The organism is Spirosoma liriopis (genome assembly GCF_023196085.1).
Taxonomy (GTDB): Bacteria; Bacteroidota; Bacteroidia; order Cytophagales; family Spirosomataceae; genus Spirosoma; species Spirosoma oryzicola.
Genome location: NZ_JALPRF010000008.1, coordinates 1 through 57,671, shown reverse-complemented (window position 1 = coordinate 57,671; position 57,671 = coordinate 1). Strand labels below are relative to the sequence as shown.

At 49.1% G+C, this 57,671-nt stretch carries 37 protein-coding genes (1 of these 37 running past the window's edge); 14 read left to right on the top strand and 23 right to left on the bottom strand.

Features of this window, described 5'->3' with window-relative positions; all coding sequences use genetic code 11:
* The 10 genes from M0L20_RS26265 to M0L20_RS26220 form a co-directional block, all read right to left on the bottom strand.
* Positions 1–841: the 5' portion of a glycoside hydrolase family 43 protein gene (locus M0L20_RS26265; RefSeq protein WP_248480168.1), read on the bottom strand. 740 nt of this gene lie to the left of the window's left edge; only the first 841 of its 1,581 coding nucleotides appear in the window; its start codon is at positions 839–841; its stop codon lies beyond the left edge, outside the window.
* A 16-nt stretch (positions 842–857) separates the two neighbouring features.
* A complete protein-coding gene (locus M0L20_RS26260) occupies positions 858–1,379 on the bottom strand; it encodes a VOC family protein (protein WP_248480166.1) in 522 nt (173 codons plus the stop codon).
* A gap of 172 nt (positions 1,380–1,551) precedes the next feature.
* A complete protein-coding gene (locus M0L20_RS26255; RefSeq protein WP_435531850.1) occupies positions 1,552–3,768 on the bottom strand; it encodes a glycoside hydrolase family 127 protein in 2,217 nt (738 codons plus the stop codon).
* Between the two features lie 238 nt (positions 3,769–4,006).
* Positions 4,007–4,252: a GIY-YIG nuclease family protein gene (locus M0L20_RS26250; protein WP_354004289.1), complete on the bottom strand. Its 246-nt coding sequence runs from the start codon at positions 4,250–4,252 to the stop codon at positions 4,007–4,009.
* Positions 4,253–4,411: 159 nt separating this feature from the next.
* Positions 4,412–6,094, bottom strand: a complete 1,683-nt coding sequence (locus M0L20_RS26245; protein WP_248480162.1) for a glycoside hydrolase family 43 protein — start codon at positions 6,092–6,094, stop codon at positions 4,412–4,414.
* A gap of 104 nt (positions 6,095–6,198) precedes the next feature.
* Positions 6,199–8,688 carry a glycoside hydrolase family 95 protein gene (locus M0L20_RS26240; protein ID WP_248480286.1) on the bottom strand — a complete coding sequence of 830 codons (2,490 nt, stop codon included), beginning with the start codon at positions 8,686–8,688 and terminating at the stop codon, positions 6,199–6,201.
* Between the two features lie 98 nt (positions 8,689–8,786).
* On the bottom strand, positions 8,787–10,601 hold the full coding sequence (locus M0L20_RS26235) for a RagB/SusD family nutrient uptake outer membrane protein (protein ID WP_248480160.1): 1,815 nt from the start codon (positions 10,599–10,601) through the stop codon (positions 8,787–8,789).
* 14 nt (positions 10,602–10,615) lie between these two features.
* Complete coding sequence (locus tag M0L20_RS26230) at positions 10,616–14,077, bottom strand: TonB-dependent receptor (protein WP_435531849.1); 3,462 nt, start codon at positions 14,075–14,077, stop codon at positions 10,616–10,618.
* A 239-nt stretch (positions 14,078–14,316) separates the two neighbouring features.
* On the bottom strand, positions 14,317–15,390 hold the full coding sequence (locus M0L20_RS26225) for a FecR family protein (protein WP_248480156.1): 1,074 nt from the start codon (positions 15,388–15,390) through the stop codon (positions 14,317–14,319).
* 73 nt (positions 15,391–15,463) lie between these two features.
* On the bottom strand, positions 15,464–16,039 hold the full coding sequence (locus M0L20_RS26220; protein WP_248480154.1) for an RNA polymerase sigma factor: 576 nt from the start codon (positions 16,037–16,039) through the stop codon (positions 15,464–15,466).
* Positions 16,040–16,769: 730 nt separating this feature from the next.
* Here M0L20_RS26220 and M0L20_RS26215 point away from each other — a divergent pair.
* Positions 16,770–18,011, top strand: a complete 1,242-nt coding sequence (locus M0L20_RS26215) for an MFS transporter (RefSeq protein ID WP_248480152.1) — start codon at positions 16,770–16,772, stop codon at positions 18,009–18,011.
* Positions 18,012–18,062: 51 nt separating this feature from the next.
* On the top strand, positions 18,063–19,061 hold the full coding sequence (locus M0L20_RS26210) for a hypothetical protein (RefSeq protein WP_248480150.1): 999 nt from the start codon (positions 18,063–18,065) through the stop codon (positions 19,059–19,061).
* A gap of 147 nt (positions 19,062–19,208) precedes the next feature.
* Here the strand turns inward: M0L20_RS26210 and M0L20_RS26205 are convergent, their stop codons facing one another.
* Together M0L20_RS26205 and M0L20_RS26200 are read right to left on the bottom strand one after the other, a co-directional pair.
* The gene (locus tag M0L20_RS26205) at positions 19,209–20,324 is read right to left on the bottom strand and encodes a hypothetical protein (protein ID WP_248480148.1); all 1,116 of its coding nucleotides are present in this window, start codon (positions 20,322–20,324) and stop codon (positions 19,209–19,211) included.
* A 200-nt stretch (positions 20,325–20,524) separates the two neighbouring features.
* Positions 20,525–24,535, bottom strand: coding sequence for a hybrid sensor histidine kinase/response regulator transcription factor (locus M0L20_RS26200; protein ID WP_248480146.1), 4,011 nt, complete (start codon positions 24,533–24,535; stop codon positions 20,525–20,527).
* A gap of 217 nt (positions 24,536–24,752) precedes the next feature.
* On the opposite strand from M0L20_RS26200, the gene M0L20_RS26195 reads away from it, so the two are divergent.
* The 5 genes from M0L20_RS26195 (at position 24,753) to M0L20_RS26175 (ending at position 31,024) form a co-directional block, all read left to right on the top strand.
* On the top strand, positions 24,753–27,332 hold the full coding sequence (locus M0L20_RS26195) for a cellulose binding domain-containing protein (RefSeq protein ID WP_248480144.1): 2,580 nt from the start codon (positions 24,753–24,755) through the stop codon (positions 27,330–27,332).
* Positions 27,333–28,113: 781 nt separating this feature from the next.
* Positions 28,114–28,470 (top strand): LytR/AlgR family response regulator transcription factor, encoded by a 357-nt coding sequence (locus M0L20_RS26190; RefSeq protein ID WP_248480142.1) that lies wholly within the window; start codon positions 28,114–28,116, stop codon positions 28,468–28,470.
* 39 nt (positions 28,471–28,509) lie between these two features.
* The gene (locus tag M0L20_RS26185) at positions 28,510–28,908 is read left to right on the top strand and encodes a hypothetical protein (RefSeq protein WP_248480140.1); all 399 of its coding nucleotides are present in this window, start codon (positions 28,510–28,512) and stop codon (positions 28,906–28,908) included.
* A gap of 326 nt (positions 28,909–29,234) precedes the next feature.
* A complete protein-coding gene (locus tag M0L20_RS26180) occupies positions 29,235–30,794 on the top strand; it encodes a capsule assembly Wzi family protein (protein ID WP_248480139.1) in 1,560 nt (519 codons plus the stop codon).
* Positions 30,795–30,802: 8 nt separating this feature from the next.
* Positions 30,803–31,024: a hypothetical protein gene (locus M0L20_RS26175; protein WP_248480138.1), complete on the top strand. Its 222-nt coding sequence runs from the start codon at positions 30,803–30,805 to the stop codon at positions 31,022–31,024.
* A gap of 185 nt (positions 31,025–31,209) precedes the next feature.
* On the opposite strand, the gene M0L20_RS26170 is transcribed toward M0L20_RS26175, so the two are convergent.
* Positions 31,210–32,052, bottom strand: coding sequence for an AraC family transcriptional regulator (locus M0L20_RS26170; protein ID WP_248480137.1), 843 nt, complete (start codon positions 32,050–32,052; stop codon positions 31,210–31,212).
* A gap of 231 nt (positions 32,053–32,283) precedes the next feature.
* Between M0L20_RS26170 and M0L20_RS26165 the strand changes: the two genes are divergently transcribed.
* Together M0L20_RS26165 and M0L20_RS26160 are read left to right on the top strand one after the other, a co-directional pair.
* Positions 32,284–34,815: a sigma 54-interacting transcriptional regulator gene (locus tag M0L20_RS26165; RefSeq protein WP_248480136.1), complete on the top strand. Its 2,532-nt coding sequence runs from the start codon at positions 32,284–32,286 to the stop codon at positions 34,813–34,815.
* A gap of 345 nt (positions 34,816–35,160) precedes the next feature.
* Complete coding sequence (locus M0L20_RS26160) at positions 35,161–36,741, top strand: Na+/H+ antiporter (protein WP_248480135.1); 1,581 nt, start codon at positions 35,161–35,163, stop codon at positions 36,739–36,741.
* A gap of 16 nt (positions 36,742–36,757) precedes the next feature.
* Here the strand turns inward: M0L20_RS26160 and M0L20_RS26155 are convergent, their stop codons facing one another.
* The 5 genes from M0L20_RS26155 to M0L20_RS26135 all read right to left on the bottom strand — a co-directional run bounded on the left by M0L20_RS26155 (position 36,758) and on the right by M0L20_RS26135 (position 43,076).
* Positions 36,758–39,103 carry a histidine kinase dimerization/phosphoacceptor domain -containing protein gene (locus M0L20_RS26155; protein WP_248480134.1) on the bottom strand — a complete coding sequence of 782 codons (2,346 nt, stop codon included), beginning with the start codon at positions 39,101–39,103 and terminating at the stop codon, positions 36,758–36,760.
* Positions 39,104–39,224: 121 nt separating this feature from the next.
* Positions 39,225–39,794 carry an antibiotic biosynthesis monooxygenase gene (locus tag M0L20_RS26150; protein ID WP_248480133.1) on the bottom strand — a complete coding sequence of 190 codons (570 nt, stop codon included), beginning with the start codon at positions 39,792–39,794 and terminating at the stop codon, positions 39,225–39,227.
* Positions 39,795–39,973: 179 nt separating this feature from the next.
* Positions 39,974–40,915: a ring-cleaving dioxygenase gene (locus M0L20_RS26145; protein WP_248480132.1), complete on the bottom strand. Its 942-nt coding sequence runs from the start codon at positions 40,913–40,915 to the stop codon at positions 39,974–39,976.
* A gap of 190 nt (positions 40,916–41,105) precedes the next feature.
* The gene (locus tag M0L20_RS26140; RefSeq protein WP_248480131.1) at positions 41,106–41,933 is read right to left on the bottom strand and encodes an alpha/beta fold hydrolase; all 828 of its coding nucleotides are present in this window, start codon (positions 41,931–41,933) and stop codon (positions 41,106–41,108) included.
* 210 nt (positions 41,934–42,143) lie between these two features.
* Positions 42,144–43,076, bottom strand: coding sequence for a replication initiation protein (locus tag M0L20_RS26135; protein WP_232563569.1), 933 nt, complete (start codon positions 43,074–43,076; stop codon positions 42,144–42,146).
* Between the two features lie 1,075 nt (positions 43,077–44,151).
* Between M0L20_RS26135 and M0L20_RS26130 the strand changes: the two genes are divergently transcribed.
* On the top strand, positions 44,152–45,105 hold the full coding sequence (locus M0L20_RS26130; RefSeq protein ID WP_248480130.1) for an AAA family ATPase: 954 nt from the start codon (positions 44,152–44,154) through the stop codon (positions 45,103–45,105).
* A 6-nt stretch (positions 45,106–45,111) separates the two neighbouring features.
* A complete protein-coding gene (locus M0L20_RS26125; protein ID WP_248480129.1) occupies positions 45,112–46,017 on the top strand; it encodes a ParB N-terminal domain-containing protein in 906 nt (301 codons plus the stop codon).
* 133 nt (positions 46,018–46,150) lie between these two features.
* Here the strand turns inward: M0L20_RS26125 and M0L20_RS26120 are convergent, their stop codons facing one another.
* The 5 genes from M0L20_RS26120 to M0L20_RS26100 all read right to left on the bottom strand — a co-directional run bounded on the left by M0L20_RS26120 (position 46,151) and on the right by M0L20_RS26100 (position 52,305).
* Positions 46,151–48,169, bottom strand: a complete 2,019-nt coding sequence (locus M0L20_RS26120; RefSeq protein ID WP_248480128.1) for a M13 family metallopeptidase — start codon at positions 48,167–48,169, stop codon at positions 46,151–46,153.
* 294 nt (positions 48,170–48,463) lie between these two features.
* Entirely contained in the window at positions 48,464–48,775 is a 312-nt protein-coding gene (locus tag M0L20_RS26115; RefSeq protein ID WP_232563565.1) for an AtuA-related protein, read from the bottom strand.
* Positions 48,772–50,094 (bottom strand): acyclic terpene utilization AtuA family protein, encoded by a 1,323-nt coding sequence (locus M0L20_RS26110; protein ID WP_248480126.1) that lies wholly within the window; start codon positions 50,092–50,094, stop codon positions 48,772–48,774. The genes M0L20_RS26115 and M0L20_RS26110 overlap by 4 nt, the downstream gene beginning before the upstream one ends.
* Positions 50,091–51,386, bottom strand: coding sequence for a CitMHS family transporter (locus M0L20_RS26105; protein WP_248480124.1), 1,296 nt, complete (start codon positions 51,384–51,386; stop codon positions 50,091–50,093). The genes M0L20_RS26110 and M0L20_RS26105 overlap by 4 nt, the downstream gene beginning before the upstream one ends.
* A gap of 31 nt (positions 51,387–51,417) precedes the next feature.
* Positions 51,418–52,305: an alpha/beta hydrolase gene (locus M0L20_RS26100; RefSeq protein WP_248480122.1), complete on the bottom strand. Its 888-nt coding sequence runs from the start codon at positions 52,303–52,305 to the stop codon at positions 51,418–51,420.
* A gap of 240 nt (positions 52,306–52,545) precedes the next feature.
* Between M0L20_RS26100 and M0L20_RS26095 the strand changes: the two genes are divergently transcribed.
* The 3 genes from M0L20_RS26095 (at position 52,546) to M0L20_RS26085 (ending at position 56,954) form a co-directional block, all read left to right on the top strand.
* Positions 52,546–53,802, top strand: coding sequence for a hypothetical protein (locus tag M0L20_RS26095; protein WP_248480120.1), 1,257 nt, complete (start codon positions 52,546–52,548; stop codon positions 53,800–53,802).
* Between the two features lie 313 nt (positions 53,803–54,115).
* A complete protein-coding gene (locus M0L20_RS26090; protein ID WP_248480118.1) occupies positions 54,116–55,885 on the top strand; it encodes an arylsulfatase in 1,770 nt (589 codons plus the stop codon).
* Between the two features lie 817 nt (positions 55,886–56,702).
* Positions 56,703–56,954, top strand: a complete 252-nt coding sequence (locus M0L20_RS26085; protein WP_248480117.1) for a hypothetical protein — start codon at positions 56,703–56,705, stop codon at positions 56,952–56,954.
* Positions 56,955–57,671 lie beyond the last annotated feature (717 nt).

The window sequence follows — 57,671 nt, the reverse complement described above, 5'->3', positions numbered from 1 at the left end:
GTCCTACGCCCCCAAAATCCCGGAACAGATACGAATACCATTTGCCGTCGGGTGTATCGATCAGTCCTCCCTGCGCCACGCCCAAATCCTGAAGTGCCACCCGCCCTTCCCACGGCCCCGCTAAATTGTCGGCCCGGTGGATGACCACCGTTCGCATACCGCCCTTGGGCCAGGTGATGTTGAACAGGTAGTACTTGCCGTTCACCTTGAACAGTTGCGAACCCTCGGCGGGCAGACCACCCTGCGTGCCCGATGGCGTACTGGCATTCTCAATCAGGACCCGTTCGGTACCCGGCTTTACAGCGGAAGCGTCGGCGGTGAGTTCCAGTATACGGAGCTTGCCCCCGCCGTAGATCAGGTAAACCCCACCGTCATCATCGAAAAACAGGCTATGATCGTGGTACGACGGTTTGAAAGACACCTCTTTCCAGAGTCCTTTTTCAATGTCTTTTGTCGTGTATATATAGGTCTTCCCCGTGGTTTGGGCAAACGTCGTAACGTAATACGTTCCGTTATGGTACCGTAGACTGCTGGCCCACGAACCTCGTCCGTAGGTACTCTTGCCGTTGGTCAGGTTCAACTCGTCCATATCTGCCAGCGTATTATACGCGTAGCCAATCAGCTTCCAGTTGACCAAGTCCGTTGATTTCATAATCGGCAGTCCTGGACTCATGTGCATGGTCGTGCTACTCATGTAATACGTATTCCCTACCCGGATCATCGACAAATCGGGTACGTCGGCATGAATGATAGGATTGTGTGCGGACTGGGCGATTACTGAAAATTGGATCAGCATCAAAAGAAGTGTCAGCAACCCAGACCGGAGAAGAATAGCTTTCATATAGTTGTTTATTCGATCACTCCAACGGTCCAATCAGCTCAATGAATGTTCCGTCGGGGTCCTGCACAAACACGAAGTGCGATTTGGCATTCAGGGGCGTTGGTGTGCTGCCCAGAAATGGCACGTTCATTTGTTTGAGCCGGTCGATAATGGGTTTCAGGGCTTTCACCTGAAGGGTAATGTACTGCATCCCTGTATCGTCCTGAATGTATTTTGGTTTCGGATGAGAGGGTTTGCTACCAAAGCTCATCAGCTTCCAGTCCGAAGCCTCAGGGCTATTTTCCAGCTTTAGCATCATGACATTCACCGGTACGCCGTTCGTCAGGCCGGAGCGCTTGCCGAAGTCTTCGTTGATTGTAAAGCTGCCTGTTTTGACCATGCCGATGCCATTCACGTAAAAGTCCAGCGAGCGGTCGAGGTCGGCAACGACTACACCTATTCCAATGACCTTGCTACTGAAGTTGGATTGCGCCTGCGCCACCTCGCCGATGAGCAGAAAGAGCAATCCAAGGAGCCATTTTACAGTTGATTTTTTCATACATTTTTTAAATTTTTCTTCGACAGGATTTACAGGATTAATAGGATTTATTTTTTCGTCCGATACATCCTGTTGATCCTGTCGGAAAACAGCACTCCACCACTAACTGTGTCAATTTGACACTTTTTAATTTAGCATTAAGTTTTGCTTACAATCAACGTTTTTTTTAATTCTAATTAATCAGCCTTATTTGCGAAAACCGTGGAGTTGGTTTCCCGTCATTAGCGACAATTTTTAGCGTCATTACTGCTTCATCGATCACTTTTAGCCGAATAGTTTTCCCGTCAGCAGCGATTGGTTCAGCGGGCTTATCATTTATCAGAAAGCTGACATCTGTTGTCCGTATAGGGTCTAAAGCACTGATGTCAAGAAATTTACCGGTCATGTGCTTATTTCGCAATTCATATGACATTGCCGAACGAGTACGACGCCAGAAACGCTCATCATCGTAGCCCGAGTCTGTTTTCTCACCTTTGAATGCGTGATCGACTTCGGGTTGCTGCTCCCCACAGTTGATCTTGTCGACCGTTTTCGCGTCAAGCGCCAGGGCCGCGGCTTCCTGTTCCTTCATCCGCGCTTTCTGCTCGTCGTAGGCCGCCTGCGTAAAGGTCTGAAAATACATCTGGTAGCGGGCGTCGTGGATGGCGTAGAACGGTTGCAGTGTCAGCGAATCCAGTTGGAACGTCAACCCATCGACCGGTTTGATTCGGGACCGATACGTATCGGGATTACCGATCAGGGCGTACGCCTTGTCGAGCGGGTAAAGCGGGCCGTGCGTTTCGTGACCCATGCGGCTATCGTCGGCAAACAGTCCATCCAGATCCTTAGTCGATGTTTTGGCGGCTAAAACAATCGGACCATGCACAAAAGCAGCCCAGTTGGAGCCATCGGGCAGGTATTCCAACTGCGTGGACGTCGTGAACCGAACGGTCAGTTTATCACCCGTTTTCCACTTTCGGTTAACCGTTACGTAGCCGGAGGGTTTGCTGTCTATTTTCTGCGCTTCTCCGTTGACCAGAACCGTAAAATTCTCCGCCCATTTCGGCTGCCGGATGTTTAGTCCAAAGGTATGGGGCCTAGCCAGTTTCAACGTCATGTCAGACTGATTCTGGTTCGGGAACTCCGTTTTCTGCACCAGCTGAATTTTCTTATCCGGCCAATTCAGCGTAGACGGAATGAACAGATTGACGAACAGATCATTGGCCGAATGGCTGTAAATCAGTTCACCGTATTTGGTGTGATTTTCTAGCCCCGACCCCACGCAGCACCACATGCTGGTTTCCGGCTGCGAATACACCCGGTAGTGATTCGGGCGGATGGGTGTGAAGTACACAAAACCACCTTTCTCCGGGTGCTGCGTCGACAGAATGTGGTTGTAGAGCGTTCGTTCGTAGAAGTCCAGATAACTGGGATCGTTTTTGTCTAGAAACAGGGCTTTGCTCAACCGCAGCATGTTAAACGAATTGCAGGTTTCGGGTCCCTGATTCGATTTCAGCATGGAGATGAAATCGTTCGTTGGGTTGAAATGCTCCCGCACGCTGTTGCCCCCGAATGCTACGCTCCGCTTCTGCGCCACGGTTTGCCAGAAAAACTGAGCAGCATCCGACCAATCGGTTTTACCGGTGAGGCTGGCAATTTTTTCGTACCCGATAACCTTCGGAATCTGCGTGTTGGCATGAAGTCCGGTCAGTTTATCCTGCTTATCCATCAGCGGATTCAGCAGCGCCCGGTGCGATAGTCGTTGAGCCGTTTCGAGGTATTTTTTATCTTTGGTCAGGATGTACAGGTCAGCGAAGGTCTCGTTGATACCGCCATGTTCGGTCCGGAGTACCTGTTGAATCTGCTCGTCGGAAAGGGGTTTGATTAGGTCGATAAACCAGTCACCCAAGCCGATCAGCACCTGTTTCGCCTGCGCATTTCCCGCGTATTCATAGGCATCGCGCAGCCCCGCGAACAGCTTGTGGATGTTGTAAAGCGGTACCCACGTATTGTTCAGTCCGAAACTGCTGCCATCGATGTCGCCTTTGTGAACCCGCTCCCAGAATACTTTCCCCTGCGGAATGCCGCCTACATAGCCGTTTCCGTTTTTGGTCTGACAGCGCGACAATTCGGAAATCATGTAATCGAGCCGTTTCTTCACCTCGGCATTGCCCGTCGAAGCATACATCATGGCCAGCGCCGATAGGTAATGCCCGGCGATGTGGCCATCCAGACCGGAGCTTTCCCAGTTGCCGTAGCGGCTGGCTTTGAGCGGCAATCCGGCATCGATCAGGTAAGGCGCCAGAAGTTTATCGGGATTAAGCGCCAGCATATACGTCAGGTCAACGTCCTGCGCTTTTTTAAACGCGCCCCCCGTCAGCTTCACGTCTTGCAGCGGAAACGACTGCATCTGCGCGGACGCTATGCCGCCGAACAGACTCAGGAGAGCAACAAATACTACGTTCTTCTTCAAGGTAAATAATTCGTTTTTATCACCAATTTAACCAAAGCCTTGCTGACTATCCGTATTATTTTGTCATCCTGACGACAGGAAGGATGACAAAAAAAGCGCTATGATAAAAAGCCGGCTCGTTATCATGACTGAATTTCATCATTCAGGAACCGCCAGTCGGGATTCATTGAATTGATTAATTTTTCTTTCTTCTCCCTCCGCCAATGATTTCCTTTTCACGCGAAATCGCATTGTGGATGTATCGATGATGCTCCCAATAAACCAGACGATGGCAATAATATCTGCCTGCGAACTTCTTTGGTTGCCCGCGCGATTCATGATGCTCCTGTAACCGTCGGACCAAATCATTTGTCATACCCGTATACAGTACCGTTTTTTCGGGATTGGTAACGATGTAAACATAAAAACTGTATCCAATCATAAGCGCTACGTTCTTAGGGTTTATCGTCCTGACGACCGTACCGCTATTGGGTAACGCGCCTGTTTGTCATCCCGAGGAACGAGAGATATTCGCGCGGTCCAGGAAAACTTCTCGCGCGAAGATCCCTCGTTCCTCGGGATGACAAAAAATTAAAGTCAACTATTGCTTCAGCATCGAATCGTTGCCCTGATACTTCAGGTGTTGGAAGGAAGCCGTGTTGGTCGTTGGTTCACCCGACGACGTAGCATACATCCCATACACACAGCCAATGAAACCACCAGACACTTTCGTGCTCAGAAACTTGCCATCCACTTTGTCTTTCAGCAGCGTCCAGTTTTTGGCATCGGTTGAGGTGTAAAAGCTATATGTATCGCCTTGTGACGCAATACGAAAACCGACTTTACCAGCCCTTGCATCCAGTGGTATCTCCGTCAGCAGTTCCATCGTTTTTTCGCGGGGAACGCTCTTGTACAGTTGCAGCATATCTTTCCCCTGCGACTGCGATTTACACAGAAAATAGAAGTGTCCTTCGTCCTGTAAAACGATTAGTCCGGCCTTTTCCTTGTCTGATTTCGGGTTGAACGTCAGCTCGGTTTCGGCGATGCTGTTGAGATGCTGCTGGCGCTTCCCGATAAAAGCCGGGTTGCCCATCTCCATCACTGTTTCGGGTTTCAGTTTTAGCGTCAACCCATCTTTTTTTGAGAGGGAATACGTGTTTTTGTCGTGGGTGCGCATGAACAGAAGCGCCGGGTCCAGTCCTTTGTCAAAAGTCAGCGTGTAGGCGAAATTGCCCGACTGCGGCAGGGCGCCCTTTTGCTTGACTTCCTTGTAATCAACCGGATAGCTGTAGGCAATGGCTTTTTCGCCATGCTCGATCATCGGCCAGTCGTTTTGCCAGGTTATGGGCGCAATGAACGTCTCGCGACCCGTGTTATAATAATCGCCCTCGTAGGGTCTGACGGCCAGGAAAATACAGTACATCTTGCCATCCGGCCCGTCCACAAACTGCGCGTGGCCCGCCGACGTAATGGGATCTTTGCGATCCGACGGTAATCCCCGCTGCGTCAAGATTGGATTCCCTTCGAACGGCACGTAAGGCCCCCAAACGTCTTTACTCCGTAAGATCACTTCAGAGTGGTTGACCGACGTACCGCCTTCGGCCGCGTAGAGGTAGTACCAGCCGTTACGCTTCATGATGTGCGGTCCTTCAATCCAGACGGGCTTCTTCGACAGATCCACGCCCCCATTAACCAGCTGTTTTTCTTCGCCGATCACCGTTAGTTTAACTGGGTCGAACTCATACATCCGGATCGTGCGATGGCCCGAATACAGGGGTTTCCGGTCCGGTGCGTCGCTGTTGTAAATGATGTAGGCTTTGCCCGTGCTTTCATCAAAATAGATGGATGGATCGATGCCTTTTACCTGCGGAATCTTCACTGGATTACTCCAGGGCCCGGCGGGATTCTTGGCGGTCACCACAAAGTTGCCATCGTGGTCGATGTCGGTACAGGTAACGTAGAACGTGCCCTTGTTGTAGCTGATACCCGGCGCAAACAGACCTCGGGTCAGGCGTTCGCCCATGAAGTCCATCTGTTCGGGACGGTCGATCACATTGCCGATCTGCTTCCAGTTTTTCAGGTCTTTACTGTGCATGATTGGCAGACCGGGGAAATACGAAAACGTCGAGTTAACCAGGTAGTAATCCGTTCCAACCTTCACTATGCTGGGATCCGGGTAGAAACCTGTCAGGATGGGGTTGACCAGCGTGGTCTGGGCGGACGTATCAGGTACTGATCCAATTAGCGATGCAATTAAGGCACTAGCGAGGAAGTATTTTTTCATGCGTTTTTTTATGTTTTTCTCGACAGGATTGACATGATTTTTTATCCGATATATCCGCCCGGCGGCCCGGCTGTTAATCTTGTAAATCCTGTCAAAAAAAGTGGTTACTGGCTCACCAACGTGTACACTTTTCCCGCTTGCGTAGGTATGTCGTAAAGCAAGGTTTCTTTAAGAGCCAACGCTGGCTTACTAGCCTGGGGTGACACAATCGGAGTGGGCGTATCTTCGACGTAATAGAATGGGTTAGAGTTTTGCCCGGATGCAGTTGTTAATGATTCCCCACGGCTGCTTTTCAGGGCATTGGGCACCCGCAATCGTAGGTTACCGCCAATAGTAGATTTAACAGATAATTTCGTCAGCTTGCCCGCTTTCCACTGCATATCAACGACTTCGAAACCACCGCGTGCCCGCAAACCGCTGATACTTCCCTGCTGCCACACATCGGGCAACGCGGGTAATAGGTGTAGACTCCCGTCGGCACTTTGCAGCAGCATTTCCGTAATGCCTGACGTACAACCAAAGTTGCCATCAATCTGAAACGGCGGGTGCGCATCGAACAGATTATTATATGTCCCTCCCCCATCCTTGTTGACACCCAATGGAGTCAGCTGGTTTTTGATAAGCGTAAAGGCATGATTACCATCCTGTAATCGCGCCCACCAGTTTACTTTCCAGCCCATGCTCCAACCCGTTGATACATCGCCCCGATGAACAAGCGATGTATTGGCGGCAGCGTACAACTCTGGTGTCCGGTAGGGTGAAATCTGATTAGAGGGAAACAACCCGTACAGGTGCGAGATGTGGCGGTGTTTATCATTAGGATCATCAATGTCTTCGAGCCATTCCTGCAATTGACCGTACTGACCGACGTGCATAGGCGGAAGTTTACTCCGCATTTGTCTTAATGTATCAACGAAAGAAGCGTCTTTTTTTAAGATTTCGGCGGCTCGAATGGCGGTACTAAATACGTCGAAGGCAATTTGATTGTCCATCGTTGTGCCCGCATCGAGTGACGAGCCACCGTGGGCACTCGGCGCATTTTCGGGCGAAGTACCCGGATTGACCACCAGCCAGTGATATTTTGGATGTTCGACGAGATAGTCTACGTAAAACAAGGCCGCTCCCTTCAGAACAGGGTACACCGAGGTCAGGTACGCCTTGTCGCCATTGTAAAGGTAATGCTCCCACAGGTGCTGACTGGTCCAGCCGCCACCGGCAATCCACATTCCCCAGAGCGCACCGTCAACGGGGCCAGTGATTCGCCAGATGTCGGTGTTGTGGTGGGCCATCCAGCCCCTGGCCCCGTACATAACCTTTGCCGTTTCCTGCCCTGTTTCCGACAGTTCCTGAACCATGCGCAGAAACGGTTCATGGAGTTCGGCCAGATTGGTCCGTTCGGCGGGCCAGTAATTCATTTGGGCGTTGATGTTGATGGTGTATTTGCTGTCCCAGGGTGGGCGCATTTTATTGTTCCAGATACCCTGCAAGTTGGCTGGCTGTCCCGCTACGCCATCGCGACCCGGCTGAGAGGATGAAATCAGCAGATAACGACCGTACTGGTAATAAAGCGTTACCAGTTGTGGATCATCGACCGACCGGAAATTGCTCAGCCTTTCATCGGTAGGTAGTTTGGCCGCATCAGCCGAACGTGGTTCCGTGGTTCCCAAATCGAACCGGACCCGGTTAAGATAGTGCTGATACGCGGAAACGTGGGACGATACAATCGAAGAGAATGACTTGGGATAAGCTTTATCCAGGAAAGCAGCCACCCGTGCGTTTTCATTCCCGCTGAGGTCTTTATAGGAAGTAAAATTAGTAGCAATAGCTAAGTAGATGGTAGCCGCATTGGCACCGCTCACGGTCAGCGACGAATCATTAGCCGCAAGCGCCCCCCCTTCGGTTTTAATCCGGGCAATGCTTTTGAACCTCACCATGCCTTTTACGCCTTCATGATCGGACGTAGTGCCGGCAAGGGTGAGGTCCTTAGCGGGGGTAACCGCAATTTCTGATGACTTCTGTTGGGTGGAAAAAGAAGCAGAAAACGACAGCTTGCCAGGCTTACTGGCCGTTAATCTTACTACTAATACGTTATCAGGAAACGAGGTCAGGACGTCCCGTGTGTAGGTTACGTCTCCAACCGCGTACGTTGTTTTGGCAATAGCCCGTTCGATGTTCAGTTCGCGGTAATAGTCCGTTACCTTATCATGCCCATCGAAGGTAAGGTTGAGATTCCCGACAGGCTGAAACATTTGCCCGTGGGATTTTTTTGTGATAATGAGCTTATTGGCTAATTGCTCCGCTTCTTTTTGCTTTCCCTCAAAAATCAACTGCCTAACCTGGGGCAAAGCGGCCAGCGCGTCGGGGTTGTCGTTCCGGTTCGGGCTGCCCGACCAAACGGTCTGTTCGTTCAGTTGAATAGTTTCTCGGGCTACATTCCCGTACACCATCGCTCCGAGTCGGCCATTACCGATGGGCAAGGCATTTTCCCAGGTTTGACCGGCGGGTTTGTTATACCAAAGTTTCAGCGTTGGTTTCGTTTGAGAATAACCAGCCGTTTGGATAATCAGCAAGAAAAAGCAAAGAAACAGTTTCATCATCGTACCTAAGCACTTTTAAACACTTTCTTTGAAGCCAAAGAGGTATAAGAATATACTTACTCTTATACCTCTTTGTACGCGTTCGCTTCTAACGATTAATAACCCGGATTCTGCGGAAATGAAGGTCCCTCGACAACGCGGTCGATCTGCGTTTGGGGGATAGGCCGGAGCATGTGAAAATCCTGAACATAAGGAGCTGCTTCCGGATTCCACGCTTTCACGCGACGAACCAGCGAACGGGTACGAACCAGATCATGCCACCGTTGCCACTCGCCAAACAGTTCGCGGGTACGCTCATCCAGGATAAAATCGACGGTTACATCGTTTGCCGTGATGGTCATGGCCGTTGCTGCGGCTGCATTCTGAGCCGCCGTAGCCGTTTTTCGGTAAGCAGCCCGTTGTCTGACCGTATTTAGCAGGGAAGCTGCTTTGGTCGGGTCACCAGCTTTCAGGTAAGCCTCAGCACCCGTCAGGTACACATCGGCAAAGCGATACAGCACACAGGGGCGGGTCGAGGGATCGTTGAAGTTTGCCCCCCGGCTAGGATCCATGAACTTCTTCAACGCGGGGAAAATCCCGTTATCCCATAAGCTAGGCGGCACTACGATTCCTTTGAATGGTCTTGTACCAACAAATTGGGGCGCACCTTCCACTTCGTAATCGGGTAACCAAATAGCCGTATCCGCTCCCACTACGGTTGTGTAGCTGATCCCGCGTTTGTTGTTGGCTGCCGTAGCCGTATTCGTGACAGCCGTATTTGAAATATAAACCGTATAAAACGAATTAATAAACCGCGAATCGACATCCCGCTTGGTAAATGCCTGATCCAGGAAGTAGTTTTTGCCCGCATTGGCACCTGATGGCCATTTGTAGCTGTTTGGCCGCATACGGGTGTAAGGACGTCCGTACTGCGAATCTCGGAGCATCAGCGAAGTACCACTGTTTACGTAAGCACCCGCAGCACTTTTAAAGGAATTGATACCGCTGTTATTTGGGTAGTTCCAGTTCGTAAACCAGGGCGATAGGTTCTGGGCCGCACCGCCACCGGCTGCTGCACCCACGGTATAGTAACCAAATTTTGGATCGAGTACGTGATCGCTGACAAACATGGTTTCTTTTCCGTAATCGTTTGCCGGTACAAACGCATCACCATAATCCTGCCACAGATCGAGGCCGTAGGTGGCTTTGTTGGCAATAATGTCCGCACAAATGCTGGCCGCCTGCGTAAAATCAGTAGCCGTATTGTTCAGCCAGCCACGAGTCAGATACGCCTTAGCCAGCAGTAGCTGCGCGACGGGCTTGGTAGCAGCTTTTCCGAGGAACGGGGCCGTCGGTGTGTTGGGCAGATCGGCAGCCGCTTCGGTCAGGTCTTTAATTATCAGCTCATACACCTGAGCGGCTGGTTGGCGGGAAGCAGCCTGCGAAGGCGTTGTGATGAACTCCGTACTCAGTGGTACGTCGCCCCAGGTTTGTACGAGATAAAAATACCAGAACCCCCGCAAAAACTTAGCTTGGGCCAGGTATTGTTTCCGGGTCGCTTCGGGCAAATCAATCGTCTGACCGTATTTGAGTACCCCATTTAGCGTATTGATATCCTGGAACGCAACGCCCCAGGCCGATCCGAAGTTGCTGCTGTTTAGGCCATTGTACGTGTAAGGTGGTACTCCTCCGCTGCTGGCTCCCTGCAAAAACTCGTCGGTGCCCGCCTGCATCTCTACGGTAAACCCTTCGGTTCCCCACTGGCCCCGGATGTCGTTGTAGACACCGGCTATCCCACCCAATACGCCGGATGGACTGTTGAAGTAAGACGGAACAATTTGGGATTGAGGATTCTCCTGTAATATTTTTTCGCAACCCGTGCTCAGTATAGCCGTAAGGCCAAGCACGACGCCAACTTTTATTGCTTTCATAGTAGCTGTCAAGGTTAGAATTTAAGATTTACCCCAAGCGTGAATTGCCGTACCGGCGGGTTGTTGAGGTTTACGGCGATCTGACGTTCTGGTGTTCCACGATCGCTGGCTCCCTGCGGGTTCAGCGTCGACTGACCACTCGCATAGCTGTTTCCCTCCGGATCGATGGCAAGCTTCTGGCTGACCAGTGGAGAGTACAGGATCAGTGGGTTCGTTGCATTGAAATAAACACGAGCCGAATTCATCCCAATTTTCCGAATCAACGTACTGCTAAAGGTATAGCCCAGGTTTATGCTTCTGACTTTGATGAACGAACCGTCGTAGTAGCCTAACGTGGAACCAAACCAGGCTACTGCGGCACCAGCATCGGGGGCTGGGAATGCATTGGTTGGGTTTGTTTCCGTCCAGTAATCGGTTTTCACCTGATTCACCCGGCCCTGGTTGTAGAAGGCGAAACCGCCCGAACCTGTCGAGTTACCCGTCAGGTAAGGCACGATTACTTTCATCCCCATGCGGGCAAAGGTTACAATCGACAGATCGAAGTTTTTGAAGCTGAACCGATTGGTTAAACCTCCCTCCCAGGAGGGCTGGAAATTACCGAGAATCTGGCGATCAGAAGCATCGATTTTACCATCGCCGTTAAGATCCTCTACTCTGATCTGGCCGGGAAACTGAGTTGGTGACGTTTGTTTGGCCAGCGTTCCGTTTTCCTTGTCTGATGTCTGCCAGATACCGATTTTTTTGTAATCGTAGATGACCGAAAGCGGTTGTCCAACAAACCATCCCGCTCCGAGATTCGCCTGTTCGGCTGGTGTCGTGAGCTGCGTAATTTTTTCGCGGTTAAAGAAATACGTCAGATCCGCGCTCCAGTTGAATCCTTTCGGGTTTCGGAAAATATCGAACGTCAGCGCTGTCTCCAGCCCTTTGCCTTCCGTCCGGCCCAGATTTTTCAGCGTCGAACCAGCACCATTGCTAGGTGGCAGCGGTACGGACAAAAGGATGTCTTTCGTCTGTTGGTGATACCAGTCGACCGAACCCGTAATCCGGTTATCCAGGAAACCGAAGTCAATCCCTAAATCAACCTGTGAGGTCGACTGCCAGCCCAGACCCGTTGCCGGTAAGCTTGTAACCGTGTACGCTAGTTGCTGACCGGCGGTTCCGGTACCGAAGTTGTAATAACCCGCCGATAGCGCACCCAATGTCGCGTATGCTCCTACGTTCCGGTTACCCGATAAACCCCAGCTACCCCGTAATTTCAGGTTTGAGATAGCCGGTACACTTTTCATGAAGTTTTCTTCAATTACGTTCCAGCCTGCGCCAATAGCGGGGTAGTTGAAGTATTGGTTACCGGGCGACAATGTAGAAGATCCGTCACGTCTCAGCGTCAGCGTCAACAGGTAGCGGTCGTTGTAGCTGTAGTTCACGCGGCCCATGTACGAAAGCAAACCAAGCTCCGAGAACGTATTACCAAAGTCTGAATTGGCGACTGGTGTGCCGGAAGCCAGCGAGAAGTTAGATGTTTTGATGTAATCAGCTGGAACCCCCGTAATCGTAAATCGGCTACCTAGTGTATGGTTTTTGGTGATTTCGTACAGCCCGGTAACCCCGAATTTATGCTTGCCAATCGTCTTGTCATAATACAGCAAGTGCTGGAGGTTGATGTCCCAGTATTCGGTGTTGTTGATCTCGGCCGTAGACGACGACTGAACTGTCGCGTTATTGAAATAAGTTAGCGGTCCACCGTAGCCATTGTAGTTCGACTGGCTGAAATTCAACCCGGCGTTCATCCGGTACCGCAATCCCGGCAGGATGTTTACTTCCGCGTACAGGCTATTGAAGGTCCGCAGTGAACGAGTACGACCCAGGTACGAATCTTTTTTGGTGATAATCGTCAACGGGCTAATTGAAGCCGCATCGATAGAGCCTTCCGCAGGGAACAAGTTTACCGTACCGTCAGCATTATAAGGCGCTGCCAATGGCGTTATCCGAACCAAACCACCCGGAATGCCACTACCACCCGGTGTGTTCGTATAAGTTAGGGTATTCAGCGTGTTCAAGCCAACCTTGATCCGCTTACCGATACGTTGGTCGATTGTCGCCCGAATGGTGTAGCGTTCAAACTTCTGACTTGGAATAATACCTGTCTCGTTGAAATAACCCAGGCCCAACGAATACTGCGTATTTTCAACGCCACCCGCCAGACTCAACTGATGGTTTGTGTTAAAACCCGGTTTGTAGAGCAGATCCTGCCAGTCGGTAGAGATACCAGCCGCCAGCGCGTCCTTTTCTTTTTGCGTCAGTGGATAAGCCGTCGTACCGGGGCTGGTGCGGTTGTATTTAGCCGCATCATCTTTAAACTGAGCGTACTCCGGACCGTTCATCACGTTGAACTTACCCATTGCGGTAGTTACTCCGTGATAGCCATCGTAACTAAATACCGGCTTACCGATTTTACCCCGCTTAGTTGTAATCAGGATAACCCCGCCCGATCCGCGCGATCCGTAAATAGCGGTAGCCGACGCATCTTTCAGGATTTCCAGACTCGCAATATCATCCGGGTTGATGTCGTTCAGACCACCGTACGGAATCCCGTCAACAACTACCAACGGACCATCCAGGCCATCGCTACCCTGCTGGTTAGTCGTCAGCGTCCGGTTACCCCGAATCCGAATCTGTCCCTGCGAACCAGGCGTAGAACTATTACTGACGATGGTTACCCCCGCTGCCCGACCTTTCAGCTGGTTGACCAAGTTAGGCGCTGGTACTTCTTTCAGGGTTGTTTCGTTGACCGAAACGACCGAACCTGTAACATCGCGCTTGCGCTGCGTGCCGTAGCCGACAACCACTACTTCATTGAGTGTCTTATCGTCGTTTACCAGCGTAACATTAACCGTCGATTGCGAACCAACAGTTACTTCCTGAGTAGCGTAGCCAATGAAAGAGAAAACCAGTACAGCGTTCCGATCAGGAACACTAATCCGGTATGTACCGTTTCCGTCGGTGGTCGTCCCGCGCTGGGTCGACTTTATCTGAATATTGACACCGGGTAAACCTTCGCCATTTTCTCCGATGACCCGGCCCGCTACCTGGATATCTTGGGCTTGGTCTGAGTCGATCATACCGGAGGTCTTATCCTGTTGCGTGTTCACAGGCATCGACTCTCTTTTTATCACAATCTGTTGACCAACCACTTCATAGCTTAAACTGAGGGGCGTCAGGATATGATCCAACACCAGCGATAGCTGCTCATTTTTTGCCTGGTAGTTGATTTTTCGCTTCGATTGAATGATTTCCCGGCTAAACAAGAATTGCACTTTCGCCTGTCTTTCAATTCGTCTGATCGTTACTTCGATATCCTCATTTTGAGCAGATAGACTGACCCGCCGGCTTAGAAATTCTTGGGCCTTGGCATCAAGAGCAAGGCTTATGTTGGCCAGGGAAAGTGCAAGTAAGAGTTGCAGGCTCGAAATTTTCATAATCCTGATCCAAACATTGCGACTGATGAAACGGTAATGCATACATTTATGCGTTTTTGTTGTTTTTGGAAGAAATGACAAAAAACCAAGTCCGTCTTCTGATTGAAGAGGTAATGTGTGTATCAGACACATTTGCGGACATTTGAGCGATAGTGTTGGAAGCACTATCGCTTTTTTTGTTAAAAAAGGATAGTTTTCAGACCATAGAATGCCAGATTGATTAAGGGTTTAGAAAGGAATTAATGACAACCGTTACTGTGAATGAAGACCTGACCGTCAACGACTTCGAATGTCGACTCAATTGTTAGACAGATTAGTCGAATTTTTTCCAGAAAAGGAGCGTCGTTGAGTTGACCGGTAAATGTGCATTTAGCAAGCACATGCCGATCATACCGTATCGGCATGTTGTAGCTGGATTCCAGTTGCGCAAAAATGTCAGCCACGGGAGCAAACTCGAATGTAAATTCCTGATTGATGATACCGGGCGAATTTTCTTTCGCTGGAATGATGTCTTGCTTGACCAGTTTATCGGTTTTGGTTTCCAAACTGAGCTGTTCATTCTTTGTCAGCAGTACCGTTTGGTCAGGCGATTCGACTGGCGTAACCGAGACTTTACCTGTCTTTACTTTTACGTAGGTACCTTTCTCCTTTTCAAAAGCACGCACTTGAAAGCTGGTTCCCAGCACCTTAGTAGTCAGGTTTGCCGTATAAACAACGAAAGGTTTGGCGGGATTTTTGGTGACCTCAAAGAATCCTTCTCCCTGAAGGTATACTTCGCGCACCGTTTGCTTACCTTGTTTAGCGTAACGTAGCTGACTACCCGACGACAGCAGTACGGAAGAGTTATCCGGCAGCAACACGACGAGGGGCAATCCCGTTGTATTCTTTACAATTTGCCAGCTACTCTTTTCGGCTAGCGGCTCTGCCTGTTTCTCAATTCCCATCACAGAACCGATCCCAGAATTACCCGTTTGCCACCAGATTATTGCGATAACCACTGCGGCTGCGGCAGCCCATCGTCCCCAATGCCAGGTCAACAAAGGTTTTACCTGGGCAGTCGGCGGAACAAGTTGACCTAGAATTTTCTTTCTGGCTTCGTGTACGTGCTGATCCGAAAGCGCAATCTTTTTTCCCTGAAGTACCAGCATCGTAGCCACCGCCTGCTCATACAGATCCCTTTTCTCCGGATGTTGGCTTAACCAATGTTGCCAATACACCCTGTCTTCGGAGCGCTGTTCCCGAATCCACATCCGAAAGGCGTCGTTTTCGAGGAAGTCATCAACAGTTGTAGGATCGCTGGGTAAGCTTTGCATTGGTACTTTTCTACTATATTTATTGATAGTATGAAGTTCTACCTCCGCTATACCCTTCTCAATGAAAATTTTTTTACAAAAAAGTACAAATAGTCAGAAATAGGTGAACGAGCCATCGGTTACGTAGCTTGCTCAGGGCTTTTTGCAGAAAGTTGGAGACGGATTGACGATTGACATTCATCACCTCGGCAATCTCAGGTATGGAAAGATCTTCGTAATAGCGCAGGTACAAGGCTTCCCGTTCGCGAGCTGGTAGCGTAGCCATCTGTTCCTGTATCGTTCTGGTCAAACCGACCAACGTTTCCTGGCGAATCATCAGGGTTTCTGTGTCTGTATCCTCGGCAAGTGACAGCTCCCAATCCAATTCCTCGCACTGCAATCGTTTCTGCAACCGTAGGTGGTATAGTATATGATGCCGAATTGACTTTAACAAATAGTGTTTTACAGAATCTGTTTCATTAATCTGTAAGCGATTTTGCCATAGCTGTAAGTATAATTCCTGAATACAATCGTCAACGATAGCTTCATCGACCATGAATTTTAAGCCATAGTGTTTCAGCATGCGATAATACCGTTCGGCCAACTGGCCTAATGCCTGCCTATCGCCCGCCCGAAATAACTGCCACAACACTTGGTCTTCAAAAGCCATAAACTCTAGGGATATACACGTAGGGCTAAATAAAAAAAAATATAAATATGCGCAAAATTGTACAAATAATAAGTTTATCCAGCAAACTAACAAACCGATCTTCCTGTCAAAACCCAATTTATTTTCGCATGTCACACGCTCACACAGAATTAAGCAAGACACAAAGCGACGATTTTATTTTTATTACCAACCTGTAACTTATAAACAGTAGTAATCACGCGCTGCTTTTACGAAGCTGTCGCTGTCACCGTTCTAATCTGAGTAAAATTATGGGTTGCTTTTTCGATTGGTAATTGCCCATGCTCTAGCGCATCAAAGGCCACTATTTGCTCGTGTTTTCTACCATTCATATTCTCACTTACTACATCGTTCACGGCAATACAGAATACCGAGTTTTTAAAGTCTACCAATATCCCTTTTTCGGCTAGTCGCTTATCTATCCCAACTACTTGCAGGATTGACCACGGATCTGGCTATGTCCTATCACTATATTCTGGCCCACCTAATCGCCAAGGAAAACTGGCTATACTTGGGTATATCCTGTAACATAAATAGGTATTATTCTCTACAATTCATCTAAGTAGTTGATAGAAGGGCAATCAGATTCTCTCCTAGAACATAGGATGTGGTATAAGGATTAATGCGTCGATTTAGCATGGTACGGTATTTACGCCATTAAAGCGTATTGTCTTACCATTCATTTCGCACAACGTTAGCCCATAATTAAAAGATGGTTAAATTATCACAAGAACCGACTACTCGACAGCCTAGCTCAACAAGCCTACGAGCGCTGGACACCGCAAATTTCTTCCTGGCCGATGTTCGGGACGGGTTAGGCCCTTATCTGGCCATATACCTGTTGACAACCCTGCATTGGCACGCGCAGGACATTGGTATTGCCATGTCGGTGATGGGTATTGCCACCGTTGTTGCCCAGACACCAGCGGGTGCGCTGGTCGACCGAACCAAACGGAAACGCGTCTATTCCATTATTGCTTCGCTGCTCATTGCCTTTGCCGCCATTATTACGATTACTATGCCGACTTATCCGGTGATCATGGGAGGTCAGGCCATTATGGGTGTAGCAGCCGCCTGGTTCACCCCGGCTGTTGCCGCCATTACACTCGGTTTGGTTGGTCCCAAAGCGTTGGATAAACGCGTTGGGCGGAATGAAACGTTTAATCACGCGGGGAATGTTTTTGCTGCCCTGCTAGCGGGATTACTGGGTTATTATGTGAGCACACAAGGAATTTTTCTTTTGCTGGCAGCCATGTCCGTCATGAGTAGTCTGTCGGTTTGGCGCATCCGGGAAAAAGACATTGATCATCAACTGGCCCGTGGATGTACGGAGGAAGAGGAACAGGCCAACGATGATAAACCCTCGGGCTGGCAGGCGCTCCTTGGCAACCGGTCGATCCTCTTTTTTGCCCTGGCCTGCGTGCTATTCCATTTTGCCAATGCGGCCATGCTTCCTCTGCTCGGTCAGCGATTAGCCCAAGGAATTGATGCTGGCGCTTCATCGGCCTATATGTCGGCCTGCATTATTGTTGCTCAGCTCGTTATGATTCCTGTCAGTTATATGACGGGTAAACTGGCACCCCAGGGACGCAAGCGTTTATTGCTCATCGCCTTTGCCGTCTTGCCCATTCGCGGACTGCTTTACACGCTGACGGGCGACCCGATGTTGCTAGTGGCTATTCAGATTCTGGATGGCGTTGGTGCCGGAATTTTTGGGGTATTGTCCATTCTAATTGTCTCAGACCTGACACGCGGTTCGGGCCTGTTCAACACAACGCAGGGAGCTATTGCCACAGCTGTTGGGTTAGGCGCTTCACTTAGCAACGCCTTTGCGGGAGCCTTGCTACAACGCACAAACTACAACTTCGCTTTTCTAACCTTAGCCGGTCTGGCCCTTGTCGCGCTGGCGGTATTATGGTTTTTCGTTCCCGAAACGAGTGATCAGAAAAACTGATTTTTCTTCGGAACGAACAAGCATTTCTTTTTCAACAACTGAATTGATTCGATGATCAACCGTAAATTTTACCACAGTGCCTGTTGCCTGACAGGTTTGTTTTTTGCCACAACACTTACTAGCTGTCTGACTTCCCGGCAGACCGCATCCACCTTAACCAAAGTAGCTAGCGACAATTGCGCGATTGATTCAAGCGGTACGTCGGGCTACGTGTTTCACCCCGTTGACTTACAGCCTAACTCAGCGGAGGACTCCCTGCTGCGGCATCGCTACGGCGAACGAGGGCTCCGGATGGCGCAGGCGGTTGGACTCACCCCGCTGCTGGTACGCACAACGATTTTAGAACAACAGAACTCGGATCAGTCAGCGTCGAACGAGTATTTGGCGCTACGGCAAAAACTAACCGATCAGCTTCAACTCGCTAGCTTCGACATTGCCACGGCGGTTGCTTTGGTCGACTGCGATAGTAAACGGGCTACGCTGACGGCCACCTTACTAACCCGGCAGGAAAGTAGCCGGGAAAAACGGATGACCATTAGTGCCATTACGACCGGTGCCCTAACGGCGTTGACAGTTGGTTTGCTCAAATTAAGGGATAAAGATGATGCCGGTGAGTGGGCTGGTATTGGTGGGGGGTTGGCGGAAGCGAGCTTGGGCATTACGTCTTTGCTGCAAAAACCGCTTAAAGCCGACTACCGTCACTTGAATAATCCGCTACGTGATATATGGACTCATCCGGTAAAATCGACCGTTTATCCGCCCCTGATCTGGTATTATCTGAACAAGCCTAAATCAGCTGGTAACCCCTCGCCTATGGACGGACTGCGAAGCCGCTGGGACATTCTGGTTTCCCTTGATGTGGATGCAAAGCGAACGCAGAAGCGCCATCGTCAAGAAGTTGATTATTTTGGCGAGGGTGATTTTTATACGGCCCACGACCTGACTATTCGCTCGACAATGCTGGGGCAATTGGCTACTGAACTTCAGTTGATGAATAATGACCTGACTATTCTACTGAACGAGATCGTTCGTACGCCCAAAAAACGGTAGTCTATCTGCCGGATTCGCTTCACTGTTGAATCGACGTTAACGGAAGCAATATCCTGTACCAGCACATCAGAAGCCAACTTGTTCACCGCCGGGTGCTGGCTTATGGTGTGCTGGTCGAATGAAACGTTAGGCAAAAGCACTACTTTTTTAGTCTTGAGTTAACTGTGCCAGTAGCGTCATAAGCTGAATTGCTATACCCGGTGTCCGCCGACCTAAACCACACGAACAGGCTACGTCAACCGTTTGTCCGTAGGCTGCTTCGACAGCGCTGAGTATTTGCCTGTTTTCAGCCAGTGTACGCTTTTCATGAACGAATCCGGCTACAAAACGAGTGCCCTGTGGCAAGGTAATGTCTTTTAGCGGAGCATAATAGTTCGCATCAACCGAGGGAGGAATTTGTCCTTCGGCAAATGGGTAATGAACATAAGTAAGTGTATGCTGGGTAGGCCATTTCTGGACGAGCTGATTCGAGAAGGCAACCATTTTATGTAGCGTCTTGGGGTGTACCAGCGCTTCATTGTGAAAATCGCCCAGGCACAGGTGAATGCCAATCTGAGCACCTGGATTAATCTTTTTCAACAAATCCTGGATCGGCAACAGCGCCAGGCTCATCAGCGGTGTGGGCAGTTTATAAGCAGCGTATAACTCGGGGGGAACTTCCATTTGAATGACAACGTCGTGGCCCGCTTCGAGCAATATCGCGTTGATTTCCCGTGCAATGACGGTGTTGAATGCATAGGTATAGCGTAACCAGGTAATGGGACTGGCAAATACAAATCCCATCGCAAAACCGGTTGGTACACCTACCTGAAATTTCAGATGGGGCAGATTATGCTGTTTTCTTAGCTGGCTAAAAATCGGGTAATTGAGCCGAAAAAAGTCGTCGTAACCCAGTCGAACGTGCTGGGGCATTTGAGCAGGCGAGTGCAAGGGCTTAAGCTTTTGAAAGCTATTGTAATCGACAGCCATACCGTCCGTTCCCCGAATGGGTTCTTTTGTCAGTCGCCAGCTGCTTTTATCCTGCGTCAGTTTCTCAAGGGCGTATACGACCCAGGCGATGCGGTTTCCTTTGGGAAATTCGGGTGTTTTCTCGCCAACCTCGCCGTCTGGCAGGCAAAATAGTACAAGACCTAGTAGGTCGAAGGCCCGTTTCATGCATTCTTCGTCACTAGCAAAGGGCAGGCTTCCAATGAGCAGGGCAGCGCGCTTCGCTGATGAAGTAACCGGGGAATATTCCAATTGAGAGGAGGCTGTCGATGACATACGAGCTAGGGTTAAACTGATAGAAAAAATCGTTTACATATCGGTAATCGGCAAACGATTCTAGGGCGAAGGCAAAGTTGACGAATAGCCCCTTGTCGGACTATCGTAAATCGCCCAATTTATATTCTCCCTGTATCAGCGCAGGTGTTTACGCTCTAAATCGAAGCAGGTCATCATCCCGGAGGTTTTGAAAGGACGGACTAGGGTTTGATGGGGCTGGCTTGTTGGGCAAACTGCCGGGGTGTCATTTGATACTGTTCACGAAAAACTTTGCCAAAATGCGAGGCCGTTTCAAAGCCCACCCGCCAGGCGGTTTCTGCGACACCAAGCCCTTGTTGCAATAACTCTGTGGCACGTTTCAGCCGGTAGAGCCGAATGACGTCGGCGGGGGACAGACCGGTCAACGCCTTAATCTTTCGGTACAGACTCATCCGACTCATGCCAACCTGCACGGACAGTTGCTCGATACTAAAAGCCGAATCCTCTAAATGCGTGTCAAGTATTTTATACAACCGCGTTAAGAATGGGTCAATCTCGATGGCTGGCTGGTCAGATATAGGTCCAGTAGTGGGCTGGCTTAACTCTGTCTGTACCCGAACACGAAGTCGACGCTGGGTGTCGAGCTGGTTGCGAACCCGGAGCTGCAATTCGGCCACGTGGAACGGTTTCGTGAGGTAGTCGTCAGCGCCCAGCGTTAGCCCCTCCAATCGGTCTTCCCGTGTTGATTTGGCTGTGAGCAGAATAACGGGTATGTGACTCGTCTGTACGTTCGTTTTCAACGCCCGGCACAGTGCGTAGCCATCCATGATCGGCATCAATACATCAGACAAGACCAGATCCGGCTGCTCGGTAAGGGCCAGTTCAAGCCCCGCCTGTCCGTTCGCGCAATGAAAAATTCGGTAATCACTGGACAAACTTTGGCGGATAAATTGAGTCAGATCGGCATTGTCTTCGACCAGCAGCAGGAGTGGTTGGTTGGCGGAGGTTGGTGGTTCTACATCTGTATATTCGCCAATTGTTGGCGACTTCGGCATCGTCTCGTCTGGCCGGTCGGCGGAACGGTAAGGCAACCGAATCGTAAAGGAAGTTCCTTGCCCAACCTCGCTATCGACCTGGATAGAACCGTTCTGTAAACTGACCAGCTCACTGACCAACGCTAACCCAATACCCGTTCCGGAATGCGAACGGGTGGAGGTCTGGTCTGCCTGATAAAATCGGTCAAATATATGCGGAAGCTTATGCGCAGGAATACCCGATCCCGTATCGAAAACGGTCAGTTCAATACCCTGTTCAGCGCCTTTTAGCTGGACCGTAACCTCTCCCCTATCCGTAAATTTAATCGCGTTACCGAGCAAATTGTACAGGATCCGCTCCAGCTTATCAGCGTCGAACCAGTAAGTCGTTGCCAGTCCAGTCATCTGCACCGTTAGCCTAATCGCTTTCTCGTCGGCCAGCGCCTTGAACTGTTGGGCAATCTGCTCTACGAAGGGACCTAAATCACTGCGAACCGCTACTACCGGTAAGGCACCGGCTTCCAGCTTTGACAAATCAAGCAACTGGTTGACGAGACCCAATAACTGGTTGGCATTCCGATCAATGGTCGCCAGTTGAGCCTGATCGTCCGGGCCGTGCCACCGTTGAGATAGCCGTTCGGCAGGCCCCAGAATCAACGTCAACGGGGTGCGAAACTCATGCGTTATGTTAGCGAAAAAATTGGATTTAAGCTCGTTGACAGCCTTTAGTTGTTCGGCCTCCTGCTGTTTGAGCGCTATCTCGCGCCGTTGCAAGGCTAGTGACTGCTGCAAGCGGAGCCGATTTCCGTACACACGTATACTCGCAATGCCTAGCCCTAGCGCTGTCAGTCCGTAGAGTAGATAAGCCCACCAAGTTTGCCAGAGGGGAGGTTGAATTCGAATAGCTAGTCGTCGCTCCTGCGGGCTCCATTGACCAGACGTATTGGTTGCAGTCAGGACGAGCACATAGTCGTCGGGGGGTAAGTTGGTGTAAGTCGCTACCGGACGATCCGTTTCTTTCCAGCTTGTTTCCAACCCTTCCAGCCGGTAGCGATACCGATTTTTGCCGAGTCGATTGTATTGCAGCGCGGCAAATTCAGCGGTGATAAAGTTCTGATCGTACGGCAACGTCAGTCGGCTGAGGGTCTGAATGGGTAAGGAATACAGCCGGTTGCCGGACAGCGGCTGATTATTGATGTATAAGCTGGTGAGTTCAACCGACGGCTTAAACGTATCGTTGCTTACCTGATGGGGATAAAAGGCGGTGATACCTTCCAGGCCACCCATGATAATCCGGTCGTTGGGCAGGTGCAGCCAGTGGAAGCGGTTGAACTCATCGGCCAGCAAGCCATCGGCGCGGGTAAAGGTTTTGGTAGCTAACGTCCGGCGGTCGAGTCGGCAGATTCCTTTGTTGGTGCCCATCCACAGATACCCCCGATGGTCGGGAATCGCCGAGTAAATGACATTGTTGGGCAGGCCATCCTGCTGACCGATCCGTTGGCAGGTACCCGACCGTTTATCGAACAAACACAGACCACTGCCGAACGTGCCGATCCAGAGTCGGCTAGGGTCTTGCGGATCTTCGCTCAGGCAAAACAGCGCATTGCTGCTCAGCGAGCGCGCATTGCGGGGTTGGTTGGCATATTGGGTCATTTTTCCGGTTTTGCGGTCGAGCCGCCACAAGCCAGCCTCTTTCGTCGCCAGCCACAGCGCCTGCTCGTCGACTACAAACGACAGGACATGGAAAGTCGGTTTGACGGGAATCCGGTAGGGCTGGGTTACCCATTTTTGCTGTTCCTCATCAAACGTCCAAACGAAATGTCGGTATGTAGCCCAGACCTGATTGGTCGGATCGGTAGCCAGCGGACACGGAATAGCATCGATATTATCGCCCTCGTAGAACGAAACGGGAAGCGGAAATTTTCGGCTTTGCTTAGCCCGTAAATCAATCCGGTATACATCAGAACTAGCTATGTTACACCATAGATAGCGGTTTTGAGCGATCGTGTAGCGAAAGTTGTAGCTGTTCAAGCCCCGTAAATCCGCGGGTGTGGGTAGTTGATCGGCGGGTACGTCGAGCCAATGCGTACTTAGCACATCGTTGTAAAAGTTGACAGCATAAGGCTCCGCCCGAAAAGCAGCCGCTCGCAGATCATATTTACGAATACCGGCCCCGTTGGTACCGACCCACAACACCTGCGAGCGGTCGACAAACAAACTGGCGCACTGGTCAGTAATATGGTTCCGCTGATCGACTATCACCGGGCCTTGCTGATCCGTAAAGCGGTACAGAACGTTGTTCTGATTGAAGTACATCGTTCCGTGGGCATCCATCGTCGTCAGGCAGTCCCACCACTCGGGGTTGTAAATAGGCAAAGGATAAGCCTTGACCTGACCGGTGGTTGGATTAAGCCGTCCCACAAACCGTTGCGATACGGTCAGAATCTCTCCGTTGGGACGCAGTTGAAAGCCACACAGCTGATTATCCGGTAGCGAGTTGGGCTGGTTTACCTGGTGGACATAATGGGTAAACGATTCGGTTTTTTCGTCGAATCGCTCCAAACCGCCCCGCGTGGCCACCCAGATCGTACCATTAGCCGCTTCGCCAATCTGCATGATGCTGTCACTCCGCAGAGACCGTGGCTGGTCTGGCTGGTGTTTAAAAAAGCGCGTTCGTTTTGAACGCAAATCAAAGCATACGATGCCTTCAGCCTGAAACCCAACCCAAAGCCGCTCCCGACGATCAACATAAAAGCGATAAAGCCATCGAGAACCGATCGCTTTTCGATAGAAGGCACTTCTGGAAAAATTCGTAAACGTTTCCCGTTTTGGGTCAAAAATGTCGATATCTCCTCGCTCGGATGTGATCCATAGACGCCCCCGATAATCCAGAAACAAATCTTCCAGGCCCGTAAAGGAGATCGACGGATGTCCGTCGGGATCAGGCTGAAACACCCGGAAATGTTGTCCATCGTAGCGACAAAGGCCGTCTCGGGTAGCGACCCAAATAAACCCCGTCTGATCCTGCACAACGGAAGGAACAAACGATTGGGGTAACCCCTGCCGATCGGTGATCAGTTCGGGTTGCGGGAGTTTCTGGGCGTGGGAAAACGATAACCCGAATAGACCAATCAGCCAGCATAGTAGGCCCGTTTGTTTAGATAGTCTAAAAGAAGTGACAAAACAAAGTAGGCTCATCGACTAGCTGGATAGGATCACGAAAAGTAAAAATTTTTCATGATCCTATCAACATGAAAACAGGGGAGGGGACAACTTCACCAACAGACTAGTTTTTAGCCTAAAAACGCCGTACGCAACCCTGGCTTTTACAATCTGGATAGTCTTTGGGCGATTTACGACAGTCGCCTAGTAGGCTTTTGAGAACCTTTGCCCGTCACTAATCCAAGTAACGTCTATGTTTTCTTTTCTACCCGTTTCGTTTAAGTCAATCTTGACTGATACCCCGCGTCGGCTTCGCTCGAAGCAACGGTGCGCCCCCCAATGGGCTCATGTGGGATCGTTTGCTTTACTTTGGTGTCTGCTGCTAAGCGGAGCCCCGGCAAGCCGGGCCCAGCCTTTCAATCCCAATGGCATCACGGTTGCCGGGGGCAATGGAGGTGGTACGGGTATGGGTCAGTTAGATAACCCGCAAAGCATTTATGTGGACGCACTGGGTAATGTCTACATAGCCGATAAAAGTAGCGACCGCATCCAGCGCTGGGCTCCGGGCGCCACGCAAGGCGTTACGGTAGCGGGCGGCAATGGAAAAGGCAGTGGGGCAAACCAGATAGACGCGCCCGAAGGCGTATACGTCGATACAGATGGAAATATCTACGTGTCTGAAGATAATAATAGTCGCGTGAGCCGCTGGAAACCGGGGGCTAGCCAGGGCGTTACGGTAGCGGGCGGTAACGGAGGTGGCAATGGGGCAAATCAGCTACTAGGGCCACAAGGTGTTTACGTGGACAAAGCGGGTAATCTTTATGTTGCGGAATATTACAACAATCGCGTGACCCGCTGGGCACCGGGCGCTACGCAGGGCGTTACGGTGGCGGGCGATGGTAGTTCTGGCATCGGTCCTGAGCAGCTAGATGGGCCAACAGACGTAGGCATGGATGCTGCGGGTAATCTTTTTGTTTTAGAGAATGGCAACAATCGTGTAACCCGCTGGGCACCAGGCTCGACGCAGGGCATTACGGTAGCGGGCGGTAATGGAGGGGGCGACGGGGCAGATCAGCTAACTTATCCCGAAGGTTTTTACGTAGACGCAGCGGGGTATTTGTACATCGCTGATACGGGTAATGCCCGCGTCCAACTTTGGAAACCGGGGGCTACGCAAGGCATTACGGTAGCGGGGGGAAATGGAGTTGGTAACGGAGTAAATCAGCTGAGTAGACCACTAGATATCTGGATAAACCTCGCTGGCAACCTTCACGTCTCCGATGGTTTTACTAATTATCGCGTTCAACGATTTGATAACCTGGCACCCAGCCTCACCGGTCTACAGGCCCAGCCAAACCCGGTTTGTAGCGGCCAGCCCGTTAGCTTCACCGCTACAGTAGGCAGAACAACGGGTACCTACAGCTACACCATAACCAATGGTATAGGCAGTCTACTGACGGGCAACGCCAGCAGCACCAGCTTTAGCCAGAGCCTGACGGCCACCGGGTCAAATCCCCAGTCGTATACGCTGACGGTCTCGACGCTTATGAACTACAGCGCCACGGCGAGCGTCTCCCTGACGGTTATTGCCAGACCAGCAGCCCCCGGAGTCAGTAACCTCACTTACTGTCAGAACGTGGTAGCCTCGGTCTTGACGGCCAGCGGCTCAAGGCTTCGCTGGTATGATGCCAGCGGCAATCCCCTGCCCGAAGCACCAAGGCCTGCCACCAATCAGGTTGGTAGTACCACCTATTATGTCACCCAAGCCAATGATAGCGGGTGCGAAAGCGAGCGGGCGGCACTCACCGTCACGGTGAAGCCTACGCCGACCACTCCCACGCTGGTGACCCAGTCAGGTGGAGCCTACCCTGCCGGGGTGAGTAGCCTGATCATCTCCCAGAACACGGGCAATGTTATCCTGACCGTTTCGGGTTGTCAAGTGGGTAGCATCAGCTGGCAGGGGGGCAACAGCACCACCCTGGCCGTCTCAACGACTAATCTGGGTACGCAAAGCTTTACGGCTAGCTGCACCAGCAACGGCTGCACCAGCCCTACGGCTACGGCCACAGTGACGGTTGTAGCTTCTACGCTCAAAGTACTCTCACGTGATCCCGACAACGGACAGCTAGGTAACAACACCATCAAGCCTTACCTGTTGCTGCAAAACGCGGGTACCACGCCGATCCCGTACAGCACAATCACGTTGCGCTACTGGCTGACTACCGAAAACAACATTCCGCTGCTGTTCCAGAAAAACTACGTAGTTATCGGTCAGGGTAATCTGAATCTGCGCTACGTGCCGCTGGCAACTCCTCGTCAGGGGGCCACGGGCTACATCGAGTACAGCTTTAGCGGAGGAGCAAGCAGTCTGGCTCCCAACAGTGACTCAGGCCCGCTGGAGGTGCAGGCTACCAAGCAGGACTACAGCCGTTTCGTGCAGAGCGACGATTATTCGTACATCAACAACAGCAGCTTCACGCTTAACGCCCGCATCACGGCGTATCAGAACGGGGTGATCTTCTACGGCACCGAACCCACGGGTAGCGGTAATGCCCGTGAAGCAGTGCCGGAAGCAGGCTCGTTGCTAGTGGTGAAGGTGCTGGGCAACCCAGTGGTGGGTTCGTCGGCCGAGGTAGAGATCAGCGGAGCTAGTGGTCAGACGGTGCAACTGAAGCTGGTTGACTTACAGGGGAAATTGATAAACGGTCATTCCATTAAGGAAGCTGGTTTAGTAGAACGGGTGAGCCTGCCGTTGAGCAACGTGCAAGGGATGCTGCTACTAAAAGTAAGTACGGCTACCCACCGCCAACAAATCAAACTTTTACGACCCTAATTTTTCTAAACACACCCTCAACCAACAGCGCCCGGATCGTCACTGATTAGGGCGTTTTTATTAGCGTATTCTTTCGTTAATCGTAGCCTGGTCAGAAATTTAGGCTGTGTATGCCAATGTCCCGATGATAAACTGCACGGTGGCGACCAATCATTCTTTTCAAACATGTTGTTAAATAAGGGTAAGAAACTAAATACGTTACATACTGAAAAAGCACAACTGCTTTATTATAAATTTTATTAACTCTTGCACCTAAACTATCTGAGACAAGTCAGCAAGTCGCACCTGGTTAAAAGCAGAACAACTTTAGTAAAAGTTACAGGCTACTCGAAGGTAGATCAACATATTTCTATTGGATTGGACTACCATATAATAAAAAATAGGCGAGTAAAATAAATAGCTTAACAAAAGGAATACATGTACATATATATACCCATAAGTGTAGAATATTCTCTACACTTATGGAAAATAAACTTGCATTACTTGGTGTCGAAATACATACAATCCGACTATGGTTTGCAGACAACGTCCTTGAGTTTAAGCATGGAAAGCCTTCGCTCTAATTTAGAATGATTTTAGCTATGGTTTGGTAGCGGAATTGCGCCGACGTGGAAGCATATACGTTTTTGGGCTTGACGATCCCTAATAACGGCTTCACCAATTGGAGAAAACAGCGACAAAAAGTATAGAACGGCGTAAGTGACTTGTTACTCTGCTGAAAAATAATCGTCAAAAGATCACCCCACTGTTTTTATTACCCACTTTATTGACCAGAGTTTCTATGAATGCACCTCTCCCTCCATTGTCAAAACTCATCAAGATTCCGGGAATAGCTTCCCCCGTTCAAAGCGAGACAATCTCCCATTTCGAAGGCTTCGGAAATTATTCACGCCTGTTTTTTTTAGGAAAATCTGCACCCGTTGTCGTAAGCCAGACGCTCAAATTATTTGAGTTGCAGCTTCCTAACTTCCTGCGAGTCAGCAAATCGCACCTAGTAAATCCACAGCACATTATTTCGTTGGATAATCTAAAGGGCCGCTCCAATCAGCTAACACTCAGCAACGAAGTATTTGTGCCTGTATCAAGACGACGAATCGATGGAATACGAACTCAGTTGAGTGTACAAGGTGTGCATTAGCTGGAACCCAACGTATCTGACTTTTCCAATTCTTCTCACTTGCCTGCTTCTCCTTCCTGTCTGAGTTCGTTAGCGACAACTCCCATTCCCCAACACACGGCGAATCAGTCCGCTTTGGGTAACGTATCAGTGTCTTACACCCGGTTTATCCTGCTGCTACTGGTTGGACTATTTTACTGCATGGCCGCTCTGGAAGTTGATCCGGGCGACGTTGGCGATAGCTTTGGTGACGTATTCGATACCTACCTGCATAGTCAATCGGCTAAACCATCGGATCATATCCGGATAGCAAATAATGATGCATTAGTCGAAACCAGCTCTTTTACCCCTATTTCCTCCAATACTGTTTACGTCTGGATTCAAAAACCTATCCTTCCCGTTTCTCCTCTACTCACGCGACGACGATGGCATTTACTGTGTTCAGTCTGGCAGATTTGATCGGCTCGGCTAATCTGGTAATCGTTTGAATACGATCTGCTCATTCCACTTTTACACTAACTCGTTCGAAACGAGCTAGATATTCACGATTACGCTTACCCCATCAGCCATTAGCGTGCATATTGTTATCCTTGTTTTCAAGCTACTGCAACGAGGCTTCTTACCTGGAGCTGGCCCGTACTATTACGGTCAATTCCGAGCTACTTACTTTCCGATCCCCCACTCTACTGATCCATTGTCTTTTTTTTATGTTGCTCAATCGAAATAAATATCGCTTACTCAGGAATAGCCGATACGGTTTATCCGCTCTCCTCCTGGGGGTGACGATGATCCCACTCCTTGCCAGTCCGGCTGACTCGCTAAAGGGACCTAACCGTCTTCCTTCAAAATCCAATTTGCGCTGGACCATCCCGACCCCATCGCTTGTCCAATCCCGCACAATTCCGTCAAGATGGGGAGGATTCGTAGAAGCAGGCGGTCTGGCCTCTTCTTCAGGGGTAACCCCCTTCTGGATGCAGACGAATCAGTACGGTGTTGTCCCGAAAGCCACACCAACGGGGCTCATTCGCCTTAATGTAAACCGCTCATACGGAAGGGATTCATTAACTAATCGGCGAAAAACCGACCTAGGCTACGGTGTTGAGCTGGCCGGGCAGGTCGGTCAGGTAAACCAGTTGCTGGTCGTTGAAGCCTATGTCAAAGCCAGGTGGGGTATCGCCGAGATATTCGCCGGTCGGCGACGGCAGCGGGTAGGTCTGGCCGAAAGTGCGCTCTCGTCGGGCTCCTACATCTGGTCGGGCAATACACTGCCCATCCCTCAGGTGCAAATTGGATTTCCCGAGTATGTTCCAATTGGCTTCACCAAAGGTTGGGTTGCGCTGAAAGGCTTTATTGGTCACGGCTGGTTTGGTGACGACGGCTATGTGCGGGGTTCTTACCTCCACCATAAAGCAATTTTTGTTCGGCTGGGCCGACCACAGGCGAAGGTTCAATTCTACGGGGCTTTTACTCATTTTGCCCAATGGGGCGGGTATGCGCCTTTCCTTGAGCAGGACCCCACTAGTTCTTTCAACGGACAGATAGCCCAGAGTTGGGATGCGTTTGTCAACGTAGTCTTGCCGTTCAAAACCGACGCCCTGAAAGACCGTACCAAGTTTACCACGTTTGACCAAAACCGGGTAGGTGACCACCGGGGTACAGCCGAGGTAGCAGTTGACATCAAGCTGGCTCAAGGAACCCTCCGCGCCTACCAGCAACACTTTTATGACCTGGGTCGGAAGCTTTACAACTTCCGTAATATCGAGGATGGTCTATACGGTTTGCGGTATGTGCGAGACACACCAAAGGGCTTTTTACGGGAAGCAGTTCTTGAGTTGTTTAACTCAGGAAACCAGGGCGTACTTCAGTTTGGACGTAGCTTGGGTGGAGAAGCAGAAAACTATTTTTTGAACGGCCAGTATCCGGCCAGCTGGTCATATCAGGGACGCACGATTGGTACACCCTTTATAACCCAGAGCAGTGATGCTGCCAGCAATTTGCCCCGCATACCGTTTTCGGGCTACACAGCGGACAATCAACTTATTGAAGGCGTGCACGGCACTAATAATAATCGGGTGTGGGCTTTGTATGGCGCTTTGTCAGGCCGGCTAAGCCCTCGTTGGGCCATTGAATCAAAAGTTTCTTTTAGCCGCAACTATGGCACATTCTCTAGTCCTTTTCCTGCTGGCACCGATCAGTGGTCGGCGCTGGGTTCGTTAGTTCATTCCGGCACAAAAGGAACCCAAGTACTTGTCTCGTTAGGGTACGATCAGGGACGATTGTTGGCTAATCCGCAACAGATTGGAGGATATTTGGGTCTTCGCAAATACTGGAGACATCTACCGTAAGCCACCTTATGCATTATAAATTTTTTTGGCTGAGCCTCGTGGGAGGCAGTGTTGCGACGACCTGGCTAGGCTACAGTCTGGTGAATAACTACTTTCAGGAATGGACTCGGTTTACTAGCCCCGCCCACCTGGATTACGGTTTCTGGATTAAGACCCTGGCGCTGGTTAGCTGGCTAATGACCGCTATCTTCTTCATGCGGGATCGAAACAATTTAACCCGAAACAGGTGACTTCTTTTCTAACTAATTTTCTTTCAGGAGTTGAGAGAGAATGTCGTTCGAAAAGGAGCGCTTGATCGTAGAAAAATTAATCAGGATAGCCAGCAGACGGATCGTTTACCTTGATCCCGTCTGCTGGCTATCCTGATTTTATTATTTTAAATCGTGCAATATGTTGCGTGAGTCCTATAGTCAGCTCAAGCCGATAGAATCTGGCGATAGGTAGTAGGTGTGTGTTTGTAATAGCGTTTAAAGAGCTTGTTGAGATGGCAAACGTCGGTAAAGCCGAACTCGTCAGCGATCTGAGAAATGGTCAGCGGGGTTTGTCGCAATTTTGTTGCGACCAGTTTTAGTTTGTGCCGGATAATAAACTGCTGAATAGAGTCCCCAACCTGCTGTTTGAAAAGAGCGCTTAGATGACCCGGTGAATAGTTGAAGGCATCAGCAATCGTATCCATGCGCAACCGATCTGGTTCTCCAATATGCTGACTAATGTAAGCGATGATCTGGCGGCTAAGGTTCGATGAAAAGGTTTTATGAGACATAGCAACGGCTCCTCGTTCGCTAAGTAAGCGGTCGACCAAACTTAGAATAATCTTCATCAGTGATTCAACAAGAGGGTTATCCATCAGGGGACGAAGGCTGCGTTCTTCCGATAGCATCATTGAAACCAGCACCCGTAAATTGACCTGATCAGTGACTTCGCTGGCAATTGACCCCAGGCCCCGCAAAGTAGTACTGCTTATATAATTCCATGGTTGATCGTTTATGGCTAATAAGCTAGCGATGTAGAGTGGTGAGAAACACAATCTGTAAAGACTCGTTTGCTGTGTTATCAGAAAGCTATATTGGTCCTGCGCGCCCGACAAGAAAACATCGCCTGATCGATAAGAAAATTGCTCATCGTTAATCAGATACTGACCTCTTCCTGACCGAATCAGAATGAGTTCATAACAGTCGAAGAGCCGACTGAGTGTAACCCATCGATCTAAGTCGAGGTGTTCTACACACAGATACTTTTGCGGAATAAAGGCTTTCACAAGTAGTAAGTTTTAGAGGATGGGGTACTGATTAACTTCCGAGGCTAAGATGGTGCCACAACTACTCACCTAAGCCAGTTCTCGAACAATACACTGATTATTAATAATTTAAGAATAGAAAAGAACAACTGTATTACCTCCAATATAATGGAGACTTCATTATATTGGAGGTAATACTTGGAGAGCCATTGGAGCCTTATCTTTGCGTGTTGCTACCGTCACCGGGTCGATATGCTGCCAGCCAACGAACGTACACCACTCCCCTCACTGCTCATCGTAGAGGATGAATTTTTGATCGCCAATGATTTACGGCGTATTCTAACGAAAGGTGGCTACCAGATCGATGGAATTGCCGGATCTGTAGAAGAAGCGAAAGGACAGATTGCCGGTAAACGTCCTGATATTGTATTGCTGGACATTTTTCTTGATGGTCATGAAACAGGTATAGACCTGGCCCATTGGTTAAATAAGCAGGCTATTCCGTTTGTTTTTCTGTCAGCTAATCTGACGGATGGCTTGCTCGAGGAAGCCAAAGTAACACAGCCGTTCGGCTTTCTGACAAAACCGTTTCGGGAGAAAGACGTCTTGTCGACGCTGGAAATAGCACGCTACCGTTACGCACATAGCGAAGAATCCAAATTACGTCAACAACAGAGTATTCAGATCGCTGTCAACAACGCCAGCATCAACATGCAGGATCGCGAGCAGTTCTGCTTAGCTATCGCAGACCAGATCAACCGCTTTGTTCCTTTTTCGTTTTTCACCCTACAGATTGGCCTGCCCGAAGAATCGTCGTTTTACTGGCTGATGCTGAAAAAAACCGCTGATAACACGTTCAGTAAAATCAGCCTAATAACCCTACTTCAAGATGAAGCCGATGAGTCGTTTCTTAAAAAGCTCGATCAGGAAGCGCCGGACCGGCTGAGTGAAAAAACCGGCGTATTTAGTGGAGAAACGTTTGACCAACTTTGTCAATCGTACGTAACCGCGCGCGCCTGCCGGGATAAATTCAACGTTCGGTCTTTGGCGTTGTTTCCAATTCCCCTGAAGCGCAATGCCGTAACAACCATCACGTTGTCCAGTACGCTGACCGATGGTTTTTCGGCCAAAGATTACCAAACAGTTGATCTGATCTGCCCGCAAATTGCGTTGACGCTGGATAATTTGCTGGCTTACCAGGAACTCGATACGCGCAGGCAGATTAAGGCAATTGAACTAGCTGTTGCCAACGCCTTTCGGAGCGAAGCCAGCATGAGCGCTATCCTTGTACTAGTCGCTCAAGCAATTAATGAACTGCTGCCCGTTGATCTACTCGCTCTTTACCGGATCAATGGCCTGCAAACTTCGGGGGCCGATATACTCAGTACGGTACAGAAAATCAAAGGACAATTTGAACCATTAGATTCTCAGTCGTTGCCTTTGTACTCAACCATCAGCCCTTCCAGTTGGGAAGCGGCTCTGGTCGGAATGCAAGCCTGTCTGATGAAGCCTACACTTCATGTGGGCCTTCAATTTACCCAGCAGGCAACGGACAATGTGGTCGGTGAACTATACCGAAAAGAACTGGGTCTGCAATCGTTCATGTACGTGCCCATTTCCAATGGTGAACAACCGGTGGCTTCACTGATTCTAGCTAGCAAAGCGCCTTATGCTTTTACCTACAAAGACCTCTATACATTGCAGGATATTAGTCAGCACATGTCACTGGCCCTGGAAAACGTGCTTGCTTTTGAGCGCATCAGAATGCTAAGCGAGCGGCTGGAACAGGAGAAAACTTATCTGGTCGAGGAGATAAAAACGAGTCATAACTTTGGTGAAATTATTGGCCATAGTCCTGCTATGCAGGTAGTCTTTACCAACATTAGTCAGGTGGCGCCAACCGATGCTACTGTGCTGATTCTGGGCGAGACAGGTACGGGTAAGGAGTTGGTAGCCAGAGCTGTGCACAATCTATCATCGCGCAAGAAACGGGACATCATCAAGATCAACTGTGCCGCCTTGCCCGCGCAGCTAATCGAATCAGAACTCTTCGGACACGAACGAGGCAGTTTTACGGGGGCGACCGAAAAACGGATTGGAAAGTTTGAACTGGCCAGCGGAGGAACCTTGTTTCTGGACGAAATTGGCGAACTCCCCCTTGAATTACAGGCGAAACTTTTGCGGGCCATTCAGGAGAAGGAAATTGAACGAATCGGCGGGAGAGGTCCTATTCGGATCGACGCGCGCATCATTGCGGCTACAAACCGGAACCTCCAGCAAGAGGTAGCTGAGGGTCGGTTTCGCTCGGATCTATATTACCGGCTGAACGTGTTTCCGATTGTGGTGCCGCCTTTGCGAAACCGTACGGATGATATTCAACCGCTGGCCCTGCACTTCCTGCGACGCATCAGTAAAAAGCTGGGTAAGCCATTGACCGGTATCGCCAACGATACGCTACATCAGCTACTTACCTACTCCTGGCCGGGAAATATTCGCGAGTTGGAGCACGTATTGGAGCGAGCCGCTATCCTAGCACGGTCTGCCATACTAGAACTAGCCGAACCGCTACAGTCAGCGCTCCAGACTGACTTGTCGATGGGAACGAGCCCACGGGTCGAGCACGTCCAGCCTATTGACGAAACCATGCGGGAGGCAATTCTGGCGGCTTTAACAAAGGCGGGGGGCCGTATTCGGGGACGCGGTGGAGCCGCTGAACTGCTCAACCTTAAACCGACGACCCTCGAAGCCCGGATGAAAAAACTCCGCATACTCTTAAGGCGGTAACGGCTGATGGACGCTATTCATCGTTTTGACCTTACCGGGCGTGCCGTACAGCCTAAACCGTACTCCATACTCTTGAGTCATTGATTTACACCAGCTCCTTGCTAGTTAATTTCTTTAGATCTGCGTCCACACCGGTTAGCGTTTTTACCCAATCCGTGTTCTCCTACAACGCCCCTTTGACATGCGTTTTTTTAGCTAGTATCCGGCAACGAGCATTTTGCAATCTCCGCTTAATATACCACATAATCATCATTTCTTACCGGTAAGCCAGCACTACTACACATTACTTTTGACCTCACTCCCACTTTGTGCCATCAACGGCTGAGTGATGTTTTCCTTGTAGCGATGCATTCATTAGAAACGGTAATCCTGCTTCTCGTATTCGTTCTTGGGCTAGCCCTACTGGCTCAACGTATTCATCTGGTTTTTCCAATTCTGCTAACGGTGGGCGGCTTAGTAATCGGCTTCATTCCGGGTTTACCCCGCGTGGTACTCGATCCGTCAGTGGTGTTGCTGGTATTTCTGCCCCCCATCCTATATAGCGCGGCCTGGTACACCAATTGGAGCGATTTCCGACAGTACGTCGAACCCGTCATTGTGCTGGCCCTAGGACTGGTACTGGTAACCAGCTTGGGCGTGGCATTGCTGGCCCATTCTATCATTCCGGGATTTACGGTATCGATGGGTTTGTTGCTAGGCGCTATTATTTCTCCCTCTGATGCCGTTGCTGCAACCACGATAATGAAGACGCAGTCGGTACCCCGTAAAATTGTCACGATTCTGGAAGGAGAAAGCCTGGTCAACGATGCCTCTGCGCTGGTACTGCTACAACTTGCCCTGACTTCGGTTACTACCGGAGCATTTTCCCTGGAGAACGCTCTGTTGGAATTTGTAATACTGTCTGTTGGTGGTATCGGTACAGGGCTGGCTCTCGGATTTATTTCGTTTTGTATCCACAAACACGCCAAGTTGGAACCCGCTCTTGAAACGGTACTGACGTTTGTGACGGCATATCTGGCTTATCTGGTTGCGGAGCACCTGCACCTCAGCGGTGTGTTAAGTGTCGTAACCGCAGGCTTGTTCATTGGTCACAAGCAATCGCGGGTGCATAGTCCGATCGTGCGTATGCAGGCAGTAGCCGTCTGGGATTTTGTTATCGTATTGCTAAACGGACTGATTTTTATCCTTATTGGGCTTCAACTACCGCACGTAGTGAACGCCATCCGAGGGCAATCGGCAGACTACCTTTGTGTGTACGGCATTGGAATCAGCCTGGCAGTTGTCGTCATTCGGTTTGTGTACATTTTCATGGCTGACACAGTTTCAAACCAGATCCGCAGCCTGATCCACCGGGCACCTATTTTTCCGTCCCGCCGGTATACGACATTGCTGGCATACATCAGTATGCGCGGCATTGTTTCGCTAGCCGCTGTTTTGTCCATACCCGAAAAACTGCCAAACGGTAGTCCGTTTCCAGGACGAAACCTGATCTTGTTTATTACCTTCTGCGTCATTCTGTTTACGCTGGTCGTACAGGGAATACTATTACCGCTTGTTATTCGAGCGCTGGCGTTTGGGCAACCTTCCACTGATTATTTGTCCCGACATGAGGTACAAAAACAGCTTTCCCAGCGAGCATTAAGGCAGGTGCAGCGGTTGATTGATCAAGATAAGCTGACAGGGATTGCCGTACAGGCGGTTATTGCTCAGCACCAGATGCGGGTACGAGAACTGGCAAACGCTGAAACGGCACCACTGCTGGACCAGCACCAACTCAACCAGAAGTTGATGCTGACGAGCATTCAGGCGCAGCGGGATGAACTGATCAATCTGCGGGACCGGCAGCAAATCGATATCGAACTGTTCCATGAAATGGAAAATGAACTAGACCGGCAAGAAATACAATGGCACCCTGTAAGCGGATAAAGCAATCAGGAGTTCTTTATGCCATTCGATCCGTTTTTTTGTGTTGATTGAAATCCAGTTGAACCCGTACCCCCGACTGCTGACGACCAAGAATCTGGAGTTGAGCCCCAATCTGACGGCTCAGGCCCTGGATCATGGTTAGTCCTAAGGTAGAGCTTTGGGTAGGGTTAAACGCCGTTGGCAGGCCAATACCGTTATCCTCAATTAGAAGCCGACAGGTCTGTTCGTCCAACGGCTGAAGACTTACCCAGATAATACCGGGCTGGTTGACTCCATAGTCGGATTCAGGAAAGGCGTATTTAAGTGAATTGGTGATGGCCTCATTCAAAATCAGGCCAATAGGCGTTGCCAGGGTAACGTCTAATTGAACAGGAGCAATATCCAGTACGGTCTGAATAGGCAGGTGATGGTTGAAGGATTCCAATAGATAATCAACGACTTCACTGACGTATTCGACCATATCTACTCTGGCCAGGTGTTCGGACTGATACAGCCGCTGGTGGATTAAGGCCATAGCCTGCACCCGGTTCTGACTCTCCCGGATAGCGGCCAATGCAGTGGCATCGTGGAGATAGTCGGACTGCGCGTTCAGTAAACTGGTAATTATTTGCAGGTTATTTTTGACCCGGTGGTGAATCTCTTTCAGCATCCACTCCTTTTCTTCCAGTAGCTCTTCTTTTTCGACTACCATGCGTTCAAGGGATTGGTTTTTCTGGTCGATCTCCTGTTGTTTGGCTTCCAGTAACCGATTGCTACGCTGTTTGAGCCGGTACCGATTGTAGCTGACACCCAATAGCCCAACAAGCAGAATAACGCCCCCCAGAATGGCATTACGCGTCGTTTCTGCCCGTTTCAGCGCCGACTGCTGAAGCTCGCTCTGTTTCGTTAACAGGCTAATATTCTGTTCTTTCGCACGGGTATCGTACTGAATTTGCAACTGCGCTAACTGCTTGCTCTTGGCTTCGTTAAACAGCGAATCGTTATAAGTTTTGTATTGGCGCAGGTGGTCAATCGCCAACAGATAATTGCCTTGTGCAGAGTCTACCTTAAACAGCATGAAATGAATATCACGCAACGTTGATAAGGCTTCTTTCTGGGGTAAGATGGTCAGGGCTTTCGTCAAATAATAACCCGCTTCCGGATACTTCTGCCGCCTGATGTAGAATGCGCCAATGTCCTGCCGGACTTGTAGTGACTGTTCGAAGTCGAGATTATTTTTTTCGTACCGGAGCAGCGCTTCTCGGTAATAGCGCTCGGCCAGCTCGTAGTTTTGCAAAGCATCGTAACAGTAAGCAAAGTTCTGGGCCACGCAGGCTTTTTGAATAAGTGTATTCGTCGGAATCGCTGCCACCAGATTCTTTAGAAAACGAAGGGCCTCCTGAGGCTGTCGTTGCGCAATCAGTTCTTTGGCAATCACACCCGCTGCGTTGAACAAGGCAAAATTGGGCAACCCTTCCCGGCGCCAGACGACAAGCGATTTTTTGTACCAGTCAATGCTTTTCTGGTGGTTGCCAGCGACTTCGTACACCTGTGCCAGATCGCCGTAAAAAGCGGCTGCTGAGGCCGTGTCAGCGGTTTGTTTCATCGTCTCCACGCACAACAGCGCATACATCAGCCCTTCATTCAGATTTCCTTTCAGTCGGCCAATGGTAGACAAGAGATTGTACGTGTAGTGAAGTTTCCGGTAGTGAATCGCTTTGTAGCGGCTCAGAACGGCCAATAGCTCTGACTCGGCGGTCGCTAACTTACCTTCGTACAAATGAGTAATCCCGATTTCCTTTAGGGCGTTGATTTCGTCTATTGGCTTGTTCAACGACCGATAAATAGCGGCTACCTGACGAAAGTTTGCCAGTACAATTGTCGAGTCGGGTGCATAGTTACGTAACCAGGTGGCGAACCTATAGCGGGCAATCGCTTCACCCTCCTTGTCTCCCGAACGTTGACAGTTTCGGATTAATGTTGAAAATCGCGCTCGGCCAGAAGCAGTCTTGCCGCCTTCCAGATCCGCAACAATAGACAAGCTCTCTGTTTCATGTTGCCGGGTTACTAACCGCAATGAGTCGCTTAGTTTTTGCGCTTGTCGCAGGTACATCCGGCTACTGTCCAGATCCGTCGGCGATTCACCAGGTTTGTAAATATGAAACTTGCTTAATTCCAGTAAAATAGAAATTCGTTTTTCACCAGAGTAGTTCTTTTGCAGGTCAGCTAGTAAGCCGTTTGCCTGCTGGCGGGTGATGTTTTGTCCAACAGTCGCTAGCGCACACAGAAGCAGTACCAACAGCATATAAGCTCGCTTGTAGCCTGAACATATAGTCGGCGGAATAAACCGTTTGACAATAAGCTTATCTACGCCAGAATGCATACCCTGTTTTATCGTACAACGAACCATTCGGATAACTAAGAGCGATTAGCAGACCCGCTAATCGAAGGGCATATCAGACAAATATAAGCCGAATGGAGGTCAGCAGATACTTTTTTGTTCGCTACGATTTAAACAACCAGCGAGCCACAAACCGGACGTAGCGGGGCATAATGACAAACGTCATTAACCCAACAATGATCAGGCTGGTAAGAAACGTTCGGATCAACGGAATAGTCAGAAAAGGAACGGTAATCGTGATTGGGGTAAGAAGCTGCGGAATTAGCAACGATAGCGGAAAAATGGCCGACAATGTTATCAAAAACTGCTTGTAAGGCGGGGCAATCTGGCTGTTGCGCGGTGGGGTAAACCAAAACTCAAGCCCTGTTCTGATATCAATTTTCTCGTCTTCATTCAGTAAAGAGCGTACTTTGTCCGTCAGTTGTCTGCGCGTGTCGGATTCCAGCCAGTCGCGTAGGTTAGTTTCCGAATCAAAATGCAGCACAATGGTATATTCGTCACTCTGACCGTGCGGACGAATCACGTTCACACCCCGGTGGCCCGTTGCCGCCTGAGCCTGCGGCACAATTTCCCGTAACCAATTTTCATAGGCCTGAATCTGCCGTTTATAAGGGCGCTGAACAATAATGGTTGTCACAGCACTGTTTGTGTTGATCGAAATACTTGAAGCCATCTGATGCGTTGTCCGTATTCGTTGCAGATAAGACCACAGTCGAGTTCAGCCCAGTTCCAATGGGTAATCTCGACTGCGGCAGTAGCGATAGCAGCACCCGCGACCGTCTCTCAGAGCAGGCTGTCTAACGAACAGCTTTGTATCTAACTTTAACGGTCACTATTGATCGATAAGGTATGTTACATAGTTTGTAGAACCGGCAGCGCTTTCTCGATTCGGCTTCGCGAGGCTTCGTACTGTTTGGGAAGTTTGAGGTTGCTACCCAGTTCGGCAAGCGACTCGTCAACCGTAAAGCCTGGGTTATCGGTGGCAATTTCAAACAAAACGCCCCCTGGTTCGCGGAAATAAAGTGAAAAGAAGTAGTCGCGGTCGATCTTGGGTGTAATCTGTAAACCGCTGGATAGAATCTTATCCCGAAACTCCATCTGGACCGTATCATTGGCTACTCGAAAGGCAACATGGTGATTGGTCCCGGCGGCATTACGTCCCCTTTCTCCTTTCGGCTCTTCCAGCAGATCAACAATGGCGGCTTCGGGTACGGTATTGGTTTGAAAGCGGTATCGGTTACCTTCCTGCGATTGTAATCGATAGCCAAAAATATCGGTCAGGACTTTGGCGGTAGCGTCAATATTTTGCAACGTCAGCGTGACGCTATGAAAACCTCTGGTGGCTGTATCCTGCTTAATGGTTTCTGTTTCCCAGGCGGGGCGAGTATCAGGTTGTTTTGGCACAACAAGCGTCAAAGCTAGTCCATCGGGGTCCGTAAAGGGCAGGTACTGTTCTCCAAACCGTTCACCCGGCTCACCCATCGACACCCGCGCTTCGCGAAACCGACCGATCCAGTTTTCCAGACTGTCTGCCGGTACCGAATACCCGATTTCCGTAGCCATGCCAGTACCGTTACGTCCGGGGCCGATGCCTTCCCAGGGAAAAAAGGTCAGTATGGTTCCAGGAGTCCCTTCTTCGTTGCCGTAGTAAAAATGGTATGTGGTCGGGTCATCGAAATTAACCGTCTTCTTGACCATCCGGAGCCCCAGCACGTGGGTATAAAAATCATAGTTGCGTTGGGCGTTATTAGCAATTGCCGTAATGTGATGTAGGCCCAAAATGGACTGATTCATAACGAGAAAAGTAAGTTGGGAAAAGGTAAACCCGGTCAGGGTTATTTGTACAGGTTAGTGAGTAAACCAGCCATCTCTCGTATCTAGACGATGGCTGGTCAGGTTTAGTCTTAGCTTGCATTATAAGGCACTTTAACAAAAAAGCAGTGACAGAGCCTATAAGTTTTCTTTGTTACGCCAAGAGCCTTTGCTACGCGTCTGATTTGATGAATGCCAGCAGATCAGCGTTGATCGTAGCCGCTTCTGTGGTAGGCATACCGTGCGGAAAGCCGGGATACGTAATCAGACGCCCGTTCTTGAGCAGTTTGATGGCTTTGCGGGCTGCAACATCAATGGGTACAATCTGATCATCTTCTCCGTGCAGGACTAATACGGGAATATCAATAGTTTTCAGATCTTCTGTAAAGTCGGTTTCCGAAAAGGCTTTGATTCCGTAGTAATGCGCGTTGATCCCACCCATCATACCCTGACGCCACCAGTTATCCCGTACGCCTTGTAGAGCAGTTACACCGGGACGATTATAGCCATAGAAGGGCAGCGTAAATTCGTAGAAGTATTGCGGACGCCGGGTCGCCGTATTTTCTCGTATATCATCGAATACAGACATCGGCACCCCGTCGGGATTCGAGTCACGGGCCACCATCAAGGGAGTAACGGCACTGATCAACACCGCTTTGGCAACCCGGCCCTGCCCGTATTTGGCAACGTAGCGCGCTACTTCGCCCCCTCCTGTCGAATGGCCAACGTGAATGGCATCTTTCAGGTCAAGAAATTCGACCAGTTCGGCAGCATCAGCAGCGTATGTGTCTATATCATGACCGTCTGTCGTTTGTGTAGAGCGACCGTGGCCTCGTCGATCGTGCGCCACGACCCGGTACCCCTGCTTCAGGAAAAACATCATCTGAGCGTCCCAATCATCGCAGGATAACGGCCAACCATGATGAAACACAACGGGCTGTCCTGTGCCCCAGTCTTTGTAATAGATCTTGGTACCATCTTTAAGCGTTAGCGTAGGCATACTTGTAGCGTTTTGCTGGTTAAAGAAGCTCGTAGTGACGTACATCGGCTACGAATTAACAAGACAAAGTTGGCGCGAAGTCGTCTGCCGGTAGCGGTACGAATCGGGGGTTATACGGTACTTTAAACGGTTCTTTATAAAAAGATTACGTGAGTGAGCAGTGTTAACAACAAAACATTACCTACTCTTGACGATCAGATAAGTTACAATTCATAGCACGCCAAATACTTTCGCTGTGTAACCGCCGATGTTTGATATTTTCTTACTTGCGTTTTGAAGCTGAATTTCATATAGTTTCTTGTTGATGACGGCAGGTTCGAAACGAGCTAAAATAAATTCGATCTGGTCAGAACGAAGCTTAAACTGAGTCATCATTCTTTCGTGAAGTTCGGACACGGTGGGCGGCACCTCAAGGGCTACGGTTGTTTTTGTTTTAATAACCCACTTCAATTGAGCAATCCGCTTGCCCACACGCTGGGTAAAGTACTCAACATGCAAGTCGGATTCGTGATTAATCTCTTTCACCGCCGGTATCAGCACGCGTTTGTTAAAATCCCGCCAGTCTTCGTACTGTTCTATTTCCGTAACAGGATCGTAAAGTCGAAGTCTGGTTTTAAGCTCGAGTATCGAAATTTTCATCAAGCCAGCTTTTTTCCAGGACGAAAGCATTTCGTAGATACGCTTGGAATACTTTCCCGGCAAATTCATTGCGGGTTCTTTTCCAAACGTGGTGAACCGACCATTCTCTAGGTTGAACAGGAAAGGGCGCAGATCGGAGTCAATCTTGAAAGTCATCGTCCCTTTACCGTAATCATACAACACCGACGAGAACGGAGCTACCTGAAGCAACTTCCCTCCCACCGGAATATTCATGATCTTCTGCATCATTCCTTCCGTTGCCAGTTGTAAACTTTTGTAAGGGTTAGCTGTGTCCGTAATAGCCATGATATCCTTAACCCGAACAACGTAACGCTTATCATCTGGATCATCCTTCTTGATTTGTGACTGCACCATATAAAGTATATTCTTTTGAAGTGCACTCATGTCGTAGTAGGCATTCGTCAACGCATTGGCCTGAAACAAGGTCTCCGTCTTGGCATCCAGCTTTAGGAGAGTCAGCTGATTACTGGGCGTTCGTTTCATTCGGGGTTGAAGGCTAGTTATCCACAAATGTAAGTAAATGTGGTCATGTCCACAAATCACTAGTTTTTTGTCCACGTTTAAAAATGCCTCACTAGTTTTTTGTCCACGTTTAGAGCCGATTGTGGATAACTTTTGTCCACAATTGACTAGTTTTTTGTCCACAATTGACTAGTTTTTTGTCCACATTAGCGGTAGAAATTTGTCTATAAGTATCTAATTATCAGCTATTTACCAAAGCTCTTAAAATAACAAAGTAGTAAAGTAATAAATGATTCACAAGTAATTTGAAGAAACGGAAATTAAAGAAAAAAGGTAAAAAAGATACGTTAAATTGAAGATAACGAAGAAAGAATATAAAATCATTCAGCTTATGATTTATCTAAGGGGTTGACTAGTTTTTTGTCCACATTTGGAATGTAGTTCGTTGACTATCAATAAGTTAAATATTTTAGGAAAACAACAACAGAAAAAGTTCGCTATCGAACATCGGAATAGCAACTTATTGATTAACAGGTCTCTATTAAGCCAAGGAACGCTAGAGTGATTTACCCTTATTCTATACGTGGACACTCACTAGTTTTTTGTCCACATTAAACAATCAATATGCTGAATACTAGATAAATACCTCTTGTAGAAGAGATAAAACCTAACAGCTTTTTACCCAAGTTTTGTCGCTATACACCTATAAACCGCACAGTAATCTTACTTTTTTATCCAGTAGTATACTCTTATACTCGATACTTACTAAGCGGACTTACTCTTTATACATAGTACTCACAAACAAGCTATATACTTCCGCATAATCAAGTAGCGATTCATACCGTCATCATGAGTTTTATTACTTACTACACAAGCTGGACAGAGATACTTATTAACGTGCATTCGCACTACAATCACCTACCCTGATCAGATGGTAAAGGTCGTAGATAACAACTGACAGTAATGGCAAACAAAGTACAGTAGATGCCCTAGCAAATAAACGACAACACATTGATCTGTCTTATATTTATACCGGGGTAGTAGCTTTAGTAAATATTAGTCCTATTTTTGAGGCAACCATTCAACACCTAAGCAAATGTTGACACAAGACGAAGTCTTTAAGTTTTTGAAAAAGAAGCCAACGCTTTCACAGGCTGGAATAAACAAAGAGGCTGGCCTACCTACAGGTACACTTACAAAAGCGATAAATGGTTTACGAACTTTGTCAGAGTCACATCTTAAGGCACTTGAACCCATTCTCCGCCAGTACGGCATAGAGGATTTTCTAAACCGCCGAGCTAAGGTATTAGCTGTTGTTAATCACAAAGGCGGAGTTGGTAAAACAACCACTACAATCAATTTAGGGAAGGGCTTAGCCAATCGTGGACAGTCTGTTCTACTAATCGACTTGGATTCTCAAGGCAACTTGTCACAAAGCCTAGGTGTGCACAATCCCCAACAACAACTCTTGCAAGTCCTAACTCAGGGAGCATCTATGCCCATTGTGCAACTAAAAGAAAACTATCACTTAGTCCCAAGCGATCTGGAACTCTCGAAAGCCGAAGCTGAATTGACCAAGACGCCTAGTGGTGTATTACGCTTCAAGAACGCATTAGCTCCCTTATTGGCACAGTACGATTACATTCTCATCGATTGTCCCCCTTCGCTGACTATCTTCACCTACTCAGCCCTGGTGGCATCAACTGCCGCATTGGTTGTGCTCGAGCCGGAAGCATCAGCCGTAAAAGGGATGTACAACCTACTTGAGCTTATTCACGACATAAAAGAGTCCTTCAACGCCCGGCTCACTATTGAGGGAATAGTTATGGCCAGAGTGAATCCGCAATTGGTACTTCACCGGGAGTTAATGGCGCAAGTACGGGCCGATCTAAGGGATCAACCATTCTTCAATACAGAGATCCGACAAAACATATCCTTGGCCGAATCGCAATACGTTGGTCAGGATATTTTCGATTACAAACCTTCATCTCCTGGCGCTATTGACTACCAAGCTTTGGCAAACGAAGTAGTTACAAAGCATTCAGCCTAAATGACTATGAAAAAATTCAAAACTGCTTCCGGCGAACCCCCTGTACTGCATCGCAATTCAGCTAATCTCATGCAGAACATGCTTGATGAAGTAAAGGCGAATATCACTGTATTGGCTGAATTTAAAGAATTAATCCCTCCACTCCAGAACATCGAGTATGAGCAATTGAAAACTAATATCTTGAAAGAAGGTTGCCGGGAACCCCTGTTGATCTGGCAAACAACTCAGGGAACTGTTGATGGGTCTATAGATACGACACCCATCAACGTCTTGATTGATGGCCATAATCGCTTCGAGATTTGTACGCAACACAATCTAAACTTCAAGATCACTCTACATGACTTCGCAACTACTCAAGCGGTTCGCGACTTCATGATTGACAATCAACTCGGGCGTCGAAACCTCACCCCCGAGCAAATGTCGTACCTGCGAGGTTTGAAATACCGTAACGAACGCCAAATAGCAGGTCGGCCCATCCAAGAAGCTACCACTCCATTGGAGGCCAAAAATGGCCAGGGAGAACGAACTCGGGATAAGCTAGCCAAACAGTTTAACGTATCCCCACGGACCATCATGCGGGACAGCGACTACTCAGAAGGAATAGATCGTCTGGTTCCCGATTTGAAGCAGGATGTGTTGAAGGGAAAACAAAAGGTGTCTAAAGAGGTCATCCGGGAAATTGGTCGATCCGTTTCGGCGGAGACTGCTCCACTTTCTTTATCTGATGTGATGGCTATCACACAGACTGAACAGGCGTCAGCCGAGCCGTCTGACACAACAAGTGATGTTTCAGAGTTGATGAAGCAAATCGTTCAGATCGCCAACAGTTTAGATCCCAACAGTGCCCAATTTGTTAGCGACTGCGATCAACTATTGATTTTAGTAACTAAAGCAAAGCAACATAGCAGATAGATTTTCTATTGTCCAATAATAATGGTGTCAAACTGGCACCATTACTTGACAAAAATAATGGTGCCAGTTTGACACCATTATTGCAGGCAGAAGCTGTTCCTACCAACGTTATCTCCAAGCTATAGATTGAGTCTTACCAAACGCTGATCCGATCCTGTTCAGGTTTATACATTTTGTCACCTGGCTGCACATTAAATGCATTGTAGAACGGTGTGAAGTTCATCAGCGGTCCATTCACACGCCATTTAGCTGGTGAGTGCGGATTCGTGTTAACATACATGCCCATGTACGCATCTCTTGTTTTGACGCGCCAGATCCGGGCAATCGATATAAAGAAGCGCTGATCGGGTGTAAAACCGTCCAACTTGGTAGTCCCCTTTCCCTGCTCAGTTAGTTTGAAGGCATCATAGGCGATAGCGACACCCGCAATATCAGCCGTATTTTCCCCTACCGTCAAAGCTCCTTTCACGTGCACCGAATCCAGCACCGTAAAGGAGTTATACTGATCAATCACCTGCTGTGTCTTCGCTTTGAATTTAGCGTAATCTGTCTTGTTCCACCAGTTGGTCACGTTACCATCTTTGTCGTATTGTGCTCCCTGATCATCAAATGAGTGCGTTATTTCATGACCGATTACCATTCCAATTCCGCCATAGTTAAGCGCATCATCAGCGTTTACATCAAAATAAGGTGGTTGTAGAATACCCGCCGGAAACACAATTTCATTCAGTGGAGGATTGTTGTAAGCCGTTACCGTGGGGGGAGTCGTATGCCATTCCGTTCGGTCGACAGGTCGCCCTACTTTGGCCAACCTATCCAGGTAATCGTGCTTAGCCGCCGACAGCCGGTTTTCAAAATAAGCGTCTCTTTTTATCGCCACCTGCGAGTAATCACGCCACTTGTCCGGATAACCTATTTTTTGCGAGAAGGCATACAGTTTGTCTTTCGCTTTAGTCTTGGTCGAATCACTCATCCAGTCCAGGCGGTTAATACGGGCCTCAAATGCTTTTTTAAGATTATCGACCAAAACAGCCATTCGTTTTCTAGCCGATTCGGGAAAGTATTTTTTGACGTACAACTGAGCCAATGCATCACCCAGCGACCGATCGACAGCTTGCGTCATCTCTTCAGCCCGCGTCTGCTTAATGGCTTGGCCCGTCAGAATTTTGCTATAGGCGAACGTTGCATCGATAAACGGTTGACTTAGAAAATTTGCGTAATTAGTTAATGCACGAGCTTTCAAATAAGCTTTCCAATCATCAATCGCAACGGACGTTGCCATCGTATTCAACTGATCATAATAAGCGGGCTGCCCTACATTAACCGAATCAACTTGTAAACCCAAGTCGGTCAACAGCGTTGTCCAGTGCAGATTAGGCTGTTTGGAATCCAGAGCTGCGACCGCCATTTTGTTGTAGTTGGCCTTTACATCTCTGAGTTCGATATTGGTTCGATGAGCAGTAGCCAATTGCTTCTCGATAGCGTATGCAACAGTGGCATTCTTTTCCGCAACCGTTGGCTCCGTACCAATCAACTCAAACAGACGAGTAAGGTAATTTTTGTACGCCTTTTGAATCAGAAGCGTTGACGAATCGGTTTTGAAGTAATAGGCTCGTTCGGGCAAGCCGATACCAGTTTGACGAAACTGAGCAATATTGATTTTGCTTTGTTTTTGATCAGGACCGACGTAAAAGCCAACAATAGAGCCATTCCCGGCCTTTTGCTCTTCTGCTACAAACTTAAGCAGCGAAGAAACATCCGTAAGAGCGTCAATACGGGCAAGTAACGGTTTGATCGGTTCGTAACCGCGGTTGTTGATAGCAGTCGTGTCCATACCCGAAGCATAAAAATCACCTACTTTTTGTTCGAGACTTCCAGGTACGTTGCGGCTTACTGAAATACTATCCAGAATTCCTTGTAACCGGATACGTTGTGGGTAATTTAAAAAAGAGTAGGAGCCTACGCCCGTTTGAGAAGCTGGTATACGAGCGGTATCATACCAAATACCGTTAGCGTAGGTAAAGAAATCATCTCCTGGTTTTTTGGAAGCGTCGATTCCGGCTAAGACTACCCGTTTTGTAGTCGGGATCGCTGTTCGCTGGCAGGCTCCGGCCATCAACAAGGCCAGCGAAAAAAAGACTAATCGTATCATGATTTGTGATGATAGGGGTCAATTCAGACCAACCAATTTTGTGCAAGTTCAAAATTGGCCTAATTTCAATTGATCTGAAATAGTTGGGTAGTAAAAAATGATCGTTGATGACAATCAGCGATGTTCTTATCTGCGGAAGGGTCGGGGAGGACTAATTCCGATTTACAGCTACCCAACTTGCGAGCCCTAATAGTTGGTCCCAGCCGCACATTCTTCTGAGACCCATCAGACAGGGCGTAGACCAAGAAGCTACGAGCACCAAATGACAATCCTCACGGACTATAAGCTAGCAGGCTAGACAGTAATCCACATCTCCAGCAGCGCGTAACTTAAACTCTTCCCGTGCATGTCCATTGTGAGGGAGGTTGTTACACCACCATTCAACGCTTGCTGGCAGACAAATTGAAGGGCAGGTAAGTTAGGTAGTTCGTACCGGGTAATTTCACCAAGCACAATATCGCGCAGGTGCTGTTTGACGGCTTCGGCTGTAACCTGATCGCAGAGCAGCGGATAATCTTCGGCTTTATAGGGAATAAGCGAGAGCGTGAGGGTATTGCCTTTGTCGCCCGCCCGGCTGTGGGCAATGTCGTAGAGCTTGATGGTCATGACTGAAAAAGGGTTACCTGTGGCGTTAGTTGGTGACGATCTATAAGCGTTGATACGATACCCACGAGTTCGTGAACGTACTTCCGGGCACCGCCCCCGCCCGCCGGACCATTAGTGTAAAGGGCTTCGACTTCTTCACCTACTAACGCAGCCTGTTGCGCTGTTGACGCTTTCCCGGCTACCCGCAGCCGAATTTCGTAAGGATCTGGATAATGACCAAAGTTGGTTCGATGCACCGACGTGCTGCCGATATAGTCGATCCGTAGGTCGGTGAAATAATCCTGTAGCCGCTCTTGAATGATAGTTCCGGCTAGTTTTGCCCGGTTGAGAGCGTTTGACCCAGCGTATGAAATCTCTCCTTCACCAATAAAACCCGCTTCATAACCTACGCTAACTTTCAGCGTATCAGGCCGGGCTTGACCTTGTCCACCCGAAGCCTTAACCTGATTGGGTCCCGTTTCAGTCAATCGTACTTGCGTAAAATCAGCGACAACGTCGGGGGTAATGTAACGGCTGGGGTCCATGACTTCGTAGAGCAGCTGTTCTTTGGCTGTCGATAGACTTAACACGCCACCCGTACCAGATACTTTACTGAAAACAGCCGTGCCATCCGACGAAACATCGGCAAAGGGGTGGCCCAGACGAGCCATGTCGGCTACGCCTTTACGACCGGGATCAGCAAAGTACCCGCCCGTAAGTTGACCCGCACATTCCAGTAAATGCCCAATGACCGTACCCTGTCCCAACGGGTTGTAATTGTCCAGCGACCAGCCAAATTCGTGAACCAGCGGAGCTAAAAAAAGCGATGGATCGGCTACCCGACCCGTAATGATGATGTCGGCATCGGTGGCCAAGGCCGTTAAAATGGCATCGATACCCATGTAAGCATTGGCCGACACCAGTAGACCAGATTCGGATAGGGGTTTACCCGTCTCCAACGCCACTTCGCTACCCGAAAGCAGGCTGAATACATCGTCGCCCGTGACAGCCGCTACTGTGACCGATACAGATAGTTGTTGAGCGATATCGATAATTTTTTGGGCAGCCGCCAGCGGATTGGCTGCGCCCATGTTGGTGACCAGACGAACCTTATTCGCCACTAAATGCGGTAACAGACTAACAATTCGGCGTTCCAGTAGGGGATCGTAACCTAGTTTGGCATCCTGCCGTTTGCGTTTCTGCGCCAGCGCGATGGTACGTTCGGCCAGACATTCCAGCACCAGATAGTCTAAATTACCTTGCTGAACCAAAACGAGCGCCGGGTCGAGCCGGTCGCCGGAAAAGCCAGCCCCGCAACCTATCCGAACAGTTGATTTCATACGTGAATCGAGCCAGTTAAGAGAGCCGCCAGCGTCATTACGATTGTGGTGCCGAAAGCCCATTTGAGAATAAATTTCTGGTGATCGCCCAAATCCACTTCCGCCAGACCGACCAGCAGGAATGTCGATGCCGTCAGCGGACTAACCGGAAAACCAACCGTCATCTGACCCAGCAGAGCGGCCCTGCCAATCTCCAGCGGGTCGATGCCAAACTGGGTTGCCGTCTGACTCAGGATCGGGACAACGCCAAAGTAATAAGCATCCGGTGTAAATAGCAGACTGGCGGGCATACTGGTGATGGCTGTCAGCGTTGGAAGCCAGGCCGCGTGTTGCTGGGGAATCAATGAAATGACGGACGTAGCCATAGCGTCAATCATTTTGGTACCGGTCAGGATTCCTGAAAAGACACCAGCGGCAAAGATCATACTCGATACCATGAAAATGTTATTACCGTGGCTTCTAAGCACCTTTTGTTGGTCGGGTAAGTGAGGATAATTAAGCAATAAGGCAACCGTAGCGGCCAAAATGAACAGGGCCGGAGCGGGTACCCAGCCTTTCATCAGGGTAGTAATCAGGGCAACGGTCAGTACGGCGTTTACCCAGAACAGACGGGGTCGGCGAAATTGCTTTTGCTGGTCGGTCAGGCTTTCCTGATGTACATAGTTCAGGTCACTAACGCCTAACCGTTTGCGTTCTTTTAGCCCAAACCAGTAAGCGACAAAAAGCACCCACCCAATACCGGCTACAATGGCAGGAATATTAGGATTGAATAATTGAGTAGCATCCGTTTTCAGCGTTGAAATAGCCCGCGCTGATGTACCAGACCACGGTACCAAGTGCATAGGGCCCACGCTTAGCGCGACAATCCCCGTAAGGATCAGCCGATTGATACGCAACTGTTTGTAGATCGGTAAAAATGCCGACATGACAATCATAAACGTAGCCGTTCCATCGCCGTCGAGGTGGACGATCATGGTTAATACTGCTGTTCCCAAGATAACCTTTAGCGGGTCACCTTTTACCAGGCGAATAATGGTCGCAATGATCGGGTCGAACAGGCCGACATCCAGCATGGTCCCGAAATACAGCACGGCGAACATGAGCAGAATACCCGTCGGAGCTACCTGCTTGATGCCTGCTAAAATCATCTCTCCTAGTTCTTTCGGTCCAAATCCGGCCAGAAAACCAAATACTAAGGGCACCAGAACAAGCGCTGTAATCACCGACAGCCGCTTAATGATAATCAATACCAGAAAAAGAGCAATGGTAGCGAAACCAAGTAATGAAAGCATAGATCGGATCTAGTTCAAGTTGGTTAGCTACTTAATTTCCGTTCAGCACCTTACTGAAAAACAGTACCTGATAGGGGAGGGCGTTCTGCCAAAATTCCCAGCTATGACCTCCGGGACGTTCGCTGTAATCGTGAGGTGTTTGGTTGAAAACCAGCCGACGATGCAATTCCCGATTAGACTCGATCAGAAAATCATCCACCCCACAGTCGATAACCAGTTTTAACCCATTTGCCTTCATTTTATCGGCCATGCCCACTACTGAATAAGCAGCCCACCCATCGGCTGACTGACTGAATGGCCCCAGAATCTTTTCGAATTCGGCTCTGATATTTTTAGCTGCGTCGGGGGGGAGCTTCCAGATGTTCATGTCCAGATTCAGCGCTCCGCTCATGCTGCCAGCTGCACAATACAGATCGGGGTGACGCGTAGCCAGGTACAATGCGCCGTAGCCGCCCATCGACAGACCTGTAATAACACGCCCTTTCGGACTGCGGATGGTACGGTACGTGTTATCAATCTTATCAACGACCTCTTTGGTCAGGTACGTTTCAAACTGACTGTCTTTGATAACCGGACTGTCCAGATAGTAGCTGAAGGCTTCTCCTTCCGGCATGACGATAATGAGGCCATATTGGTCAGCGAGCCGTTGAATTAGGGTTTTATCGGGCGTTTTGGTAATCCAGTCGTTGAAGTGGCCAAAGCCGCCGTGTAGTAGGTAAAGAACCGGGTACGCTGTTTTGTTTTTGGACGAGGAGGCATAGGCGTCAGGTAAAACGACCACTGCCCGCAGGTTTTTTTTCATCACTGTACTGGGTACGTCCAGCGAATCGACCTTAGCTGCGTAGAGGGGAAAGGTGAGCAGAAAACTACTGAAAACTAGTAGTTGGATAGTGTGCTTAAATTGTTTCGATACACGCATACTCGCTTAATGATTTTTTAGCCTTGATACCCTTTCGATGCCGTTGTTGAATAGGCTGTTCCGGTTAAACTTTATTCAGTACAACAGGTAGAACCTGTCAAATATAGGAGCGTATGCGGTTTAATCGTTCTATGGCGAGTAGGGGTATGGTGTTATCAGCCTTATTAAATGAAAATGTGTCTTTATAAAATTTTAGTAAGGCTACGGAATTTTCATAAACAGCCAGAAACGAGATAATTAATGAAGGTCAAAGCAGGTAAGGAGGAAATCGGATACTTACTTGAAAAAGTTATAGATACGTATGAACTGGCGACAGGTCAGCGCATCATACGCAATACCAATCCGAAAAATTATGAGGACATAGCGAAGCTACTAAGTTCGATTAGTAATGAATTACCAAACACGGCGGGGCAACTAGATCACGATTCCTATCCGCCTGATCCGAATCCCAGGCAGGTTGATTACCCCCGTAGAAAGTATGACATTACAGGTGTACAAGTAAAAGACGCCTACAACCAACTTGTAGCCAATCCTCGGTCATTTTTGATCGACGCCTGCTACATCTACTTGTACGGCGTCGGTCGTAAAGGTTTTAGTGAAAATCCGCAGGACATCAATCTCATCGAAGGAGTGGATGCGTCGGTAGCGTTGCAGTTAGATGAGCAGGAAGCACTCCGGCAGCAATTGGTTATCTGCCAGCAGGAGCAGGAAGCTGCCACGCAGCAATTGACGAAAACCTACAGGCAAAAGAGAAGAGTGTGGCTAGCTAGTTTGCTTATTTGTCTGGCTTTGCTCGGCATGGTCAGCGCTCGTTGGTTGATCGAAAGAAACGAATGGGCTACGGTTCGTAAAGACTTGAACATTTTGCCTTACCAACCTACGCAGGCCGAGATCGATAGTCTGTCGGGAATATGGCTGTACTACACAGGAGCCCCTCAGGCACGAGCGAATGACCCTAACCGATTCCATCAGGTGGCTAATAACCTCGTAGAGATTAGCTACAAGAATGGGTATTTTATCTTTAACCGACACGGCGCGAATATCGACCACATCGGCTACATGCAGTTCGAAGCCCCGGCGTTGGTGTCCATTTATTCGCGGGTGAAGAACAAGAGCGGTAAAGTCGAATCGCCCATTCACGCCTTGTTGCGATTGGATAAAGGCAAAGGTTATCTGACCAGCATCGCCACCACCTGGAGCTTTGATATGGGCGACGGCAACGACATGATCGGTATCCGAAATGTGTTTATTAAACAGGGTAAAGGGGGGGCATTGGAAGAAATCACTAATACGACAGAAAACGCGAACTGCCATTGTAAAATCATAAAGTGGATTCAGCCCGATAAACCTGCCAAAACGTTTCAGTTGAAATATCGCCTACTAGACACCTTGGCCAACGAGTCCTTGAAAGCGCTGATAAATGAGAAAAGTATTCTCTTGCGTGAACCCCGCGAGGGCGTTATTCTTTCGCCTGCACTGAATGAAGAACAACGTTAAGAAAGGCATATGCGTAGTTTGCAAAAGGTCAAATTCAGTACTATACCCCACTCGCTTGCAAGTCTGATAGAGATAGATCGGAGTAGTTGCACACACGTAGATTCTTTACTATTTACTAGCTGTCGTAACTTACACTGAGGCTTGTTGCTGACATCAGGTGTCTGGGCCGCTTTTTGTGTGGCCAGCCAATCAACGATATCGTTTTCTATGCATCGAACGATCATGACTGCAACATCATCCGACCAATCGGCCTAGCTGTAAACAGCGCGAACTGCCGGAAATAGGATCGGTTTTAATTAATACCTTTTTCGCAATGAAATTTCCTTTCTGGATTGGGTTAGCCACAATGATCATCAGTGTAGGGTTCGTTCGCTGGACGACTACCAGCCGATCTGTGGCCGTTACAAAGCCCAATGTTGTCTTTATTCTGACTGACGATCAGGGTTGGGGTGACCTAAGTTTGCATGGTAATCGTTTCCTTCAAACACCTAATCTCGATCGACTGGCCCGCAGCGGTGCACAGTTTGACCGTTTTTTCGTCAGCCCGCTTTGTGCCCCCTCCCGCGCTAGCCTGCTCACAGGCCGCTACCACCTTCGTACGGGGACGATCTCGGTAACGCAGGGATGGGAACGCATGCGCAGTGATGAACTCACGCTGGCTGAGGTTTTTCGTCAGAATGGCTATGCCACCGGCTGTTTCGGCAAATGGCACAACGGCGAACACGCCCCCGAAGATCCCAACGGGCAGGGGTTTGACGAGTTCCTAGGCTTTTGTGCGGGTCACTGGAATAATTACTTCAATACAGAACTGCAACACAACGACCGGATGGTGTCTACCAAAGGGTTCATTACCGATGTGCTGACTGACGCAGCTCTTAAATTCGTAGATAAGAATAAATCCCAGCCCTTCTTTTGTTACATACCTTTCAATGCCCCCCACAGTCCTCATCAGGTGCCTGACCGGTATTTTGATAAATACAAGGCTGAAGGGCTTGACGATGAGTTAGCCAGCATCTACGGCATGGTCGAAAACGTGGACGATAACGTAGGCCGCTTGCTGACCAAGTTAGACCAACTAGGTTTGGCACAAAACACAATTGTCGTGTTTGCAACGGACAACGGACCTAACGGTCACCGGTTCAACGGCGACATGAAGGGGATCAAAGGGTCAGTGGACGAAGGGGGTGTGCGCGTACCTTTGTTTGTGCGCTGGCCGGGTAAGATCCGCACCCAAACCCGGATTAAACCTAATGCCGCCCATATCGACTTGCTACCGACACTGGCGGATTTATGCGATCTCCATTTTAAACCGGCCCATCCCCTCGATGGCCTCAGTCTGGAAGGACTGTTGCTAGGAAAAACGAATACATTGCCCGACCGTCTGTTGTTTACGCATGTGGCAGGGGTGAATAACAACCTTCTTCCCGCTGAGCCGGGGGGCGCACGCACGGATCAATACCGTTTGGTCCGACAAAAAGGACAGACGCACCTGTACGATATGCTGAGTGACCCCTCGCAAACGACAGATTTGTCCGCCAAACTGCCCCAGCAGGTACAAACGATGCAAACTGCCTACAACCGCTGGTTCGATGATGTATCTGCATCAATAAATCTTTTCCGCCCTGCGCCGGTGGCGAGTCACCGGGTGTTGTTACAAGCGCCTGAAGCTCACTTTTCGGGCAAGGTAACCTATAAACAGGGTAACGGCTGGGCTAATGATTGGCTCATAAACTGGCAGTCACCGGCTGATTCAATCTGGTGGGACGTGCTGGTATCTTGGCCGGGATCGTACCAATTAAGCCTGCAATACACCGCCCCGGATGCCGCTCGGGGAACGATTCTGACCCTGACAACCGGTAATCAGACATTGCAACAAACCCTGCCTAGAGGCTTCGATCCTCCCCTGATCCCGAGTCCCGACCGCGTTCCGCGCAAGGAGGTTTACGAGAAAACATGGGCCTTGTTACCACTTGGTAAACTCGAATTACCCGTGGGCAACCACCGGATTCTGCTGCGGGCAGCATCAATTCCAAAAGGGCAGGTCGCTGAAGTGAAGGCGCTGCTGCTGACCGCAACTCGGTAAGGTCGCTCCTGAAAGTGGCCTTTTTGTGTTGGCCGTTTATGTTGGATTATCGTTGATTGTGTTGTCCTGAAAAATTATGGGGATGTTATTGGACTTCGGGCGCGAGCTGCACAGTGGTATTTAATTGGTAACCGGTTAGTGAAGTACCAGCGAAACCCATTCTCGTTCGAATTTGATTTGGCGATTCGGCGGGTGAAGCCATGACCGTGATTAAACGAAACTCCACCAACGACCACGCTATCCGGGTCTTTAGTTACTGCTGATCTGGTTGAGTAAATTAGAAATATAGGCTTTTAATTCGTCCACATCGACGTCCATAAAAAAAGATACCGCGGCTACCCATTGCCGACAATAGACAACTTCGTCCTTAGTAGAACAAAATAAAGATTCGTAGTTCCTATGTAATTAACACAAATGGGCCAAAATGCCTTATGAAGACGAAAAAGAGCTCATTTACTCCTCATTCCGGGGACGAGCTTTTTCTCTCAAATTCTGCTAATATAAGTAAGGGCAACTAGCCAAATAGCTTGTTAAAACAACCGTTCGCCTGGGGGGCGGGGAGATGTATGCGGCCTACCGAGTGGTAAGTGACTTATGTAGTGCTATTTCCTTGCTCCAATTGTACTAAGCCACTGGACGGATGGCCAAGCCGCAACGGTGCGTTGCTGTTTGCCTTCTAAAGTGGGGCGAGTCTTGATGAGTTGTCTAAAGTCTAAGGAATGGTACACGGGGAGATTATCAACCCAGCTATAGTGTGTTGACGTACTCATTACACCTTGGAGGTTGCCGCTGGTAAGCCACTTAACTAGCGTATCGAGTGCAGGCAGGCTATCAACAAAAGGAAATTGAGTATCAACTACCGAATAGCGATCTGGTCAGTCGGCAAAAATTTCATTATGCCAGTTTGACGCCCCTTATTGGTATTACGCTCATCAACGGTGTTGGTCTTTTTGTGGGTCCAGAAGCGAATGTTTCTTTAGGCCAAAGCGTAAGGAGCACCAATGCGGTCCCCATCGAAGTGGGCATCAGTAGTCGCCTGTCGTATCGGTATCGATGGCTTGGTTTATAAATAGGTTATTTTAAAAGCCTGAATGAATTTACATTTTTAGATTTAGGAGCACGCTTTGGGTTTACTAATCAGACTTGGCAAGCTGGTCTGATGTTAGTGCCTGGTTCGCTGAGAAAAGAAGGCCGATAGTAGCTTAGCCACAAAATGTATTCAGTTGAACGGGTCAGCCTGCCCTCAGGCAACGCCTAAGGGTTGCTACTACTGGAAGTTACTACCAACACACATCGTCAGCATGTCAAGCTACTACGACCCTAACTCTTCTTACTTACTTACTTACTACCTATCTATATCTATCACCCCTTAGCCCAGACCAGCAATGATCTGGGCTTTTTTGAATGGCGTAGAAGGGAATGGCAAGCTAGGTAGGCTTTACATCAAAGTTCCCGTCGTCAAGGAGACTCGTTTCATAAAACCTCTCTCTTAACCAGACAAAGGATCATGCATTGCATGAAGACGTGGTCAACAACCGTTCCTCTCTGAATGCCCCTAAAGCTCTAGTGTCCTGAATTCGGATACAATCCTCCAAGAAACGGTTACTCTGCCCCCCCAGCGCTTGCCTACTTTTGTGGCGGTCAACATAAACGATAATACCAGCTTATGAAACGGGTAAACTTAGGAAGCCAGGGGCTGGTGGTGCCTGCACTTGGTCTGGGCTGCATGGGGATGACTGCAATGGCCCACAGGGATATCTATGGAAAAGCCGATGAAGCCGAGGCT

Coding starts and splice junctions, on each gene's coding strand:
- M0L20_RS26260 (WP_248480166.1), bottom strand. CDS start 1,379: ATGAAAAAATCAACTGTAAAATGGCTCCTTGGATTGCTCTTTCTGCTC.
- M0L20_RS26255 (WP_435531850.1), bottom strand. CDS start 3,768: ATGCAGTCGTTTCCGCTGCAAGACGTGAAGCTGACGGGGGGCGCGTTT.
- M0L20_RS26250 (WP_354004289.1), bottom strand. CDS start 4,252: ATGATTGGATACAGTTTTTATGTTTACATCGTTACCAATCCCGAAAAA.
- M0L20_RS26245 (WP_248480162.1), bottom strand. CDS start 6,094: ATGAAAAAATACTTCCTCGCTAGTGCCTTAATTGCATCGCTAATTGGA.
- M0L20_RS26240 (WP_248480286.1), bottom strand. CDS start 8,688: ATGAAACTGTTTCTTTGCTTTTTCTTGCTGATTATCCAAACGGCTGGT.
- M0L20_RS26235 (WP_248480160.1), bottom strand. CDS start 10,601: ATGAAAGCAATAAAAGTTGGCGTCGTGCTTGGCCTTACGGCTATACTG.
- M0L20_RS26230 (WP_435531849.1), bottom strand. CDS start 14,077: ATGAAAATTTCGAGCCTGCAACTCTTACTTGCACTTTCCCTGGCCAAC.
- M0L20_RS26225 (WP_248480156.1), bottom strand. CDS start 15,390: ATGCAAAGCTTACCCAGCGATCCTACAACTGTTGATGACTTCCTCGAA.
- M0L20_RS26220 (WP_248480154.1), bottom strand. CDS start 16,039: ATGGCTTTTGAAGACCAAGTGTTGTGGCAGTTATTTCGGGCGGGCGAT.
- M0L20_RS26215 (WP_248480152.1), top strand. CDS start 16,770: ATGGTTAAATTATCACAAGAACCGACTACTCGACAGCCTAGCTCAACA.
- M0L20_RS26210 (WP_248480150.1), top strand. CDS start 18,063: ATGATCAACCGTAAATTTTACCACAGTGCCTGTTGCCTGACAGGTTTG.
- M0L20_RS26205 (WP_248480148.1), bottom strand. CDS start 20,324: ATGTCATCGACAGCCTCCTCTCAATTGGAATATTCCCCGGTTACTTCA.
- M0L20_RS26200 (WP_248480146.1), bottom strand. CDS start 24,535: ATGAGCCTACTTTGTTTTGTCACTTCTTTTAGACTATCTAAACAAACG.
- M0L20_RS26195 (WP_248480144.1), top strand. CDS start 24,753: ATGTTTTCTTTTCTACCCGTTTCGTTTAAGTCAATCTTGACTGATACC.
- M0L20_RS26190 (WP_248480142.1), top strand. CDS start 28,114: ATGAATGCACCTCTCCCTCCATTGTCAAAACTCATCAAGATTCCGGGA.
- M0L20_RS26180 (WP_248480139.1), top strand. CDS start 29,235: ATGATCCCACTCCTTGCCAGTCCGGCTGACTCGCTAAAGGGACCTAAC.
- M0L20_RS26175 (WP_248480138.1), top strand. CDS start 30,803: ATGCATTATAAATTTTTTTGGCTGAGCCTCGTGGGAGGCAGTGTTGCG.
- M0L20_RS26165 (WP_248480136.1), top strand. CDS start 32,284: ATGCTGCCAGCCAACGAACGTACACCACTCCCCTCACTGCTCATCGTA.
- M0L20_RS26160 (WP_248480135.1), top strand. CDS start 35,161: ATGCATTCATTAGAAACGGTAATCCTGCTTCTCGTATTCGTTCTTGGG.
- M0L20_RS26155 (WP_248480134.1), bottom strand. CDS start 39,103: ATGCATTCTGGCGTAGATAAGCTTATTGTCAAACGGTTTATTCCGCCG.
- M0L20_RS26150 (WP_248480133.1), bottom strand. CDS start 39,794: ATGGCTTCAAGTATTTCGATCAACACAAACAGTGCTGTGACAACCATT.
- M0L20_RS26145 (WP_248480132.1), bottom strand. CDS start 40,915: ATGAATCAGTCCATTTTGGGCCTACATCACATTACGGCAATTGCTAAT.
- M0L20_RS26140 (WP_248480131.1), bottom strand. CDS start 41,933: ATGCCTACGCTAACGCTTAAAGATGGTACCAAGATCTATTACAAAGAC.
- M0L20_RS26135 (WP_232563569.1), bottom strand. CDS start 43,076: ATGAAACGAACGCCCAGTAATCAGCTGACTCTCCTAAAGCTGGATGCC.
- M0L20_RS26130 (WP_248480130.1), top strand. CDS start 44,152: ATGTTGACACAAGACGAAGTCTTTAAGTTTTTGAAAAAGAAGCCAACG.
- M0L20_RS26125 (WP_248480129.1), top strand. CDS start 45,112: ATGAAAAAATTCAAAACTGCTTCCGGCGAACCCCCTGTACTGCATCGC.
- M0L20_RS26120 (WP_248480128.1), bottom strand. CDS start 48,169: ATGATACGATTAGTCTTTTTTTCGCTGGCCTTGTTGATGGCCGGAGCC.
- M0L20_RS26115 (WP_232563565.1), bottom strand. CDS start 48,775: ATGACCATCAAGCTCTACGACATTGCCCACAGCCGGGCGGGCGACAAA.
- M0L20_RS26110 (WP_248480126.1), bottom strand. CDS start 50,094: ATGAAATCAACTGTTCGGATAGGTTGCGGGGCTGGCTTTTCCGGCGAC.
- M0L20_RS26105 (WP_248480124.1), bottom strand. CDS start 51,386: ATGCTTTCATTACTTGGTTTCGCTACCATTGCTCTTTTTCTGGTATTG.
- M0L20_RS26100 (WP_248480122.1), bottom strand. CDS start 52,305: ATGCGTGTATCGAAACAATTTAAGCACACTATCCAACTACTAGTTTTC.
- M0L20_RS26095 (WP_248480120.1), top strand. CDS start 52,546: ATGAAGGTCAAAGCAGGTAAGGAGGAAATCGGATACTTACTTGAAAAA.
- M0L20_RS26090 (WP_248480118.1), top strand. CDS start 54,116: ATGAAATTTCCTTTCTGGATTGGGTTAGCCACAATGATCATCAGTGTA.